Here is a 57671-nt window from a genome sequence, read left to right as displayed (position 1 = left end):
CCCCGGCCCGTCGCCACGCGGACATCCGGCAGGACACAGGCATACGACCGGGCCCGGGCGCACGCCGGGACGCGGGCGCCGCGACCCGCCCCGCCGTACCGACGAGCGTCGGCGCACGGCGAGGCGGTTCGCGGCGAGGCTGCGCTCCGGAGCCCCGGCCCGGATGCTGACCCGGCTGACGGCACTCAACCTCGTGGAGGGCTCCGTACGGCTGGCCGCGCAGGCGTTCCTCACCGTGCTCCCGCTGCTGATGACCATCGCGGCGTTCGCCCCCGACTGGATGCACGACCTGCTGGCCGACTCCCTCAGCGCGGTTCTGGGAGTGCACGGCGACACGCTCGACGAGGTGCGTCAGGTCTACTCCGCCACCGGCCCCACCCGGAACTCCGTCGGGGCCGTGGGCGTCGTGGTGACGCTGCTGTCCGCCACAGCCCTGAGCCGGGCGCTGCAGGCGGTGTGCGAGCGGTGCTGGCACCTGCCGCGCGCACCGCTGCGGGCCGTGGTCGGACGCTGGCTGCTCTGGCTGCTCGTCTGGCTGGTCTACCTCCTGGTCCAGGCACCGCTGCGTGACGGGTTCGGCGGGGGCGCGGTGACCGGGCTGGCGCTGTCGGTGTTCTCGGCGTCGCTGCTGTGGTGGTGGTCCCAGCATCTGCTGCTGGGCGGCAGGATCGGCTGGTGGGACCTGCTGCCGGGAGGAGTGCTGGCGGGCGCCGGCACGGTCCTGCTGAGCCGGGCCGCCCGCCTGCTGCTGCCCACGGCCATGGAACGCAGCCTCGACGAGTTCGGCGCCCTGGGCCCCGTCTTCACGTTCCTCTCCTGGCTGATCGCCGTCTTCCTGGTAGCCGTCTCGGGCCTGGCCCTCGGCGAGTACGTCGCCTCCACGTCCTGGTACCCGGCGGCGCCCGCGCCGCGCGCACACTCACCCGCGCCGGGTGAGGCCGACCGGCAGGTGCCGCGGGCACGCTGAGAACGCCGGACAACCGCTCCCGCGAAGGACGCGACGGACGACCGAGGACGGACCACGGAGGACGGACCACGGAGGACGGACATGACCGCACAGACCTACCTGGCGTACGACTATCCGCTGCTGAGCGCCTTCTGGACCATGCTGGTGTTCTTCGTGTGGATCATGTGGTTCGTCCTGCTCTTCCGGATCATCACCGACATCTTCCGCGACGACAGACTCAGCGGCTGGGCGAAAGCCGGCTGGCTGGTGTTCTGCGTCCTCCTGCCCTTCCTGGGCGTGTTCGTCTACGTCATCGCCCGTGGCAAGAACATGGGCCGCCGGGAGATTTCGCAGGCCCGTGCGCAGCAGCACGAGTTCGACGCCTACATCAAGCAGACCGCGGGCGGCGGTCCCAGCAGCGTGGACGAACTCGCCAGGCTGTCCGAGATCCGCGCCCACGGCGACATCACGGACGAGGAGTTCCGCAGGGCGAAGGAACTGGTCCTGACCGGCAACGCGCCGGCCGGGCACTCGGGTCCCGCCCCCCACGCCTCCGGCCGCTGAGCAACAGCATCCGCAACAGCAACAGCCGGACCGTCCGGACCATCCGGACCACACGAATCGAGGCACGAGATGACCACGACACACACTCGGCCGGCACACACGGCGAAGCAGGAATGGGCAGGCGGTCTGACGGCCTTCGCGGCCGTGATGCTCTTCCTCGTCGGCGTGCTGGGCATCTTCCGGGGCATCATGGCGATCGCCGAGGACGACATCTTCGTCACCACACGCCAGTACGTGTTCGAGTTCGACCTGACCGGCTGGGGCTGGGTCCACCTCGCCCTGGGGGCGGTCGCCGTGATCGTCAGCATCGGGCTGTTCGGGACCGCGACGTGGGCACGCGTCATCGGCGTCGCCATCGCCGGACTCGTCGTCATCGCCAACTTCCTCTCCCTGCCGTACTACCCGGTCTGGTCCGTCGTGATGATCGCGCTCTCCGCCTTCGTCATCTGGGCCCTGTGCGTCGTCCAGCGCGACCCCTACCGCTCGGCCGAGAGCATGCCGGACGACAGGTGAGAAACAGGAACACGAGGGGAGCCGGCGAGGCGGAGACCACGGCCCGACACGAAGGCAGTGCCGGGCAGGGCCCGGCTCGCCGCTGCGTCGGGCGGTGGATGGGGCGGGTGCGGAGCCGCTAGCGCGGAGGGAGCGGGCGGTCGTAGATGTTGCCGGGGGTCACGATCTCGGTGACAGCGCGGGCGACCAGCGAGGACGGCTCCTGGCCGTCATATGTGATGTCGGTGTTGAGCAGCACCACCAAGGTCGCCTTCCGCGAGGGGAGGTAGACCGTCACGCTCTCGTAGCCCGGGATGGAGCCGTTGTGCCCGATCCAGCCGTCGCTGTCGAAGATGCCGAGGCCGTAGCTCGTACCGGGGTGGCCGGTGGGCAGCATCTTGAGCCGCTGCTTCTGGGTCTCCGGGCTGAGCAGCGTGCCGGTGGCGACGATCCTGGCCCAGCGGTGCAGGTCGTGCAGGTTCGAGATCATCGCCCCGGCCGTCCAGCCCCAGCTGGGGTTCCAGTCGGTGGCGTCCTCGATCTCGCCGCTCAGCGTCTGGTTGGTGTAGCCGCGCGCGTGCGGCTCGGGGAACTCGGCGCCGCTGGGGAACAGCGTGTGGTCGAGGTGGGCCGGGCGCAGCACCTGCTTGTCGATGAAGTCGGCGGCGCTGAGACCGCTGACCTTCTCGATCACCAGACCGAGGAGGACCAGATTGGTGTTGGAGTACTCGAACTGCGTGCCCGGCGCGAAGGTGTTGGGGTGCTTGAAGCCGTACGCGAGCACCTCCGGCGGGGTGAACGAGCGGCTCGGGTCGCTCAGCAGATCGTGCACGAAGTCCGGGTCGGCGGTGTACGGGAACAGGCCGCTGCGCATCTCGGCGAGGTGGCGCAGGGTGATCCGGCGACCGTTCGGCACGCCGTCGACGTAACGGGAGATCGGGTCGTCCAGCCGGATCCGCCCGTCGTCGACGAGCTTGAGCAGCGCGGTGACCGTGAAGGTCTTGGTCTCGCTGCCGATCCGCGTGTACAGGTCGGTGGTCATCGGCTTGCGGGTGGCGGTGTCGGCGACCCCGGTCGCGCGGACGTAGTTTCCCTTGCCCGGCATCCAAAGCCCGACGACGACACCGGGGATGCCGGCCTTCTGGCGGACGTCCTCGATGGCCTTGTCCAGCCGGGCGGTCAGCTCACGGCCGAGACCGTCCGGCGGGCAGTCGTCCTTGTCGTGCCGGTCGACGCCCGCGAGGTGGACCGCGGTGGCGGCACTGGCGGCACTGGCGGCAGTGACAGGGGTCGCCGTCACAGGGGCCAGTACGGACGCCGCGAGCAGCGCGGCGACGAACAGGCGTCGGGAGGGAGTACGTCGCATGGAGTGGCGCCTCTTCCGGATCGGGGCTGAGGAGGCAACGCCACCATCCGGAGCGTGGTGCGAGGTCGTCGTGCGGTACGCGTCCTCGCGAGTCCACTCGATCAGACCGCAGGGGGTGTACCGAGGTGTGCCTTGGCGGGGGTGAGGCCCCCAGACCCCCTCTTCGCGCTGAACGCGCTCGTCCTCAAACGCCGGACGGGCTGGGAGTGCGGGCCGGTTCCCCGCGTGGATGGTTTCGCCGTGCAGCTTCAGTTCTCCAGGGTGATCGCCCGAGAGGGCTCCCGGATCCAGTGGGCCAGGGCCCGTTCCGCTCCCGGGAGGGCCCGGTGACCGGCCGACTTCGCGCGGAGGGCGTCGACCAGGGCGGACAGCAGGGCCGCGGCCTGTTCGGGGGATCCGGCGGCACCGGTCATGACCGCGTGGTTGCGACGGACGTCGATGCTGAAGTCGTCGAGCGGGCCCAGGACTTCGGCCGCGTCCCGGGCCAGGTCGGCCAGGAAGTCGACCAGTTGAGGCAGGCTCGCCGGGTCGGGCACGGGGGTGGCGGGTGACGGCTCGGTGAGTTTCTTGAGCCGTTGGGCGAAGGAGGCTCGGGCACGCAGTCCCGCCGGTGTCCGCCGGGTGCCGTGGGCCGGGTTGACCGCCAGCACGATGTGGCCCGAGCGGTCGACGGTCTGCTGGTGGGGCGCGGGGTATCCGGTGGGGATGATGCCCGTCTGCGGTGCCGGGGTGGTCGGCAGGACCACCGCCAGCCGGTCGTAGAGGTCGGACAGGCCGAGATGGCGGGGCCCGTCGGGTATGCCCTCGTCGAGGATCCCGAGCAGCGCCCCGGTGAAACCGGTGAGTGTTCCCTCAGGCGGGAACAGGGCCTTCTGGGTGGGGCCGCACGCGGTGAGCAGATGGATTCCGTGGCCGTCCGGGCCGAGGGCGCGGCCGGAGAAGCAGCAGTCGAGAATCGCGACCTTGTGCCTCGCCCGCGACTCCCGCATCAGACTGGCGACTTCGGTGAACGGCAGCGACGGGCTCGGATCACCCCCGCCGCCGTACTGGCTGGAGGGGGTGAGCGCCAGACAGAGACGGTCGTCCCGGCCGAGCAGTCCGTGACCGCAGTAGGCGAAGAGCAGCAGGTCGACGTCCGGTTCCCGGACCATACGGCGCAGGGGGTCCAGCACCTGCCGGGTGTCGGCGGGCTCCGGGATCACCGTGGTTCGCCGCGCGTCGAACACCCCCCGTTCGCCGCTGAGGGCGGCCCCGAGGGCCCGTACCGCCGTCACGGCCTGGGGCATGGGGGACAGCGAGCTGGGGCGGACATGCCGGCCGGTGCCGACGAGCAGCGCGCACGCGGCGGTGGGGCGCCACCCGGCCCAGGTCATTCGTCCGCCCCGGGCGGGGCGACGGCGAACGCGGCCAATTGCGCCATGACCGCGGGCAGTTGGTCCTCGTCGTCGACCGCGCCACTGACCCGGGTGCCGTCGGGCCGCACCACCTCGAACTCGATCCGCCGGTAGGCCGGCCGCCGTTGCTGCAGCCAGAGGAAGAACGCGTTGGTGACCGCAGCGACCACCGCCGCGGAGGCGTTGATGATGTCCACGGCGGCGGCTACGTCGCCCTGTTCGCCGGGGGCGGGCGGCTCGGTGCGCAGGCTCGCCGTGCCACCCAGCTGGTCCGTGTCGTTGATCCACTCCGCCAGATCCCGGTTCAGCGCGTCGGCTTGAGCCTGTGACCCCGGGAAGGTGAAGGTCAGGGCGTTCTTCGGCGCCTGGGACGCGGATACGGATACGGATGCTTCGGGCATGTCCGGTGGATCCTGTTCGTCGGTCGGTCGGTTCGTTTGTCGGTCGGTTCGTTTGTCGGTCGGATGTTTGTCGGTCGGATCGTTGCGGGACCGGGATTCGGCGGTCGGTCGGTCAGATCCCGGGGCCGAAGTCGGTCCAGCCGGTGTCGGTGGCGCCGGCGGGTGCTCCTCCGCGGCTGGCGGTGTTCGGCGCCTGCCGCTTCAGCACGAAGAGTCCGGGCTCCCCGGGCTCCTCGTGGGGCAGACGGAAGACGGCGGCCGCCTCGTCGGCGTCCACAAGATCGGCGAGGGCCGTCACCGTACCCGGATCGCTCAGCCACAGTTGCCCCTCGGACGGCGTCCGCAGGAACGCGGGGACCCCCTGCCAGTAGGCCTCCCGCTGCCAGTCCCGGTTGACGCCCAGCAGGTTGCCGCAGGCCACCTGGTGTTCCTCCCGGCTCTGCGGGCGGACGACGACCGCCCCGGAGCTCGTCGGCGCCACGGTGTGGCCGATGAGACCGGTCAGTACGTCGGACACCGGTGCCTCGCCCTCGACGGCGACCGAGACGCGCGCCCGGTGCAGCCGCCCGGTGTAACGTCGCGCGGCTGCCTCGTACAGCCCTTGTGCCTCCTGGGCGAAGGGGTCGCCCGGCACGGGAAGCCCGTACATGGGGTCCGGTGGTCCCGGCACGGCGAGTGTCCCGAACACCTGCGCTCTCATGGTCAGGCCCTCGGCGAGTCCGTTCGGAGCGGAGCACGGTTCGAGGCACACGCTGACGACCGTCCGCCGTGGCTCCGCGGCCAGTTGGACCCATATCCGGTCCCAGGAAGGGTCACGGGCGTCGAGTCGGGAGACCGCGGTCGCGATGCGTTCCGCGCCCCAGACGCGGGTCAGGGTCCGGCAGGTGATGCGTTTGCGGATCTCGGCGATCGCGCCCGGGCCCGGTACGAACGGGGCGAGCAGCCGTGCGATCTCCTCGGTGTCCTCGATCCGGGTTCCCGTCACGTGCGCGGGGAACCGCGCCAGGGCGGGAAGCGCGTCCCGCACGGCCCGGAGCGCGGCTGCCTGGTCGGCGCCGTACAGCTGGGCGATGACGACGGTTTCGATCCGTCCGCTCACCGGATCGCTGATGAACCGCAGATCCCAGCGGGCGGTGTTGCGATCCGTCCAGAGCGCCGCGAGCCAAGCCCGCTCGGCAGCGACCCGGTCGGCTCTGCGCCGGGCTTCGGAGAACTCCGGGTAGAGGCCCCCGGACAGCGGGGCGGGACTCAGCGAGAAGGCGACATAGGCCCAGCTCTCCCCACTGGGGGCACCACGCAACAGAACACCCCGCGCACCCTCCGGAGCGCCTTCGGCCATCTACTCTTCCCCTCGTGGTCCCACCGGCCGTTCCTGGTCCCGCCAGCCCCGCCAATCCCGTTGGCCGCCCTGATCCCGCCAGCCCCGCCCAGGCCCGCCAGTCGTTCTGATCCTGCCAGCCCCACCCAGGCCCACCGGCCGTTCCTGGTCCCGCCAGTCCCGCCAGTCCCGCCAGGCCCACCGGTCGCCCTGATCCAGCCAGTCCCGCCCAAGCCCACCGGCCGTTCCTGGTCCTGCCAGTCCCGCCCAAGCCCACCGGTCGGCCTGATCCAGCCAGCCCCGCCAGCCCCGCCCAAGCCCACCAGTCGGCCTGATCCAGCCAGCCCCGCCAGCCCCGCCCAAGCCCACCAGTCGGCCTGATCCAGCCAGCCCCGCCAGCCCCGCCCAAGCCCACCAGTCGGTCTGGTCCCGGGCCAGGCCCGCCGGGCGTCCCGGGCCCTTCGTTTCCTTCACGGCCGGCCGTCGGCTCGCGCCGCGCGTGGCGGAGTGAGTCGGCGAAGGTGGGCGTCGGCTCAGGTACGAGGTTGCGGACCGCCCGCAGGGGGGTCGCCCGCGGGCGGACCCCAGGTCCCCGTGGGATTGACGCCCGGCGTCGGCGCGGACCTCGCGTGGTCGGCCTGCACCGGAGGCAGCCCCTGCGGGAAGGCGTAGGCGACGGGCACCACGACCTGGTCCACCGCCGTGGCCAGTCCCTCACGGCACGCCGCGTGCACCGCCTCCCGCATGGCCCGCACGCCCTCGGTACGCATCATGGTCCGCTCGGGGCTCAGGCGGCCCGTGATGGACGCGATCAGGTCCGACACCCACCCGCCGATCAGGGCGTACCCGCGGCGCGAGCGCCACATCTGCCACCCCAGGTAGAGGCTCGTACCGTACGAGAAGACCGAGACGTAGGCCTGGCACTTGCCCTCCGACAGCACCAGGCGACTACGGACCTGATCCCGGCCCAGTCCGGTGGCTATGACCCGTTCGGCGCGGTCGACGGGGATGTAGCGACGCGCGAGCGTGCCCGCGATGGACACGTACGCCGAGTCGAGAGATCCGCTGCGGTCCGCCAGCAGCACCCGCCATTCGGCGATCGGTTCGACCAGACGCACCCCGAGCAGAGTCACCCAGAAAGCGGCGCCCGAGGCGATGTACGCCAGCACGAACATGGCGGCGAACCCCTCGCCGCTGCCGGCGACAAGGAGGAGGAGCCCGAAGAAGAAGAACGGCAGGAACGCCAGGAACGAGGCCAGGAACGCGTAGACGAACAGCTGGAGCAGCAGCCGCCAGCTGACCGAGTCGTCGAGGGAGGTCTCCACCGGGAAGTGCCGCAGGTTCTTGTCGAGATACGCGGCGTTGGCGTCGCCGCCTCTCCATCCCGGCAGGCTCGTGAAGCTGTCGTCGGTCATCTGGCTGTCCCCCTGGGCCGTCATGGATCCGAGGTAGCCAAAACTACCCACCGTCGATGGGCGGTCACACACCTCCAGGGGTATCGAAGTTGCGACAATCCAACTGGATAGAGGGAGATGTTTCGGTCGTACGGTGAAAAACGGCTCGACACGCGCATGCACTCGGGCCCCGGAGGGCACCCGGCAACCGGCGTATCCACGTCGGGGCCGTCGCACCACCGCCGGAGCGCGCAGACAGGGAGCAGCGCATGATCCGTTCAGCCGACATCCGCGAGTGGCGCAACCACGACGTGATCGACACGAAGCAGCGCAGGATCGGCATGCTCGAAGCGGTCTACGTGGACACGGCCACCGACGAACCGGCGATGGCGACCGTCCGGACCGGACTGCCCACGCGCCACCGGCTGGTCTTCGTCCCCCTCGACGACGCGGTCCTCGGACCGGACTACGTCCAGGTCTCCTACTCCAAGGCGCAGGTACGCAACGGCCCCTCGATCGGGACGGACGACGTACTGCCGGCCGAGCAGGAGGAGGAGATCTTCCTGCACTACGGCATGAAGTACCAGCCAGGAGAAGGAGGCGAACGCCAGCTCGCACGCCGCTGAACACACGGCATCCAACCCCCGTCACACACGGCACAGAGGAGATGGTCCCGGTGATGGCGTTCTTCCTGCTGGTGGTCCTTGTGGCCGTCATCCTGGGAATCATCGGTGCGACAGCCGACGGCCTCGCATATCTCCTGGCCATCGGCGTCGTGATCTTCGCCGCCGACCTGCTCTTCTTCGGGGCGCGGCTGTCCCGGCGAGCCAGGCGACGGCCCCTCCGCTGACCGCGAAGCCACGCAGAACCCCCGGGTCAGCAGACCTGAGGGTTCCTTGGCGCGGTGGCGTCGGCGTCGGCTGTGTCTGTGTCTGTGGCGGCCAGGGCGAGAAGGCTCGGCAGGAGCGACCCCCGTCGGTGTGGACGGCGGTGCGCCTCAGCCCGTGCCGTCGCGGGGTGGCGGGGCGGTCGAGTTGCGCACCACGAGCTCCGTACCCACCTCCATGTGCTCCATGAGCAGTTGCTGTCCCTCGATGACGGACAGCAGGGCGCGGGCCGCCTTCTGGCCCATGTCGTGCAGTGGCTGACGCACGGTGGTCAGTCCGGGGAAGCTCTGCGCCGCCTGCGGAAGGTCGTCGAAGCCGACGACGGAGAAATCGGTGGGCACGGTGAGGCCTCGCGCCCGGGCGGCGTCGATCGCGCCGAGCGCCATCAGATCGGCACCGGCGACGATCGCCGTCGGACGGTGGTCGTCGATCAGCCGAGCGGCCGTACGGAAGCCGCTGGCATAGGAGAAGTCGCACGAGGCGACCAGCTGCTCCTCGACCTCCAGGCCGGCGAGCCGCATCGCGTCCTCGAAGCCCTGGAAGCGGAGGGACGTGCTTTCCAGGTCCTCCACGCCGCGGAGGTAGGCGATGCGGGTGTGCCCCAGGTCGATGAGGTGTTGCGTGCCCTGCCGCATCCCCTGGTAGTTGTCGACGGTCAGCCGGGGCAGCGGTACGTCCAGGCGCCGGGGATCGATGATGACGCAGGGCAGCTTCTGTCTGCGCAGCAGTTTGACGGTGTCGTCCTCCAGGACGGGCGCGATCATGAGCACACCATCGACGAGTCCGTTGGCCAGGAACTCGATCCGGTCCTTCTCCCGCACCGCGTCGTGGTACGTGGCGTTGACGAGCAGTTCCTGCTCGGCACTGGCCAGTTCGTCGGCGACGCCGCGCAGGATCTCCAGTCCGTACTGACTGGTCAGGTCCAGCGCTATCAGACCGATGAGTCCGCTGCGGCCGGCCTTGAGGTTGCGGGCCGAGACGTTCGGCCGGTAACCGAGTCGCCCGGCGACCTCCATGACCCGGCGACGGGTCTCCTCGGAGGCCCCCGGCTTGCCGTTCACGACATTGGACACGGTCATCGCGGAGACGCCGGCCTCCTCGGCCACCTGCGCGATGGTCACCCGCCCTGCCACCCGAACTCCTTCTGCCCGTGAACGTGAACGCTCAGGAAACTGTAACGATAAGGCAGTGAGCGCGTAAACGAAACCCCCCATGAAACGGGAGCTCCTGGGCACCCAGGCCGAGTCGGTCGACCACCCAAAGTTACTTATAGATGTCAGCTAAGTTTTGCGTTACAGTCCCCGCCATCGGCAGTAACGATCGCCGCAAACGCGGGTCGACCGGTCCTTTTCCGGATGTAGCACCTTCCCCCACACGGAAACCGACCACCCCGTTCACATCCCTTCAGAGATGACAAGTCGGTCCGAACCGACGATGGGTGAGGTATGCAATGAAGCGTTCTGGGAGAGGTCTCACGATCGCCACCGCGGTCGCCGCCATGGCGGTGTCGCTGGCCGCGTGCGGGGGCGGGTCGTCCGGTGCCTCCGCAGACGGCAAGGTGACCCTCCACGTGCAGGCGTGGAAGGGCGGCGGCGCGGAGCCGGCGAACGTCGCGGAGATCAACAAGGCGTTCGAGGCGGCCCACCCCGACATCAAGGTCGACTTCGAGTACATCACCGCGAACGACACCTACGTCCAGAAGCTCCAGCCCGAGCTGCTCGGCGGCAAGGCCGGCGACGTGATCATGGTCGACACGGACAAGATGAAGAAGTGGGGCGCCTCCGGCTACCTGGCCGACCTGTCCGGGGAGTCATGGGCCGGCCAGATCGCCCCGGACGCCAAGCCGTTCGCGCAGGCCGACGGCAAGACCCTCGCGATGCCGATGGAACTGATCGGCATCGGCCTGTACGCCAACATGGACCTGCTGAAGAAGGCGGGCGTCACCGAGGTCCCCGCCGACTGGCCGACGTTCCTCGCGGACCTCGCCAAGGTCAAGAAGGCCGGCATCAACCCCATCGCGCTGCCCGACAAGAGCGGCTGGACCGGCAGTTCCGTGTTCCAGGCGAGCGGTTCGACCCTCGTCTACAACAAGAACAAGCAGTGGGACGCCGACTTCCTGGGCGGCAAGGCGTCCTTCGACCCGGACTGGAAGGGCTCGCTGGAGCAGTTGAAGACCCTGGAGGACAAGGGGTACGTCAACTGGAAGAACGAGCTCGGCGTCGACGAGTGGGCACAGGGCCCGCAGGACTTCAGCGCCGGCAAGAGCGCCTTCTGGTACCAGGGCGCGTGGCAGGTCTCCAACATCAAGAAGGCCGGTTTCCCGGTCTCGTTCGCGCCCTGGCCGGGCGGCGACACGGGCACCAAGCCCAACAGCATGCTCTTCGCCGGCACGATGTGGGGCGTCAACTCCCAGTCGCAGCAGGGTGACGCGGCACGCGAGTACGTCAAGTTCTGGTCGCAGAGCGAGAACCTCGCCAAGTACCTCGACGCCGAGCACGCGGAATCGCCCTTCACGGGCGGCACCACGCCGGAGAGCACCGAGACGACGCCCTTCACCACGGCCTTCAAGGAAGGCCGTTACCGGATCCTCCCCTCCAACTCCTGGTACGCCGCGGCCGCCGAGACCGACACCGGCTCCAAGATCCAGGCGTACCTGCTGGGCCAGGCGTCCGCCGCGCAGACGCTCAAGGACATCCAGACCGCGGCGTCCGCGAAGTAACCCAGCCAGCCACCCACCCCTGGTCAGCCGTGGTGGTGGAGCCGGGGGCGGTCAGCGGCTCCTGACCGCCCCCACCCCACCCCCACCCCCACCCTCGCCACGGCCATCCGGGCAAGAGGAGGATCCCCCGTGTTCCATCGACGGCGTGCCACCATGGCCGCCTTCCTGCTGCCGGCGATCGTCATGTACGGCGTGTTCATGCTGTATCCGCTGGCCCGCGGCGTCTACCTGAGCATGACCGACAGTCTCGGCGGCCCCATCGCCAACTTCGTCGGCACCGACCAGTACCGTGCCATGGCCGACGACCCGAAGGTCACCGCCGCCCTGTGGCACACCGTGCTGTACGCGGCCGTGGTCGTCGTCGTGCAGAACGGCCTCGGGCTACTCTTCGCGAGCCTGCTGTTCCGCCGCCCCAAGGTCCGCAAGATGCTCAGCGTCGTGCTGCTCACGCCGGCGCTGATCTCCCCGGTGATGGCCGCCTTCATCTGGTCGTACCTGTTCGCCCCGACCGGCGGCATCAATGCGCTGCTGGACCTGATGGGCCTGCACAGCCTCAACCACGTCTGGCTCGGCGACACCTCCACCGCGCTCTACTCGGTGGCCGCCGTCAACATCTGGATGTTCACCGGTTACTCCTGCGCGATCTTCCTCGCCAGCTATATGAGCATGCCGACCGAACTGCTGGAGGCGGCCGCGCTGGACGGCGCGAGCGGCTGGCGTCGCTTCGTCAGCATCGAGTGGCCGCTGCTCGCCCCCGCGCTCACCGTCAACGTGACGCTCAGCCTCATCGGCTCGCTGAAGGTCTTCGAGTTCCCCCTCGTGCTGACCAACGGCGGCCCGGCCGGCGCCACGGACACGCTGACCCTCCTCGTGTACCGCAATGTCTTCGGCGGCGGGAAGTTCGCCTACGGAGTCGCGCTGTCGGTGGTCCTCCTCGTGACCGTGGTCGTCCTGTCCAGCGCCACCTCCTCCTTGCTCCGGCTCCGCGAACGACGCATCTGACGGCACGGACAGGAACACGAACACGAATCACGAACAGGAAACTGACGGATCGCGCCATGACTTCAGACATCTCTTCGCCGCCCGTAGGAACCCGGCCCGCTCTCACGGGCGCGGCCTCGCCCCACCCGCTGCGCCGCCTCGGCGGCGGTCTCGGCACCGTCCTGCTCTGCCTGGGGACCCTGCTGTTCGTCCTGCCGTTCCTCTTCACGGTCGTCACCTCACTGCGCACGGCGGCGGACGTGGCCCGCTCCCCCCTGGGCATCCCGCACTCACTGACCTTCAAGAACTTCACCGACGCGTTCAACCAGATCCACTACGGGCGGAGCACCCTCAACACCCTGCTCATCACCGGGCTTTCGTGTGTGGCCATCACCGTGATCGGCTCACTCGCCAGCTATCCGCTCGCCCGGATCACCCAGCACTGGTCCACCACGCTGTACCGGCTGTTCATCCTGGGGACGTCGATCCCGGTGTTCGTCGTGGTGGCGCCCCTGTACCTGCTGATGCGCGACCTCAACCTGCTGGACAGCTACGCGGGCGTGGTCTTCATCTACACGGCCCTGTATCTCCCGGTCGCCGTGTTCTTCTACACCAGCTTCATCCGCTCCATCCCGGTCGACCTGGAGGAAGCGGCCTCGCTCGACGGCTGCGGAGCCTTCCGTACGTTCTTCACGATCATCCTGCCGCTGCTGCGGCCGGTCACGAGCACGATGCTGACCTTCGTCGCCCTGCAGGTCTGGAACGACCTGGTGGTGCCCCTGGTGTTCCTCCAGAACCCGGACAAGCGGACCGTCATGGTCAACGCGTACTCGTTCATCGACCCGCACACCGTGCAGCCGACCACCTTGTTTCCCGCGGCCCTGCTCGGTGTCCTCCCGTTGCTGCTGATCTTCATCTTCCTCCAGCGCCAGGTGGTCGCCGGCATGTCCGCCGGAGCGGTCAAGTCATGAGCCCGGGCACCTCCGGGTGCTCCGGGTTCCCCGGGTCCTCCGCGTCCTCCGGGTGCTCCGCGTCCTCCGGGTCCTCCGCGTCCTCCGCGTCCTCCGGGTTCCCCGGGTTCCCCGGGTCCTCCGAGTGCTCTGGGTGCTCTGGGTTCCCCGGGTGCTCTGGGTCCTCCGGGTCCTCCGGGTCCTCCGGGTCCTCCGGGTCCCTCACGTCCATCGAGCAGCACGCGCCCTCGCGGGCGGCCCACTGGCTCAGCCACTGATCCGGTCAGCCACTTGGCCACTCGGCCACTGGCCCACTCAGCGGCAGCCCACTGGATCAGCCACCCACCCAGTCGGCCACTGATCCGGTCAGCCACCCACCCAGTCAGCCACCCACCCGCTCAGCCACTGACCCACTGACCCACTGAGCCAAGCAGCCACGCTCCCCACCCGGCGTCCTCGACGCCCCGGCGCTCAACCGGCCGGCCCGGTCGCCCCGTTCCCCTCGGCCCTCGGCCCTCGGCCCTCGGCCCTCGGCCGTCCGCGCACCCGATCCCGCTGATCCGCGGCCTCCCAGCCGCCCGACCGACCTCAACGCCCAGGGGCACCCGCGCCCCGACGTCCCGGAAGGACCATCCCACCGATGTACGTGGTCTCATACTTCACCGACGCCGACGAGGCACTGCACCTCGCCTACAGCCACGACGGCGAGGAGTTCGCGGCGGTGAACGACGGTCGGCCCGTTCTGCGGGGCACGGTCGGCACCGGCAGACTGCGCGATCCGTTCATCGGAGTGGGCCCCGACGGCCTGTTCCATCTGCTGGCCACCGACGGGTGGACCAGCCCCTGCATCGTGCACGCCACGTCGGCCGACCTGCTCACCTGGTCGGCCCAGGAACTCATCCCGGTGATGTCCTCCGTGGAGGGCGCCCACAACGCCTGGGCCCCGGAGTTCTTCCTGGACCGCGGAACCGGGCTGTACCACCTCATCTGGTCGTCGGTCGTCGATGCCGGGAGCACGGCCGAGGGCCGCGACTACGAGCACATCGGCCAGGACCACCGCATCTGGCACTGCAGCACCGAGGACTTCCGGACGTTCTCGGCGCCCGGTGTCTTCTTCGACCCCGGTCACTCGGTCATCGACGCGACCGTGTGGGAGGCGGACGGCGGCGGATTCCTCATGGCCTTCAAGGACGAGCGCGGCACCAATGACCTCGCGACCGCCCACAAGGACATCCACCTGATCACCTTCGACACCCCCGGGGGGCCGTACGCCGCCTCCGTGGGGCCGGTCACCCCCTCAGTGGTGGAAGGGCCGTCGATCTTCCGCCGCGAGGACGAGTTGGTCATGATCTTCGACCACTTCCTCGAAGGGCGATACGGAGCGGCCCGCAGTAAGGACGGCGTGGAGTGGGAACCCGTGTCCCTGGCGCTTCCGCCGGGCATGCGTCACGCCTCCGTCCTCGAAACGTCCCTCCTGGCGGCGCTCCCCACACCCTGAAGGCGCCCTGCCACAGATTCCGGGCGTATCCGCTTCGGCCGGCCCGCCCGGTACCGGAAGACCCGCGTCGCATCCCGCGACCCGGAGGACACATTCACCCAGCAAGGAGCGCCGCAATGAAGCGTCGCAGATCGGACCGCCCCGGCCTCAGGGCGTCCCGCGTCCTCACCCTGCTCGCCACACTGGCGGGCGCCCTCCTCCTCCCGGCCCCTGCCGCCATGGCGGCGGGCAGCACCTACTACGTCAACTGCTCGGCCGCGACCAACGGCAACGGCACCCAGGCCAGCCCCTGGAACTCCGTCACCGGCGTCAACAACACCACCTTCGGCGCGGGCGACAACATCCTCTTCGCCACCGGCACCACATGTTCCGGCCAACTCACTCCGCAGGGATCGGGCACCTCCGGCAGCCCCGTCACGATGGGTTCCTACGGCACCGGCGCCAAGCCGGTCATCAACGCGGGCGGCGCCACCGGCCCCGTCATCCACCTGCTCAACCAGCAGTACTGGGAGATCGGCGGCCTGGAACTCACCAACCCGGCCGCGTCACCCGCGTACCGCTCCGGTGTTCTCGCCGAGAACAGCTCCGGCGGCGTCCTGCACCACATCCGGGTGCACGACATGAGCATCCACCACATCAGCGGCTGGTCCGGCGGCTGGTACGCCACCAACGCGGGCGTCGGTGTCCAGACCGACCACACCACACCCGTCTCCACGTTTGACGACGTGGTGGTCGAGAACAACACCTTCGACCACGTCGACCGCATCGCCGTCGCCGTCACCCCGGACGGGGACGGCCAGGGCACCGGCCAGACCACAGGCACGGTCATCCGCGACAACACGATGACCTACGACGGCGCGGACGACATCCTCGTCGTCAAGAACGACGGCGCCCTCATCGACGGCAACAAGGCCGGCTACGGCGGCGCGAAGGCCAACTGCCCGCCCTCCGGCCAGTACTGCAACGGCGCCTCGGCCGGTATCTGGATGTCCGGCAGCAACGACACCGTCGTCCAGAACAACGAGGTGTACTGCCACGTCAACGGCGCCGACGGCACCGGCTACGACGTCGACTGGGGCAACCACAACACCACGTTCCAGTACAACTACAGCCACCAGAACCTCGGCGGCTTCATGCTGATCATGCCGCCGTTCTCGATCGCCAACGAGCCCACCTCGACCGTCCCCAGCGACGGCACGGTGATCCGCTACAACGTCAGCGAGAACGACGGCACCAACGCGGGCTGCCCCGCCGCCGGCACCCCGACCCACGGCACGGGCGTCTTCCACCTCGTCGGCAACGTCCCCAACAAGAGCGGCAGTTCGGTCGCCGTACCGCTCATCTACAACAACAGCATCTACGTCAACAAGAGCGGCCTGAACACCCCGATCCTGTACTCGCGCCGGGGCGGAAGCATCACCGGGACCCTGTCGTTCCGCAACAACGCGGTGTTCAACTACGGCACCGGCGGCTACTTCACCACCAGCGCCGGCTCCGTCTACTCCAACAACCTCTTCTACGGCGCCCACCCGGCCTCCGAGCCGGCCGACTCGGCGAAGGTCGTCACCGACCCCGAGTTCCGCAACCCGGGCAACGCGGACACCTCCTCCTCGTACACCGGCACCGGCGCCTACCAGGTCCACCCCTCCTCCCCCGTGATCCGGGCCGGGGCGGTCATCAGCGGCAACGGCGGCAAGGACGCCTTCGGCAACACGGTCTCCGCGACGGCGGCGCCCAACATCGGCGCCGACAACGGCACCGGCGGCAACCTCGTCTCCAACGCCGGTTTCGAGACCGGCGCGATGAGCCCCTGGACCAACAGCGGCGCCGCCCCCTCCGTCACCTCCTCGGGCGCCCGCACCGGCGGCTACGCGCTGACCACCCAGGCGAGCGGCAGCGGCGCCAACCAGAACCTGACCGGCCTCAGCCCCAACACCACGTACCTGCTGACCGGTTGGGCCAAGGTGGCGAACGCCGGAGAAACCCTCGCGATCGGCGTCAAGAGCTACGGCGGTACGGAGACCTTCACCAACGTCGCCACGACGTCGTACTCCCAGGCCGCGGTGCTGTTCACCACGGGCGGCTCCAACACTTCGGCGCTGATCTACTGCTGGAAGAACACCGGCGGCACCGGCACCGGCAACTGCGACGACCTCGCGGTGGAACGGATCTCCACGCCGGCCAACGTCCTGACCAACGCGGGCTTCGAGACCGGCTCCCTGAGCCCGTGGACCCGTAGCGGCAGCGGCGCCCAGTCCAACGCGGTCGCCTCCAACGCCCGCACCGGCACCTACTCCCTGCAGACCGGCGCCGCCACCAGCGGTGTCGAGCAGTCCGCCACGGGTCTCGCCTCCAGTGGCACCTACCTGCTGGCCGGCTGGGCCAAGGTCGCGACCGGCGGCGAACAGGTCGCCGTCGGCGTTAAGAGCTTCGGCGGCACCGAGACCTACCTGCGTACCGCCGGCACCGCCTACGCCCAGCAGCCCGTCTTCTTCACCACCGGGAGCACCAACACCTCGGCGGCGGTCTACTGCTACAAGGACGCCGGTTCCGCGGCCGGTTACTGCGACGACTACACCCTGATCAAGCTCTCCTGACGGCATCCGGCCTCCCGGAAGAAAGGTTTCTCCACAGCGAGTCGCAGCGGGCACGGCGGGTTCGATTCCCGTCCCCCGCTCCACGCGAAACCCCCAGGTCAAAGACCTGGGGGTTTTGTGCCGCGGGCGGGCCGGTGTCGTGTCAGTCGGAGGCAGTCGCCGCCGGGCGGGTGCCCGGGACGGCTCCGTATCCGACCAGCCCGGGGATGTCGCCGTCCCCACCGAGGACCTGCACCCGGTAGTACGAGGTGGCGCCGGCCGGTGCGGCGGTGTCCAGGTAGGACACGGCGCTGCCGGGCAGGGTCGAGGTCAGCTCGTCCCACACCTGGGTGGTGGTGTTCCAGCGCTGGATCGTGACCGAGGACGGTTCCGGGCACCAGTCGCTGTCGCAGGACCACGCCCAGTTGAGCAGCACACCGTCCGCGGAGCCGCTCGCGGCCAGGGTCATGGAGGCGCCGTAGCCGTCACCCACCCACGGGAGCACCGCCGCCTCGGAACGGACGCCGGCGGCGTCCACGGCGATCACCGCGTAGTTGGCGTTGGAGGAGGGGAAGAGTCCGTTGGTGTCGGTCACGGTGGTGGCCGTCACGGGCTGGTCCTGGATCAGGGTGCCGGGGCTGGTGGCGTCGTTCCAGTACCGGTAGACCAGGTAGCCGGTGGCGCCGGGGACCGGCTGCCAGGACAGCGTCACGTGGGCGCCGTCCTGCCGTCCGGCCAGTCCCGCGGGCCGGGCGGGACGCGCGACGTCCTCGGCGTACGGGCGCACCGTGCAACGGTCCTCGGAGAAGTCCGAGCGGGCCCCCTCCGCGTTCACGGCGACGGTCCGGTAGCAGGTGGGCACCCCGGCCAGGGCGCCGGTGTCGGTCCAGTCCGGGGAGGTGGTCGCGGGGATGTCGGCGACCTTGGTGTGCGCGGCGTCCGTCTCGGCGCGGCGCCAGACCTCGTAGCGGGCCGCGGTGCGGTCGTTGACCTGCCAGGTGAGCCGGATGCCGTCAGTGGTGGCCACCGCGGTCGGCCACTCCGGGATCTGCGGGGCGGGGCCGGGCTCGTCGGACACGTCGATCCAGGCGGGGTCGCTGTAGTTGCCGTCGAAGTCGCGCACCGTCAGGCAGTAACGGGCTTTGCTGTACGGGTCGGTGTCCAGGTAGTACGAGTTTGCCGTCTCGAAGGTGAAGGCGTTCGTGTCACACGCGCCGCCGTAGGTCGTGCGGTACAGGTAGTAGCGGTAGACCTCGGGCAGCGGGTAGTCGTTCCAGTCGAGCAGGAGGCCGCCGTTGTCGCGGGTCGCGGTCAGCCCGGTGGGTGCCGACGAGGTCAGGCGCTTGAGCCGCACGACGGTGCCGGAGGAGCGGTTGCCCAGCTGGTCGACGGCGACGACCCGGTAGTACGGGCTGGCGTCGGCGTCGATCAGGTCGTCGGTGAGGGTGCAGCGGACCTGGATCTCGGTGCCCGGCACGGCCTGGCACTGGGGTCTGGCGGGGCTCCCGCTGTCGGTGAACGGGCCTGCGGCGTTCGCGCTGCGGGTGATCTGGTAGCCGGCGAAGTCCTGCGAGTAGGCGGGCCAGCCGTCGGAGGTCCAGGTCAGGGTGGCGGTGGAGGCGCCGACGGGTGCGGTGACCTCGGGGGCGTCGGGCGCGGCGGGCGGGGTGGTGTCCGGCGGCAGCGGGCGGCTGACGGAGACCGGCGCGGTCCAGGCCGAGTACGTGCGCGGCGTGTCGGCGTCGACGGTCTTGCCGACGGCGCGCACCCGGTAGTAGCGGGTGCCGCCCGCGGGCAGGCCGGTGTCGGTGAACCACGGCGAGGTACGGGGGGTGTCGGCGCCGGCGAGCAGGCCCCAGGGGCCGGAGACCGAGGAGGCGGACTGCACCTGGTAGCCGGCGGTCAGGCCGTACACAGGGCTGCCCCACGGGTTGCTGGTCCAGTCCAGCACGGCCTTGTCACCGCTCGACGCGCCCATGAGCCCGGTGGGCCGCTGCGGCGGGTACAGCCCGGTGTCGGGGCGGAGCGCGGAGGCGACGTTCCGGGCGTACTCACCGGGCTCGGTGGTGGCCGGGGCGGACTCGTTGCCGGCAGTGTCGACGGCCGTCACCCTGTAGTACGCGGTGATGCCGATCGGGGCGCCCTTGTCGGAGTAGCCGTTGTCCTGGACCACGCCGGCGTCGGCGCTCCGGATCCTGGTCCAGGGGCCGCCCGGCGCGGTGGCGCGGTAGACGTGGTAGCCGGCGAAGGAGTCCGCGGTGCTGAAGTCGTCGTCCCAACTCGGGCCCCAGGTAAGGAAGTTCTCGCCGAGGTCGTCGCCGGAGTCGGGTACGCCGTTGCCGTTGAGGTCGATGTCGCCGTAGCCCTCGGCCCCCAGGACGTCCGGAGCGCGCGGCGGGGTCTTGTCGGCCGGGACGGCCGAGACATTGGCCGACGCACGGGACTGGTTGCCGGCGCGGTCCACGGCGGTGACGGCGAACCAGTACTTGGTGCCGTTGCGCAGCCCGGTCGAGGTGAACGAGGTGCCGGTCAGCGGATTGGCGCCGCTGATCCGGTGCGCGGTGTCGATCGCCACGGGGGTGCTGGTGGAGCGGTAGACCCGGTAACCGGCCAGGTCCGCCTCGGCGTTGCGGGCCCAGCTCACGGTGGCCCGGGCGTCACCGGGGACCGCTTTCGCGGAGCCGGGAGCCAGCGGGGCGGTCCTGTCCGGCGTGGTCGGGGCAAGGCTGACGGCGACGTTGGCCGAGCCGGTGACGGCCGCGTAGTCGATCCGCACGGTGTGCGTCCCGGCGGGCACGGTCACCTTGACGCTCGCGCGCTGGGTGGAGGCGTAGTCGCGCCACAGGTCGACGTGGCGCTTTCCGTCGATCCAGACCCGGATGCCGTCCTGGGCGGCGGTCTTCAGCAGGAACGGGCCGCCCCCGCCGAAGTTGCGGCGCATCGTCCAGCGGACGCCGAAGCGGTCGTTGGGCAGGGAGATACCGGCGGGGTGGCCCGTGCCCCAGTTCTCACCGACGGCCTTGTCGCACAGTGACTTGCGGGGTGTGCCGGTGAGAGTGGTGTTGGGGTAGTAGTCCGCCTTCCACACCCCGTCGGCACAGCTGACGGACGCGACCGGCGCCGCGTCCGGCCGGGCCTGGGGCTGCGGCGGGGCCTGCACCGTACTGGCGATGAGCGCCGCTCCGGCGGCGGCCGTGGTGACCGGCCACAACAGCCGGTGCGACGCCCGGACTCGGGACTGCGGGGGAACGGGTCTGCCCATGCGGGGCGTCATCCTTCCTCAGGCCCGGGGCAGCACCTATGGCATGACGGCTCGGCATGACGGCTCGGCATGACAGCTTGGATGGTCCCCCGGGTGATCACTTCTCCTGCCCCGCGATGATGCCATGCGAACAGTTATTCGTGTGCGAAACCGTGCGGAACCCGGACACCCACTTGTTTTCTCATCCGGAAGACCGTTCGCAGGCGACGTCAGTGGGCGGCAACTGGCCGGTGGCGAGGTAGGTGTTGACCGTCGTGTCGGCGCAGGTGCTGCCGAAGACGCCGTACACGGCGTGCTGGTCCGCGCCGCGGAGGGTGACCAGGCGGGAGGAGGGCCACATGCGGCGTACTGTCCGCGCGCCCTCGTAGGTGGTGCGCGGGTCGCCGGTCGCGTTGACGAGCAGGGCCGTCAGGTCGCCGCGGATCGTGGTCGGGCGCTCGCGCGGCGGGTCCCAGAACGCGCACGGGCCGATGGAGTTCGTGACGGGACCGAACAACGGGTCCTGCGCGCGGGCCCGTTGGACGTCGCGCCAGTACGTCTCGGGGTCACGCGGCGCGGCCGCGTCACCGCACAGGATCGCCGACTGGACACTGCCGTAGGAGGAGTCGGCCCCGGTCAGCATGAAGTCGAGAGTGGCGGCCAGCCAGGGCGTCGGGGTGACCGTGTGTCCGTCAGCGGCACGCCGTAGGTCCCGTACGGCCTGTGCGAAATCGGCGTACGCGGTGTCGTTGTCCTGCGAGAGGCCGCTGAGGACGACAACGGGCAGCACCTGCTCGTCCACCCGGTGGTCGCCGATCGGCAGCGGCGTGCGTCCGGCGGCCGCCTGGATCCGGTCCACTGCCGCGAGGACCGCGCCCCGGGTGCGACCCAGGCCGTACGTGGTGTGGCGGCCGGCGGCCCAGGTGGCCCAGCCCTCAAGGGCGTGCCGGTTGGCGGGTTCCGTGCCGCGCAGCAGCCGGGGGTTGTACCTGTCGGGGGAGAGCACGCCGTCGAGCACGACCCGGTCGGTGCGGCCGGGGAACATCGTGGCGTACACCTGGCCGAGGTAACTGCCGTACGAGTAGCCGAGGTAGGAGATCCTGCGCTCGCCGAGCGCGGCGCGGATCACGTCCATGTCGCGCGCGGTGTTCCGGGTGGTGACGTACGGCAGGACGTCACCCTCGTACGTCCGGCAGCGTCGGGCGAGGTCCTCGGCGAACGCCGTCGCACGGTCGAAGCCGGCCCGGTCGTTCCCCGAGCCGCGGATGGAGGAACCGGTGGGCCAGTGGCAGTCCAGGGGTGTGCTGCGACCGACGAAACGGGGATCCACGCCCACCACGTCGTAGCGCTCACCGACCTGCCTCATCGACGTGCGGATCCACGGCGGGTCGCCGATCGTCTGTCCGCCGGGGCCGCCGCCGTTGAGCAGCAGCGCGCCGACGCGGTGGTGTCTGTCGGTGGCCCCGATACGCGAGATCGCGACGGTGATCGTACGGCCGCCCGGGTCGTCGTAGTTCAACGGGACGGTGACGTCGGCACATTGGGCGCCCGCCTGCTGGAGTTCCTTGCCGGTCGCGTCGTCGGGGCCGAGCAGGCAGCTCTTCCAGGTCAGGTTCTGGTGGTGGTAGCGGGCGAGGAGGTCCGTGGTCGCCGCGGCGCGGGTTGGCTGGGCCGCGACGGGCGACGCGGCGAGGGTGAGCGCGCCCACGAGGGCCAGGGCCGCCCCTGCCGCGGTGCGCGACACGAGCCGGTGCAGGGCGCTGCCGGGGGCCGGGCGAGGTGGGGAAGTCCGTAAGAAGGTCGGCATGTGACACCACGTTAGGCAGGGATCGCCGCGTGATCACTCCGGCAGGCAGGTGCCTCGGAGCTGAGGCCAGCCCATGCTGAAAGGGGGAGCGAACCCCCTCGACGGCTGCCCCTTCCGCTGCTAGGCGCTCCGCTGGAGGGTGGCGATGGGGCGGCAAGGGGGCGGCGAGGTGTGTTGGTTCGCTGCGGCGTCGTCGTGGCTGGGCGCGCAGTTCCCCGCGCCCCTTTGGGGCCCCTTCGGGCCCCGTTCACACCAGTTCGAGTCGCCGGTCCGGTTGGCGGGTCGGTGCGGGTTCCGGGTTCCACTTTCTGGTGGTCCGTATGTAGCCGTCTATCACCGAGAACATCGCCAGCATGACGAGGGGTCCGGCCACCCACGGGTGCTCGGCCATGTCCGTCGGCAGATAGCGATACGACACGAGGAGCGCGGCGAAGACCGTCACACCGTGCGCGACGAGCCGGACTCCTGACCGGTCCCAGCCGCGTTCGAACGAACGCATGGCCGCCTCGACCGTGAGCGCGAACACCACGCCGGCGACGAGGTCCGCGCCGTAGTGGTAGCCGAAGCCGAGTGTCGCGGTGAGCGTGGCGACCAGCCAGAACGTGCCCGCGAACCGCAGGAACCGTGGGCCCTTGCGGGAGTGGATGAAGATCGTGGTGGCCCACGCCGTGTGGAGGCTGGGCATGCAGTTGCGGGGCGTGATGTCGTCGTACGTCATCAGCTGCGGGGCGGTGATCGGCAGTGGCGTGTCCGGCCACAGGTTGGCCACCGCCCAGTGGCCGCCGCCGGTGCCGAAGGCGCCGTCGCCGTAGGCGAAGACCGGTCCGACCACCGGGTAGATCATGTAGATGGCCGGCCCGAGGACGCCGATCGCCAGGAAGGTGCGCACCACATGGTGGCGCGGGAAACGGCGCTCGGCCGACACGTTGCGCAGCTGGTACAGCGCGACGAGGACCGCGGCCACCGCGAGCTGGATGTAGACCCAGTCGAGCAGATGGGAGCCGACGGGGCCTGTGGCCCTGACGATCCGGCCCATCAGCCACGACGGGTCGCCCAGCGCGTGATCGGCGACCGCCACGTACTGGTCGAGCACCACCGGGCGGGTCTTCGCCGTGATCAGCAGCCAGGCGTCGCCCGCCTTTCGGCCGGCCACCAGCAGCAGGCCCAGCCCGACACCCTTCAGCAGCAGGACGCGTTCCTCACCGGTGCGGCGCGTGACGGCGATGACCGCCCAGCCCAGCATCACCCACAACGCGCCGTTGCCGAAGCAGTGACTGCCGGCCACCCCGACGCCGGTCGCCCACCGCACCAGCAGGAAGACGACGTCGATGCCGATCGCGACACCCGTCGAGATGAACCGCTGCCGCCAGGTGAGCACCACCATCATCAACGCCATGCTGGCGTACAGCAGAGGCCCCGATTTGGGGGCGAACACCACTTCTTGCACCTGGTTGGTGATCGGCCCCGGCAGGCCGTAGTGACGAGAGGCGATCTCCAGCGTGATCAGAAATCCAAGAGCCACCACAGCCGCCGCCACGGCCCAGGGTCTCGCCCATGCTCGATGCCATGGGGAGACCGCGGTTTCGTCGTTCGTCAGCGAAGATATTCGTGGCGGCATGTGTAACTTTCAGTAGATTTGCCGGATTTCTATTGATCAGTTGGTCTCCCGGCATAGGAAGATGGATGGATAACCGTACGGGTTCCGGCATGCGCCGGTCACTTGCCGGTCACTTCAAAAAAACTCGCGTGGCATGACGTTGGTGAGCGGGAGGCCCAGGGGGCATGGGGCGCATGGGGGGCAGGCGGGGCATGCGGGGCATCACCTGTGCCGCCAGGGGTACTCGTGGGTGCGCTGCCGGCTCGTGTCCGCGCAGCCCCTGAGGGGGCTCCCATGACAGTCGAATCTCTCACCACCGCCCCCCGGCTCCGCTGCTGGGTGCCCCGGGGCGTGTACGCACCGCAGACCGACACCCGGCTCCTGAGACAGGCGATACGCCGCGAGGGCATCACGGCACAGACGGACGTACTGGATCTGGGCACCGGAAGCGGTCTGCTCGCGGTCGAGGCGGCCCGGCTCGGCGGCCGGGTCACCGCCGTCGACATCTCCTGGCGGGCACTCGCCACCGCCCGGCTGAACGCCCTGCTGAACGGCGAGTCCCTGCGTGTACGCCACGGCGACCTGGTGTCGGCCGTGCCAGGGCGCCGCTTCGACCTGGTGATCACCAACCCGCCCTACGTGCCCGCCCCGGACACCGCGCCGCCCCGGGGCCTCGCCAGGGCCTGGGACGCCGGAAGGGACGGCCGCCGGCTGATCGACCGCATCTGCGACACCGCGCCGGCGGTCCTCCGGCCGACGGGGATCCTCCTGATCGTGCACTCGCACCTGTGCGGCGTCGACACGACGCTGGCCCGCCTGGAGAAGGCCGGGCTACGCCCGGAGGTCGTCGACCGGGCCCTGCTGCCGTACGGGCGTGTGCTGCGTTCCCGGCTCGCCTGGCTGCGGGAACAGGAGCTGACGGCCGACGACGACGGGACGACGGAGGAGCTGGTGGTGATCCGTGCCGAACACACCTGAACGCCCCCGACGTGTCCGCGTCCAGCGAGACGGGCCCCTGCTCATCGAGGGGCCGGTGGAAGTGGTCGGCGAGGATGGCGAGGTGACCGTCTCGGACCGCTTCACCGTGGCGGTCTGCACCTGCCGCCGCAGCCGCGAGTTCCCCTGGTGCGACACCAGCCACCGCTGCCGCCGCCGCAAACCGTCCGGCAAGGACGGCCAGGAAGGCAAGGACGGTCAGGACGGCAAGGACGGCAAGGAGGGCAACTCCTCATGACCGGCGCCCCCTCCCCCGCCCTCTCCCGGCAGCAGTTCCGGCTCCGCGCCCCGCCGCTGCCAGAGCCGCGCGGCCCGCTCTCGGCCGCGGTGACGGACCTGCTGCGGGGGTCGGGCAACGGAGGTGTGCCGTCCGCTGTGCAGTCCGTCAACGGCTGTGAGGACCCTTACGGCGACGACCTCCAACTCGCCCTCTACGTCCTCTACGAGCTGCACTACCAGGGCTTCCAGGACGTCCCCGACAGCCTTGAGTGGGACGGCGGTCTGCTGGCCTGCCGCGGTGCGATCGAGGACCGTTTCCTGGACGCACTGCGCAGGGACGTGCCGATCGACGCCACGGAGACGGTCGAACAGTCGCTGGACGAACTCCAGCTCGAACCGGTCGGCGACGACGGCACCGGCGTCTCCTACTTCCTCCGGGACGAAGGCACCCTCGACCATCTGCGCGCGTACGCGGCGGTGCGCTCGCTGTACCACCTCAAGGAGGCGGACCCGCACGCCTGGGTCCTCCCCCGGCTCCACGGCCGGGCCAAGGCGGCCATGGTCGCCGTGGAGTTCGACGAGTTCGGCGGGGGCCGCGCCGACGAGATCCACGCGCAGCTGTTCGCCGACCTCATGGCGGACCTGCGGCTGGACACCACGTACGGCCATTACGTCGATGCCGCGCCGGCCGAGGCACTCGCCACCGTCAATCTGATGTCCCTGTTCGGTCTGCACCGCGCGCTGCGCGCGGCGCTCGTCGGGCACTTCGCCGCCGTCGAGGTGACGTCGTCCCCGGGCTCGCGCCGCCTCGCCGAGGCGATGCGCCGAGTGGGCGCGGGCCCGGCGGCGGTGCGCTTCTACACCGAGCACGTGACGGCGGACGCGGTGCACGAGCAGGTCGTACGACACGACGTCGTCGGCGGCCTCCTGGAGGGCGAACCGCACCTGGACGCCGACGTGGTGTTCGGCATCCACGCGACCACCCACCTCGAGAACCGCCTGTCGGACAGCCTGCTCGGCGCCTGGCGCGAGGGCGCCACGGGGCTGCGCGGGAACTGGACCGAAGGTCCGGCAGCGGGCGACAGCCGCCCCTCGTCTTAGGGCCGCGAACAGCGGCTACGTCAGCTCCAGGCCCCGCTGAGCTGGGCCGACTATCTGGGCGCCGCCGATTTCTGGAACCGCACGCTGCAGAACTGGCAGTCCGAACTGCTGGCCGTCGCCTCGATGGCCGTTCTCTCGATCTACCTCCGCCAGCGAGGTTCCCCCGAGTCCAAGCCGGTCGGCGCCGCGCACGGCGCCACCGGCGTGGAGGGCTAGGACCCGACGGTCAGGGATCAGGGGTCGGGGTCAGAGGTGGGGGTGCGGGAGTCAGAGGAGCGGACCGGGAGTACCGGGGGCTCCGGGAGTACCCGGGGTACCGGGGGTGCCAGGGGTGCCCGGCATCCCACCGGGGCTGCCGGAGGGACCGGCACCGGGGGTGCCGGAGGCGCCCGGGTTCTCGGGCCGGATGCGGCCTCGCCAGGCGCCCGTCTCGGCGCCGTGCTCCTCGATGTAGTCCTTGAAGCGGTGCAGGTCTCCCTTGACCCGGCGGTCGATCATGCCGAGCGCGTCCGCGCCCTTCTCGGCCATACCGGTGGGCTCGACCTCCATCGTCAGTTCCACGCGTGTGTGCGTGTCGTCGAGACGCTCGAACCGCACGGAGCCGCGCTGCGTGGTGTCGCCGCCGATGGACCGCCAGGCGATCCGGTCGTCCGCCATCTGGTCGACGATTTCGGTGTCGAACTCGCGCTTCACCCCACCGATCTTCGTGGTCCAGTGGTTGTGCCGCTCGTCCAGCTGCCGCACCTCCTCGACACCCTCCATGAACTTCGGGAACTCCTCGAACTGAGTCCACTGGTTGTAGGCGGTGTGGACGGGAACCTCCACCTCCACTGCTTCCTTCACCGTGCTCATGTTTTCCTCCTCATCTGAGGCATTCGACATCGTTCGCGGCATTCGAGATCTTTCCGCACGACCTCGGGTACCCAGACCGGAGAAATGAAGACCTCTGTGGCGGCGCGTATCGGTCACGACCGGGGGCACTCGGCCGCCATGAACCCCAAAACCGGAATCCAGGGCTCCTACTGGCTGGAGACCGCGCCGCCCGCCGCCCCCGCTCCCCCGCCCTCCGGTGACCTCACCGTGGACGTCGCCGTGGTCGGCGGCGGCATCGCCGGCCTCAGCACCGCCTGGGAACTGGTCCGGCAGGGACGCGAGGTGGCGGTGCTGGAGGCCGACCGCCTCGCCGCCGGGGTCACCGGCCGCACGACGGCCAAGCTGACCGCCCAGCACACCCTCATCTACGACCACCTGCGCCGCACCCGCGGCCCCGAGGGCGCCCGCCTGTACGCACGCTCACAGTCCGAGGCGATCCGGCACGCCGCCGGGATCGTCGACGAACTCGGCATCGACTGCGAGTGGGAGGAGGCGGCGGCCTTCACCTACGCCGAGGCTCCGCGGCGCGTCAGGGAACTGCGGGCGGAGGCCGACGCCGCGCGCGAGGCGGGACTACCGGCCGAGTTCGTGACCGGAACCGACCTGCCCTTCGCGGTCGCCGGCGCGGTCCGAGTGAGCGGACAGGCCCAGTTCCACCCCCGCAAGTACCTGCTGGCGCTCACCGCCGACCTACGCCGACGCGGCGGCACGGTGTACGAGGGGACACGCGTCGTCGGTCTCACCGAGGGCGAACCCTGCGTCCTGCGCACCGACGCAGGGGTCTCGGTGCGCGCGAACGAAGTCGTGATCGCCACGCACTACCCGGTCTTCGACCGCGCCCTCCTCTTCACCCGCCTCAGCCCGCGCCGGGAACTCGTCGTCGCCGCGACCATCGACGAGGACCATGCCCCGCGCGACATGTACATCACGCCGGAACGGAACACACGCTCGGTGCGCAGTGCCCCGTACAGCGACGGCAAGCGCCTCCTGATCGTCACCGGCGAGCATTTCGTCCCCGGCGCCGCCGACGTCGAGGAAAGGTTCGCCCGGCTGTCCGCCTGGGCCGACGACCGCTTCCCCGGCCTCACGTTCACCCACCGCTGGGCCACCCAGGACAACGACTCCACCGACTCCGTACCGCTGGTCGGACCGCTCCACCACGGCAGTCGGCACACCTACGTGGCCACCGGGTTCGGCGGCTGGGGCCTGAGCGGCGGCATCATGGCGGGCCGCCTCCTCAGCGACCGGATCAACGGCCTCCCGGCCGACTGGAGCGGCCTCTACGACCCGCGCCGGCTGGCACCCGTGGTCCGCGAGGGGATGTCGTTCCTCAAGCACCAGGCCCAGGTGGCCCGGCACTTCGTCGGCGACCGGCTGCCGGCCATGACACCCCCGACGCCGGGTGACATCCCGCCGGGCCACGGCGCGGTGCTGCGCCTGGGCGGACAGCAGTGCGCCGTCCACCGGGACGAGAACGGCTCGCTCCAGGCCGTCTCGGCGCGCTGCACCCACCTCGGCTGCATCGTGGCCTTCAACGACGCGGAGCAGGCATGGGAGTGCCCGTGCCACGGCTCCCGTTTCGCCCCGGACGGACGGATCCTCCAGGGGCCCGCGGTACGCCCGCTGAAGCAACGCGACATCCCGCAGTCGTCAGCGGAATAGCTGCCAGGCACAGGGCCCAAGGCACAGGCGGTCAGCCAAGCGTCCGGATCTGGTTGTCCCTGCGGTTGCATTCCGCCAGTTGGATCGCGGTGCGGTCGTCGGTCGCTCCCCCAGCCACGGTCATGCACTTGCCCGCTGATCGGACGGTCCCGGATCCGGTCAGCCACTGCTGAGCCGCCGAGCCGTCACACGCGGCCTGGAACAGCTGCGTTCCGTCTGTCCCGTCGCCACTGCTCAGGCACTTCCCCGAGGCGGCGACCACCAACGTATGGCCGGTCTGGGCGGTCGAGGAGCCGGATTCGCTCGTCATGGGTGCGTCCTCGGTTCCCGGCTTCGCCTCGGTGGCGATCCCGAGAGAGCCTGCGTTGGAGCCCGACAAGCCGATCCCGAACGGCCGGAGCACGACCAGCCCCATGGGCCCTTGAGCCCTTGAGCCCTTGAGCCCATGAGGCACGGCGTCACCAGGACAGGGCGTCACCCATGTCCGACTGCCAGTACGAGACCGTGATCGAGCTGTCGACGTACACGCCCTTGGTGGGCAGGGACGGGCGGGCGGCGCTCGTGCTCTGCGAGTTGAAGTAGACCTCCAGGGTCTTGGCCGTGTAGCCGTCCGAGCCACTGCCGTCCGCGGCCGAGAGCAGGACGCTCGCGTACCCCGACTCACCGGGTGCCAGCGTGACCACGGCCTGCGGCTTGGAGTCCTCGATGGCCGGCGGGACGGACTGGGCCTCCCCGAACCGCACGGCCGGGTAGCCGACGAGGTTGCAGTTCTTCGAGCCGGTGTTGGTGACGGTGAGGAGGACGTGGTTCAGCGGGCGGGAGACCTCCGTGGCGGTCGTCCTGGTGGAGGTGGGCGAGCAGGGGGTGAAGACGGCCCCGAAGTCGGAGCCGGAGTCGGAGGCCGAATCGTTCGAGCCCTTGGAACCAGTGGAACCAGTGGAACCCGAGGCGCCTGTGGAGCCCGTCGTCCCGCTTGAACCGGTCGTGCCGGTCGTCCCGGTGCCGCCCGTCGAGTCCTTGGAGGCCTGGTCGGCGGCGCCGCCGACCTGTCCCGCTCCCGTGGACGTTCCCCCACTCGCCGTGGGCGACGAGTCGGACGCGGAAGCCGAGGAAGACGAAGCGGAAGAGGATCCCGCCGAGTCTCCCTCGTTGCGGGCGCCCTCCGCGCTGTTGCACGCCGTCAGCGTCAGAGTGGCCACCGTGAGTGCGGCGGCGGCGAGCAGGCGGGTGCGGGCGGTACGTGCGGACATGAGATTCCCCTGGTGCGATGCGATACGGATCGGTACGCAGGCCGCTCGACCGGGTGCCGGAAGCGGCGTGCTTGGATGACCAGAGCTTGTGCGGTGATCCGTCCCGGCCGCCATATTTGACGGTGCATCCGGAACGCTGGGACGCCCACAACGCTCTGACCTGGGGGAATGGTGTCCGCCTGGAATGGCGGTCCGGGACGCGGAGAGAGGGAGAAACAGTGACGGGGGATGAGTTCCCGGAGCTGCTGGGCCAGTTGAAGGAGCGGTCCGGGCTCAGTTACGGAAGTCTCGGGAAGCGGCTGCACATGAGTGCGTCCACGCTTCACCGGTATGTCAACGGGGACGCCGTACCGACGGACTACGCACCCGTGGAGCGGTTCGCCAGGCTGTGCCGGGCGACGCCCGAGGAACTGGTGGAGCTGCATCGGCGGTGGATCCGCGCGGATGCCATGCGAGGGCAGAAGGCGAGTGGAACTCCGGCGGAGGAAGCCACGCGCAGCACGCCAGCCGTGCCCGCGGTGCCTGCGGTGCCCGCCGTGGCCGCCGTGGCCGCCGTGCCCGCCGAGGAGGAACGGCAGGCGCCGGCAGCGGAGTTGGCGGCCGGGGCAGTGGGAGCTCCCTCGGCGCGGCGTCGGCGTACCGTCGTCCTCGCCGGTGCCGCTGTGGTCGCCGCAGTCGCCGCGGCCGCGCTCGTGGTGAATCTCGTGCCCGGCAAGGGGGATGACGACCGGAGCGGGAAGCAGTCCGTGGGGGCCGCGGGCTCCGGGTCGCTCGGCAACAGTCCCGTCGCCTCCGCACCGACCGGCGCGAAGAGCGGATCGCCCACACCCTCCGCCGCGCGCGACACCGGTCCCACCACTTCCCCCTCCCCGTCCCTCTCCCTCTCCCCCTCGGTCTCCCCTCCCGTCTCCGCCTCCCGGAGCCGTGGGGTCGGAGCGGCGCAGGGCGACGGGCCCGAGGACGGGGCCGGCGCACCCAACGTCGCCGTCAATCCGTACAAGTGGGAAGAGCCGTGCAGCCCGCACTACCTGATCGACCAGAAGCCCGAGCAGGTGCCTCCGCCGCCGACCGAGCCGGACGCCCGCGGGTGGGTCACCGCGCTCGGTGGGGTCACCGGCGGGCAGCAGATGCTCGCGCTGACCGTGCAGGGCACCGGGAAGGCGACGGTCGTCCTGAGGGCACTGCATGTGCGGGTGGTGGAGAAGAGCGCCCCGCTCGCCTGGAACGACTTCGTGATGGGCGTCGGGTGCGGTGGCGGCGTGGAGACGGCGGCGTTCGACGTGGACCTCGATGCCGGGCGGCCCGCGGTCTCGCCCAGGGCCGGGCAGCGCGACTTCCCGTACAAGGTGAGCGAGTCCGATCCCGAGGTCTTCTACGTCTTCGCCGACGCACGGGCACACAACGTGAGCTGGTACCTGGAGCTGGACTGGTCCAGCGGCGACCAGCAGGGCGTCGTACGTGTCGACGACAAGGGCAACCCGTTCCGGACGAGCGGGAACGTGGGGCGGCCCGCGTACACCTATCCGCTCGGTGACTCCGAGTGGGGGCGCGACCCGTACGAGCCCGACATTCCCGGCTGACAGTGGAGTCAACTACACCAGCAGCCGGGGAGTCCGCTCCCTCGTGAGAACGGCTTTCACGACCCCGGTGCATGCCGGCCGCCTTCGATGCCACGCGCCGACGGGTCGTCAGACGCCCAGGGCGCCCCGTACCGTCTGCGCGAGTTCGCCGACCGCGACGACGAGCGGGGTCACCGGTTGGACGAACTCCGTCAGGCGGTCCAGGGCACGTCGCAGGACCGTCGGCTGTGGCTCCTCCTCGTCGAGTTCCTCGCGCAGGCGTCGCAGTTCCCGGGTGGTGGCCTCGGGGTCGGCCAGCGCCGCGCGGTGCTCGGACAGCAACTGCTCCACGAGCACGAGGAGTTCGGCCGTACGGGCGGCGGCCTGCTCGGCGTCCTGCGGCTGGAAGCCGACCGAGCCGGAGAACGCCTGGGCGCGGTGGCCGATCGCCTGGTTGCCCACGTACTGGGTACCGCCGTTGATCACGAGGCCGTTGTTGACGGGCGGATCGGGACGGCCGACTTCACTGCTGCTGCTCATCGCGTGATCCTCACCTTCTGAAGCTACTTCTGGCCGCCGGCGCCGGCGCCGGCGCTGGAACCGGCGGCGGCGCCGGCGGCGGGGCTGGTCTTCTGCGCGACGTTCTGGGTGGCGCTGGCACCCGTGCCGATCGCCTGGTTGCCGATGATGCTCGTCCCGCCCTGCTGGATGACACCCTGGTTGAGGATGCTCTGCTGCTGGGCGCGGAAGTCGGTGGTGTCGTAGCCGCGTGCGTCGAGGAACTCCCGGATCGCGGCGAGAGTGTGGCGTTGCACCGCCGAGGTGACCCGGTCGGCGTCCACGACCTGGAAGTAGTTCTGGTAGACGGGGCTCATCGCGATCTCCCGCATGCTCATCCGGGCGCCGTAGTCGAAGACCGGGTCCTGCTCCATGGCGGTCAGTTCGTCCACCATCCGCCGGGTGCGCCGCACCTCGAAACGGGCCTGGCGCAGCGCGCGGGAGGGCGCGCCGAAGAACGCCGGGCCGGTGCGGGGCAGGGAGTCCGCCAGCAGCCCGCGCTGCCGCTCGGGGGTGAGCGGGTCCCGCAGGCGGTCCACGACGTGGTAGACGGCGCCCACCGGACCGAGCACATGGTTGCCGCAGTGCAGGTGCAGGGTTCTGCCCTCGGTCGAGAAGTGCAGGAACACGCTCGGCACCACGTCGTCGCCCCACAACGGCACATGGACCGCCAGATGGTGGCGTACCGCGCCCGTCGGACGCAGCATGATCTCCTCGACCGCCTCGGCCGACAGCCGCATGGCCGGTGTCAGGCCCGCGGTCGCCATGAACCGGGAGTCGTCGCCGATGGCCGTACCGTTCACGAAGACCCGGTCCTCGATGGTGAGAGAACCGAGGGATTCGGGCGATCTGGGAGATGCGGGGGACGCAGGGGACGCAGGGGGCTTCGGGGACCTGGGGGCGTTGTCCGCGATCCCGTCGCCTGCGCCGTCGCGTGCGGCGACCGTACGGAGGTGTTCGCGTACGTGGCCGATGAGTTCGACGACCGTGAAGGCGTCCGGCGCCCCGGGGCGCGGGCCCTTGCCGACGCGGTCGACGCGGTCGTCGGAGGGCAGCAGCGGCACGGCGATCGACCAGTTGGAGCCGGCCGCGGAGTAGCCGATGAACGGTGAGTACCCGCTGTAGACGGTGACGTTTCCGTCCCGCGCCTCCTTGACGACCGCCATCCGGTTGACGATCCACTGCTTCAGGGGCAGTGCCGGCAGCCGGCGCCGGGCGAACGCGGCGCGGGTCATGGTGGTGCGCAGCAGTTGGTCGATGCCGAGGTCGTGGCGTACGACTGTCACGTACGCGAACACCACCGCGCCGACGGACGCGAGCACGGCCGGAATCCCGGCCAGGTAGGCGCCGAGCAGCCAGCTCATGAACCCGGACACGGGCAGGGACGCGATGGCGGCGCCGAGGGGGAAGGCACAGGGCACCGCTACCGCGGCGGTGACCACCGTACTCACCAAAGCCCTGTTGCCCGGCTGGCGTTGGCCACGGGTGGCGAGGCTGGCCCGGGAGCGGCCCACGCTCGCGGTGAACGACAGGAACAACGCGCTGAACAGCAGCCACAGCGGCGCGAACAGCGCCACGACCGCGAACGCCCCCGCCAGTCGCAGGTCGCGGTGGCGGCGGATCTCCTGTGCCGCCAGGCAGTGGTGGGCCACCGCCACCAGGTCGACGCCGGGCGAGGGCGCCACGGCGCTGACCTCGTCGGCGAGCACACCCTCCACCACCCGGTCGGCGAACTCCTCATCGACGTAGGCCGCGGCGCACAGATACCGGGTGACGTCACCCGGCATGCTCCCGACCGGCATGTGCGCCTGCGGGGTCGTCATGGCGGCACCTCCCTTTCTGGGACGGAACAGCGCCTTGGTGGCGCCGGTTGACCCGTTGATGCGTATGCGCGGCAGTCCGACGGTCAGAAGGGCGAGCAGGACACCGGCCATCAGGCCGAAGGAGAGGGCTGCGTGCAGGAGTTCGATGCGCAGTCCGGCGGACGACAGGCTCAGTCCGTCGACGAAGTTGTCGAGCATCCACCACCGCAGCAGGGCGACGATTTCCGACACCAGCACACCCGCGACGAGACAGCGGCTCCAGCCGGCCGTCCCTCGGGTCCGCGACCGTGACATCACCAGGGCGAGCGCCACGAGGAGCAGTACGACGCTGATGTTCTGCACGGCCAGCATGTTCGAGCCGGCATAGTCGATGTATTTGTCGGAGGTGAAGTCCCACCTCGGGACGAACGCCCCCTCGACCAGCCAGCGCGTGGTCTCGCTCCCGAAGTGGTCCAGGTAGAACTCCTCCACGCGGTCCTGCCCCCAGGGGCTGCCCATGAGGAGAAGAATCAGGCAAAGCAGCGTGATGCGTCCGCGTGCAGGTGATCTGGCCCCGGACACACTCCATCGAGACATGAACACGTGGCGTTCCCCCCGTCGCCGGCCCCCGCGACCTGTGGCCGCACCCTATGGCTATCCCCGCTCGCGGTGCATGGGAACCCGCGAACGCGCCTGTCTCACGCGGCAGTTGGGAAACGGCAAGGAGTCCCGTTCGGGGCGGTGGTGACACCGCCCCGAACGGGACTCGACGCACAGTCCGGAGAGCTACTTGGTGGTGAGGTAGGCGCGCTCGATCGTCTGGACCAGCGTGTTGCCGGCCTTGTCGGTCAGCTTGGCCCGCAGTGAGACGGAGCCCGCCGTGGCCGGGTGGGTCAGCGACAGATGCGTACCGCCGACGGCCTTGGTGGAGTGCCAGGTGGCGCCCTCGTCGTACGAGACCTCGAAGGCGAGCTTGGCGGGCCGCTGTCCGGCCGCCGCGCCCCCGATGGTGAAGGGCACGTCGAACCGCTTGCCCGCCTTCGCCGTGCTGGACAGGCTCAGTTTGGGCGAGAAGTTGACCACCGACAGCGGGAGTTCGGTGTTGTCGTCCTCGGGGGTGGTGGCGGAGCGGAAGGTCCACTCCGTCCGGACGCGGGTGCTGACCGGGAACACCGCGGGATCACGTGAGGCGTCCACGGTCAGTTTGTACGCGCTGTCCTGGGCCGGAACGGTGTACTCGGTGAGGTCGATCGGCGAGTAGCCGTAGTCGTCGGGTATCTCCTTGCCGTCGGCCTGGAGCGAGCTCGTCACCGAGGTGTAGTCGCTGAGGCCCCAGTGGCCGGAGCCGTCGCCGAACAGCGGCGTGAAGGCCCTGATGACGTTCCCGTAGCGCACGACTCCGGGGAGTCCCCGCTCCGGTCCTTGGTCACCCGCGGCGGGCATGGTCGGGCCGAAGACGCCGACGTTGAACCGCTCGGTGTAGCTGTGTCCGGCCTGCCAGGTTCTCGGCATCCGCATCAGGAAGTTCTCCGAGACCCGGTCGCGGCCCTCGCCGAACATCTGCCAGCTACGGAAGGACCACTTGACGCCGTTGTCGAGGACGTACTCCGTGGTGTGCAGCGGCAGGTCGGCGCGCAGGTCGTCGTAGCTGAGGACAAGGCTTCCGTCGGGTGCGTGCGCGGTCGCCTCCATCTGGACGCCCCTGCCCTTGACGGGCACGCCCACCTGGAGGTCGACCTTGGCGAGCTGGTTCCGCCTGATGTCGGCGGTGAAGCCGTCCAGCCGGCCGGCGCGGTTCCAGGCCAGGTGGTAGGTGACCGGCCGGCCCGCGTCGTCCGTACGGGTCCAGTCGCCGGCGAACACGGCGGACATGTCGCCCGCGGCCTCGTCGGATCCGAGCTGCCCGAACCGCGTGCCCTGGAAGGTCGGCACCAGGAACTCAAGGTTGCCCGGGCCCAGTTCACCGCCCCGGTCGTAGGTGTAGACGACCGTGGCCTCGGTGTTCTTCGCCGCCGCGTCGGGCACGGTGATGTCCACCGGCCGCGCCTGCCGGGCGTCGATGACGACGGTGGTGTCCTTGTCCAGGTTCAGCATCGGCTGCACCAGCACGGCGTGCGTGGCGGCGTCGTACGCGGGGTGGATCACACCGCTCAGGGTGTAGACGCCCTTGGGCACCCGCACGGTGAGCTCGCCGTCCTGCTCGTCGGCGAGGTCGGCGTAGAAGTCGCTGTCGATGGCGCTGATCTGGGTGGCGGCGTCGCCGATCGGCGCGCCGTTCTCGTCGAGGTGCTTGACCGTCAGGTCGTACGACTCGACCTCGCGCTCCACCCCGACAGCGGTACGCACCTGGATCTTGCCGTCGGCCGAGACAGCGGCCACCGAGCCACCGAAGGAGCCGTCGGCGCTGCCCGCGCGGGTGTCGGCGGTGACGGAGGCGGTCGCGGTGCCGCCCGCCGGGACGGTGAGCTGCGCCGGCGACACGGCGAACATGCCTGCGTCGGCGGGCTTGCCGTCCACCGTGAGGGCGTCGACGGACAGGCCCAGGGTGACCGGCTCCGTACCGAGGTTGCGGTACGTCACCTGCTTGGTCACCGGGGTGTCGTCGCCGTGCGGCCACTGCTGGGTGCCGAAGCCGATCGACTGCTGCTCGGTGACGACGCTCTGCTCCAGCGCCCGCACCAGGTCGGTACGGCCGGTGCCCTGCTGGAAGGAGCTGTACGCGCCCGGCTTCGCGGAGCCGGTGAGGATTTCCTTGATCCGCTCACCGGTCCAGTCCGGATGCTGCTGGGCCAGAATGGCGGCGGCGCCCGCGACGTGCGGGGTCGCCATGGAGGTGCCGTCGAGGGTGAGATAACCGGGTACGTCGGAGGGGTAGTCGGCCTCCAGGATGCTGCCGGCGGCAGCGGCGGCCGTGATGGCGGCACCGGGTGCGGTCAGGTCGGGCTTGACCCCGCCGCCCCCGACGAGCGGGCCACGGCTGGAGAAACTGGTGAGCGCGTCCGCCTTGTCGACCGCGCCGACGGTGAGCGCGGCGTCGGCGCTGCCGGGCGAACCGACCGTCCGCTCGCCGAACTCTCCGTCGTTGCCGGCCGCGATGACGAAGAGCGTGTCGCTCTCGGCGGAGAGCCGGTTGACCGCCTCCTCCATCGGGTCGATGCCGGGCATGTCGGCGCCGCCGAGGCTGAGGTTGACGACGTCGGCCTTCTGGGCCACCGCCCACTCCATGCCCGCGATGATCCCGGAGTCCGAGCCGAAGCCGCTGTCGTCCAGGACCTTGCCGTTCAGGAGCTTCGCACCGGGGGCGACACCCTTGTACTTGCCCCCGGCCTTGGCTCCTGTGCCGGCCACGGTGGACGCCACGTGCGTGCCGTGGCCGAACTTGTCGCCGGGGCCGGTGGAACCGGAGAAGTCCTGCTCCGCGATCACCTGGCTCGCGAGATCCGGGTGGGACGTGTCGATCCCGGTGTCCAGGACCGCGACCTTGGTGCCGGTGCCGTCGTAACCGGCGGCCCAGGCGGTCGGCGCGCCGATCTGCGGCACGCTCTTGTCGAGGCTCGCCTTGCGCCGGCCGTCGAGCCACACCTTCTCGACTGCGGTCGAGGAGGTGAACTCGGCAGCCTCGTCACCCTTGTCGGCCGTACCGGTCACGGCGTCCCAGAACTCGGCGCCACGCTTCTTCACGGAGCGCACCGCCTTGCCGTTGACGACGGGCAGCGCGCGGCCGATCTTCGCGCCGGCCCCGGTGAGCGGGGTCATCGAGGGCGCCTTCTTCCCCCGGAAGGTGACGATCAGCGGTACGTCGCCGCGGCCGGCGTCGTCGTAGCCGTCGGCGACCAACTGGGTCACGTCGAACAGCCTGGCGTCCAACTTGCCCTGCGCCAGCAGCAGTTCGGCGTCACCGGGCACGACCTGGGTATGTCCGGCGACCACCCGGACGGAGAACGGCACCTTCTCCCGGCCCTCGGCCCGGACCACGCCGGTGACCTTTCCGGCGCCGTCCACCATCACCTGGTCACCGGTGACCAGGGTCACGGTCTTCACTGCCTTGGCCGTACCGGACGGCTTGGCCGTACCGGACTCCTTGGCCGCGTCGGCCGTGGTGACGGTACCGACACCGCTCGCGTCCTGGGCTTCCGCGCCCGGAACACCGGCCAGCAGAAGGGCCGTGGAGGCCACCCCGGCCGCCACGACCGCACGTTTTGGTCTTGCGCGTAACTCCACCTGAGCTCCTTGCACTTCGCCATCGGACAGTGGCCGTCGCATGTCGAGCAGGTGCTCCCGACGGCTCGCGCCTAGAGACGGACGGGGGCGGGTTCGGGTTGGAAAAAGGTCCGACTCCTTTCTGACGGGAGATCAGTGTGCGGCCCTCCGCCGAAGCCCGTCCTCCACCGTTCGGCCAGTACAGAGGCGGTCCCGGTCCATGGGTTCTGGCCGTTCGGCCGAGGCGGTGCTGCCCTCCGGGGCAGGAGATTGGGCTGCCGGGCCCCGCGAAAGTGCGCGGGGCGACACGGGCAAAGAGGGAGTCGGCCATGGCGAGGGCACCGCTGCGGGGATCACGGACCAACCGGCATCTGGCGCGGGTCACGACACTGGCCGTGGCCGCGCTGATCAGCACGCAGTGGCTCGCCTCGGCGGCAGGCATCGGCGCCCACTGACAGCGACGTACTCAGCAGGCACGACGGCAGCAAGGAGCGGGGCGGCATGGCAATTCGGGTGGTCGTCGTCGACGACCAGGACATGGTGCGCTCGGGATTCGCCGCGCTGCTGTCCGCGCAGAGCGACATCGACGTCGTGGGCGAGGCGCCCAACGGCCGGCTCGGTGTCGAGGTCAGCCGTCACACCCACCCCGACGTCGTACTGATGGACGTACGGATGCCCGAGATGAACGGACTGGAGGCCACCCGGCAACTGCTGGACCCGCCGCGCGGCGTCGTCCACCGGCCCAGGGTGCTGATGCTGACCACCTTCGACATCGACGACTACATCTACGAGGCGCTGCACGCCGGTGCCAGCGGCTTCCTGCTCAAGGACGCGGCGGTCGCCGAGCTCATCCAGGCGGTACGGGTGATCGCCGCCGGTGACGCACTGCTCGCACCCTCCGTCACCCGGCGCCTCATCGAGGACGTGACCCGGCGCCGCCCTGCCGCGCCCCGGGCCGCCCGGCTGCGCCTGAACGGCCTCACGCCCCGGGAGACAGAGGTGCTGTCGCTGGTGGCACGGGGCCTGTCGAACACCGAGATCGCGGCGCGGCTGGTGGTGGCCGAGCAGACCGTCAAGACCCACATGACCCGCCTGCTCGCCAAGCTCGGCGCCCGCGACCGGGCCCAACTCGTCGTCCTGGCCTACGAGTCGGGGCTCATCGTGCCCGGGGCTTCGCCCGCCTGACCGGTCCGCCGGTCGCCGTGTCATGCCCGGGCCTCATACCTGGGTGCGACACCCGAGTTGGCACCCGGGTGTGATGTGCGACCCCTTGTCCACCCTCCAGCATCACCGCATCCCGACCACGGAACGGTTTCGCAGGAGCGTGACGCATGCACCAGCCCATCAGCCACCAGCCCCTCGACGGCCGGCCCGACAACCGCCGGCCCCTCGACGATCAGCCCGACAACCGCCGGTCCCTCGACGGCCGACCCATCGACCTCGACCACGTCAGCCGCCTCTACCGCACCTTCGCCGAGGACCTCGACCGGGCCCGCGAACGCCAGCGCACGCTGCTCGCGCCGCCCACCTCCATGAAGGCCCAGCTCGACGACATCGAGGCGGAGATCACGTATCTCCTCCTGCGCGAGGCCCGGCCGGAGACGGTCGTGGAGATCGGCACCTTCCACGGCTGGTCCACGACCTGGATCCTGCGCGCCCTGCGCGACAACGGCACCGGGCACCTGTACTCGCACGACATCGTCGACCACGTCGTACGGGAGGTGCCGGACACCCTGTCGGCAGGCCGCTGGACGTTCACTCAGGGGGACGCGCGGGAGAACCTGGAGAAGATCCCCGCCGGCGCGGACTTCCTGTTCATCGACGCGGCGCACTCCGCGAGCTTCGCCCGCTGGTACATCCGGCACCTGTTCCCGCGGCTGCGGCCGGGCATACCGGTGTGCGTCCACGACGTCTTCCACGGGCGCAGGGCGCTGCCGTTCACCGAGGGCGCGGTCGTGCTGCGCTGGCTGGCCGAGCGGCAGAACGCCTTCTTCACCGCCTCCCGAGCCCACGCTCCCGAGATCCACGACCGGCTGAAGGACGTCAAGCGGTCCCTCGCCCTGGGCCATCCCGTGCGGGAGAGCAGCGACAACCCGATGATCTTCTTCACCCTGCGGTGAGGTCCGTCCACCACCCCCTACCGGGGTGCTACCCGGAGGTTGGCTCCCCGGTGTGACGCCGGCCGGTAGCCCCGCTCCCTACCTTCCGTCCACCAGGTCGCCCACGGAAACGCGGCCGACGGCAACAGAAGCACGGAAGCGGGGAGACACACCATGAGGCGGTTCAAGCGCACGCTGGCCACCTGCGCACTGGTGCTGGCGACGGTCGCGGGGTCGGTGGGCTGGGCAGCGGGCAGTGTGCAGACCGCCGTCACCGGCCCGCCTCCGGGTACGGCGGCGTGGACGGCCGACCAACTGATCGGCAGACAGCTGCCGGACCCGGCGTCGGCCACGCCCGCACAGGTCGCGCGGTTCTTCGCCGGGCTGACGGCGGCAGAGCGGACGGCTTTGGCCGCGCGTCACCCGCTCGTCATGGGCGGCCTCGACGGCGCCCCGCCCGAGCTCCGGTACGCCGCGAACGCACGCGCCCTCACCGCCGGACGCGACCGCGAACTGACCCGCGCCGCCGACCCGGAGCAGCCCGAGGGCGCCCGGCGGCAGGCCCGGATGCGGGCGGCGACGTACGCCGGCCTCCTGGCACCGGGGCGCCACGTCCTCGCCTTCGACCCGCGGGGCCGGGGGCAGGTCGCCGAGGTGTACGGGGATCTGCGGACCGCCCGCCGGGTGGCGGTCGTCGTACCGGGCTCCGACACGGACCTGGCCTCGTACGACGCAGCGGCCCGGATGGCCCGGAACCTGCGCGCCGAGATGACCCGGCTGGCGCCGGCGGACCGCCCGGCGGTCATCGCGTGGGTCGGCTACACGACGCCGGTCGGCGTCGGCTGGGACGCCGCCACCGGACGCCTCGCGGAAGAGGGTGCCCCGCGCCTTCTCCGCTTCCTCGACGGCCTCGCCGCGACAACCCACCCGGTGACCCCGCCCTCGGTGTTCTGCCACAGCTACGGCTCGGTGCTGTGCGGCGCCGCCGCCCACCGGCTGACCGGGCGACAGGTGTCCGACCTCGTGGTCGCGGCCTCACCCGGTATGCGTCTCGACCACGCCGGTCAGGTGCCCGTTGGCGCCCGGGCCCGACTGTGGGCGACCGCCCGGGACGCGACCGACTGGATCCGCCGGGTCCCTCCCGTCGAGCTGTTCGGCCTCGGCCACGGCGCAGACCCGGCCGACCCCGGCTTCGGCGCCCGCGTCGTCGCCTCCGACCGGGCCGACGGCCACACCGGCTACTTCACCCCCGGCACCGCCTCCCTGCGCAACTACGCCGACATCGCCACCGGCGACTACAGGGACGTGACCTGCGCCCACCCCGCCCCGGACACCTCGGAGGACTGCCGCCATGACCTGCCGTGACCTTCCCGCGCGGGTCGCCGACACCGAGAATCCGCTGCCCGCGACCTCGCACCCCCGGCGGGTCCCGGCCCGCCCGACGGACCCGCCCTGCCTGCTCGGCCTGCCTACCGGCACAGGGCCGACAGCCGGGCACCCTGCGACGACGCGCATGCGTCCGCCCGCCGGACGAACGACACGGGCGGAGCAGGCCGACCGGGCCGCGCAGATGGACCTGGCGGAGCACACCGCGCAGACCGCGCAGGCGGGGCCGACCGCCCGCGCCAAGCCGACCACGCAGGCCGGGTGGGCCTCGGCCCGTGAGCGGCTGCGCCACGCGACCGCCGCCACGGCCGCCCTCGTCGAGCAGCGCACACCCGCCCACCGCGACCGCGCCCTCGACGGACTGCGCGCCCTCGCCCTGCTCGCCGTCCCCGTGGGCCACTGGCTCCTCGGCGGCCTCACGCTCGGCTCCGAGGGCGCGCTGCACAACACGAGCCCGCTCGCCGCCTTCGGGCTCCTCGCCCCGGTGAGCTGGGTGCTGCAGATGCTCGGCATCTTCTTCCTGGTCGGCGGCTGCGCCTCCGCCCTGTCCCTGCGCCGCTCGGCCGAACGCGGAGTGCCGACGGGCGACTGGCTGCGCGGGCGGCTGGCCCGGCTCGGCCGTCCCGTCCTCGGCGTCGCGGCGGTGTGGGCCGTGCTCCTGCCGGTGCTGTACGCCGCCGGGGTACCGGCCGGGACACTGCGCACCGGGGTGGTGCTGGTAGTCCAGCCGCTGTGGTTCGTCGGCATATACGTGCTGGTGACGGCGCTCACGCCCTGGTGCGTGCGCGCCGCGCGGACATACGGCGGGTGGGCCGCCGTACCGCTGCTCGGCACGGTCGCCGTCGTGGACCTGCTGCGGTACGGCCCCTGGGCTGACGCCATGCCGTCCTGGCTGGGTCTGCTCAACCTCGGGCCGGGCTGGTTGTTCGCGTACCAACTGGGCGTCTGCTGGGGCGAGGGGCGGCTCGGTCGGCGCGGTGCCCGGCTGATGCTGCTCGGCGGCGGGGCGCTGTTCGCCGTACTGCTCCTCGCCTTCCACTATCCGGCGAGCATGGTCGGCGTGCCGGGCACAAACCGCACCAACTCCCACCCGCCGTCGCTGCTCGTGCTCGCGCTGGCCTGTGTGCAGTGCGGGGCGGCGATCCTGCTGCGGGACCGGCTCGACGGCCTGCTGCGGCGCCGGCAAAGGCTGTGGGCGGCGGTCGTGGGCGTCAACCTCTCCGCAATGACGATCTTCTGCTGGCACCAGACGGCCCTGCTCACCCTGGCGATACCCGGTTCGCTCGTCGGCGTCCCGGTCCCCGGGCTCACCACTCCCCCGGACACCACCGTCTGGATACTCGCCCGGCTCGCCTGGCTGCCGCTCATCGCCGCCACCCTGTTCGCCCTGGGCCGCCTCACGCACCGCTTCGAAGCGCCTTGGACCGGAATTCGGGGGTCCCGCCGAGCGGCGGTCGCGGTGCTGGCCGGGGTCTTCGCCTGCTATGCCCTGACGGTCGTCTGAGCCGCCGTTCGTAGGGATTCTTATGCGGCGCCTGCCGGGCCGCCGTCGGAAAGTGCCGGCGGCCCGGCCGACTCACATCACCATCACCCGAATACCTGCACCCAGGAACCGCTGGCGTAATTCGGGTCGATGTTCCCCGAGTCGTATCCCATACCGGTCCTGGTGTAGCCGCAATTGAGGATGTTCGCGCGATGACCGGAGCTGCTCATCCACCCGTAGGTCGCGTTGTTGACTACGCCGTTCGGGTCGCCCTGGAATCCCATCGCTATGTTCTCGCCGACGCCACCCCGGGTGTACCCGGCGTCCTTGGCGCGGTCGGTGGGCGACTTTCCGGCAGCCGAGGTGTGGGAGAAGTTGTGGGTCCGCACCATCTCGGCCGCATAGTCGTGGGCGGCCTTCTGCAGGCTGTCGTCAATCACCAGTGCCGCACAGCCCTTTGCGGTCCGCTGCGCGTTGACGTTGTCGAACGCCTGCTTCTCCAGCGCCGTCATCGCCCCCGTGTCCGCCGGTGCGGCCGGGTCGACTCCGCTCCACTGTTGGTTGCCGCCCCCGTTGCAGGACCACAACTGGACCGGGGTGCCGTTGGAGACGCCCAGCTCGGCCGCGTCCAGGCACAGGCCCAGCCCGACGTTCTTGACGGTCCCGCCGGACACGACGTCCCACTGCTGGGTGGCGCCGCCCGTACAGTCCCTTATGAGGACGGGCGTGCCGTTGACCGTGCTGACGCTGTCGCTGTCCAGGCACTTGTTGCCGTAGACGCCCAGTGCCTTGGTCGCGGTGTCGTACGACCACTGCTGGTTGCTGCCGCCGTTGCAGTCCCACAAGGTGAGTTTGGTGCCACTCTCGGTCTTTCCGCCGGGGACATCCAGACATCGCCCGGAATCAGCACCCCGAAGGGCGGCGGTCGAGACCGCGGCAGATGCCGTCGGGGTGAATATCGCGGCCCCCGCAGTCACCAGGCCCAGCGAAACCATTACCAAACCGTATCGCGCGGCCCGCGATTTGTACCGGCGAATAGCCATTCACAACTCCTTGACTCAGAGCGACCCGGAGAGCGGCTCGAAGAGCATCTCGCGCCTCTCTCGTCGGCCCAGACTAAGGCATGTGTTGCGGTTGGCGACTCGTCGGCAGAAATGCACGGCACATACAAATGACCAAGCGTTACGACCCGCTCGCGGAGACAGCTCACCGATGGGTCGGATTCACCGATAGGGGGCTTTATTCCCACTAGTGCATTTTATTGTGGCCCGGCAATACCTATTCCCGATGTATTCCCAGGTCAGGAAGGTTGCATTCCGCCAGACGGAAGGCGGCCGACCTTCAGGCACAGGAAACTCAGCAGGCAGAGGCCGCAGGCGCCGGCGATCACCAGCCCGGCCGAACCGGTCGGACAGCATCGCGTTCCGGGGGATGGCGAGTTCCTGTGGGCCGCACGAGAGGGTACTCCTTGAAGACCGGGGACCCGGAGACCGTCGAACGCACCCACAGGCCGACCGCGACCAGGGACGGTGCCGAGCAGGAACGGGATGCGCCAGACCCAGTCGGCGAAGCCCTCCACGCCCACGAGTTCAGGGTACGTACAGGGCGTGGCGTAATTGGGGCGTAGGGGGCACTTCCGAATCCTGAGCGCGAAGGGGACTCACCCCAATCATCGAAATTCAATTTCGACAACGGTCCATTCACAGTGGGGGCAGAACGCCCCAACGCGCATAGAGCGTACGAACAGTACGTCCAGGCACAGTCAACCCCACGGAACCTATCAATCCCCTGTCAATAATCATGCTGCATGCTGTATAAAAATTTACCGGTGGCTACGTCTTGCCAACGGGCGGTCACGCGAGAATGCTCATGATCGGTTAACTTGAAAGTTCTACAACCATCGATTTTCGGACACGGAGAATCGCAACGGAATGTCGTGATTCGGCTTTCTCAAATGCGGCCCGCGGGCCGGGAAGGCTCATTACCCATGCTGAAATCCGGCAAACAATTACGCTTGAGAAGACTTTCGCTCGCGGGTGACGACCGGCATCTGCTCGTCCCGCTCGACCACAGCGTCTCGGACGGTCCGATCGTCCCCGCCGACAAGTGGGACGACCTGCTGCGGGCACTCGTGGCCGGCGGGGCCGACGGCATCATCGTCCACAAGGGACGCGCCCGCTCCTTCGCGCCGGACATCCTGAAGAGCTGCGCGCTGGTGGTGCATCTGAGCGCCAGCACTTCCTGCTCCGCCGACGTCCACGCCAAGGTGCTGGTCTCCGATGTCGAGGAGGCGCTGACGCTCGGCGCGGACGCGGTCAGCGTCCATGTGAACATCGGCTCGGACACCGAGGCGCAGCAACTGGCCGACCTGGGGGCGGTGGCCCGCTCCTGCGACGCGTGGGGCATGCCCCTGATCGCGATGGTGTATCCGCGCGGCCCCCGGATCGAGGACCCGCGCGATCCGGCCCTCCTCGCCCACCTGGCCAACGTCGCCGCGGACCTGGGCGCCGACATGGTGAAGACCTCCGTCGCCCTGCCGATCGAGCGCATGGCCGAGGTGGTGGCGAACAGTCCTATCCCCGTGCTCGCGGCCGGTGGTCCACCCGACGGCTCCGACCTCGTCGAATACGGCACCGCCGTGATGGCCGCCGGCTGTCGCGGCCTGGCCATCGGCCGCCGGATCTTCTCCTCCCCCACGCCCGCCGCACTGGTGTCCCGCCTCTCGGCGGTCGTCCACGGCGGCGGCAGCAACGACATCACTGATGGCATGCGCATGGCTAATTACTCGACGATCGTGGCAGGAGTGGCATGAGGTTCGCATGGATCGACCTGCGTGAGGTCCCCCGTCCGCAGCTCCAGGCGGTGGTGGACGCGGCAATCCACGCCCGGATGGCGGGTGTTGTGGCGGCCGACGCCGAGTTGCTCGGGACCCTGCCCCCGACCGTCACCCGGGTACTGGTCTCCGAGGGCGGCGCCCCGGTCACGGCCGTTGCGAAGAAGCCCGGCGACAAGGAGGGGAGGGAGGCGAAGGAGACGAAGGCCCCCGACAAGGAGGCCAAGTCGCTGGCCAGTAGCGCCAGTTCACCGTCCGGCACCGTATTCGACGTACTCCTGCGGAAGTTCGGCACCCAGGACGAGCTGGACGCCCTCGCCGCCGACCACCGCGCCGGCACTCGCACCGGTGGCGCCGCTGGCACGCCGGTCTCCGGCTTCATCGACGTACGGGACGACCGCACCCTCCAGCTGTCGTGCGCGGGCGCCATGGTGCTGCCGTACACGGTGATCCACTTCGCCGACCCGACGAAGATCCCCCTGGAGATCGTGCTCGCCGCAGCCGAGTCCGCCGAGGGCAAGCTCGTGACGGTCGTCGACGGCCTGGAGGAGGCGGCCATCGTCTTCGACGTGCTGGAGCGCGGCTCGGACGGCATCCTCTTCACGCCCCGCAGCGCCGACGAAGTGTTCGCGCTGGCCCGGCTGCTGGAGGCGACGACGCCCCAACTGGAGTTGTCCACCCTCACCGTGGAGAGCATCCGGCACGTCGGACTCGGCGACCGGGTCTGCGTGGACACCTGCTCGCACTTCGAGGAGGACGAGGGCATCCTCGTCGGCTCCTACTCCTCCGGGTTCGTGCTGTGCTGCAGTGAGACCCACCCCCTGCCCTACATGCCGACCCGCCCGTTCCGGGTCAACGCGGGCGCCCTGCACTCGTACACGCTCGGCCCCGACAACCGGACCAGCTACCTCAGCGAGGTCGGTTCGGGCAGCGCGCTGCTCGCGGTCGGCGCGGACGGGCGCACCCGACGGGTCGTCGTCGGGCGGGCGAAGCTCGAATCCCGACCGCTGCTGGAGATCCGTACCCACGCCGAGGACGGCCGGCTGGTCAGCCTGACCGTGCAGGACGACTGGCACGTACGGGTGCTCGGCCCGGGCGGGAAGGTCCTCAACGTCACCGAGTTGCAGACGGGCGACGAGTTGCTGGGCTATCTGGCCGCTGACAAGCGCCATGTGGGCCTGCCCATCGGCGAGTTCTGCAAGGAGGTCTGAGGTTCGATGGGCGAACTCGAAGACCTGGGGTCGGATCTCGCCGCCCTGGTCCAGGGGCTGTTCGACGCACGCGACGACCGGCTGCCATATCTGACACACCAACAGGAGACAGTTACCCGCGGCGAGTTACGCGAACGAGTGGGCAAGCAGGCCGCCGTCTTCGCCGGGTACGGCATCGGGCCGGGCTCCACCGTGGGCCTGCGGACTCCGCCCAGCTTCACGCAGATCGAGGTGCTGCTCGCCCTGTGGCGGCTCGGCGCTCAGGTGATGCTCTTCGACTTCCGGCTCAAACCGCCCGAGGTGGCGGCGCTCTGTGTGTCCTGCCGACCGCAGTTCATGGTCAGCGCCGGCTCCAACGTCCGGGCCACGTTCGGTTTCCGGTCCGAGTACGAGGTCGTCACCGAGCGGAGCAGAACCGGCCTCCCCGCCACCACCGGGCACCGCCTCGTCCAGTTCAGCTCGGGCTCCACCGGACGGCCGAAAATCATCGGTAGGACAGCCCGATCGCTCGCCGCCGAGGTCGACCGGTTCGCCGGGGTCCCCGGCATGCCGGTCGAGGGCGACCGGCTGCTACTGCTCAGCTCGACGGCCCACAGCTTCGGTCTGATCGGCGGCCTGCTGTACTCCCTCGCCGCCGGTGTCTCCGTCGTCTTCGCACCCCGCGTCTCCGCCCGCGACATCCTGCGGACCGCGCTGGAGCACCGGATCACCGCCCTGTTCGGGGTGCCGACCCACTACGAACTGCTCGTCGCCGCCATCGATCCCCCGGCGCTGCCCGACCTGCGGATCGCGGTGTCGGGCGGCGAGATCATGCCCCCGCAGGTCGCGGCGCAGTTCGCGCAGCAGTACGGCGTCGGGGTCGGGGAGGCGTACGGGACCACGGAGACCGGCATCGTCGCCATCGACGTCGGCGGCACCCTGCGCCCCTCGGTCGGCCGGGCGGCGCCGGGGGTTTCGGTCCGGGTGGCGCGGGACGAACTGGACGTCGCCCTCGACGAGTCGCCGTACCTCTTCGACTCGGGCGGCACCCAGTACGCCGACGGCTGGCTCCACACCCGGGACCGGGCCGCGCTGGACGTCACCGGCGCGGTACTGGTGCAGGGGCGCACCGACTCCCTCGTCGTCATCGGCGGCCTCAAGGTGGACCTCACCGAGGTCGAGAACGTACTTCGCGAGCACCCGGCCGTCGAACAGGCGGTCCTGGTTCACGAGGACGTGACCGAGGGGTACGTCGCGGTGCGGGCCGGCGTTGAACGCCCGTCCGCCGAGGAGCTGTTGCGGTGGTGCAGGGAGCGCTTGGCCGACTACAAGGTGCCCCGCGTCATCCGACTGCTGGATGCGCTGCCGCGTACGTCCAACGGGAAGTTGGTGCGGGAGGTGGCGACGTTGCGCTCCGCTGGGTAAGGCGGGTGCTTCCGGCTGTTGGTCGTGTGCGGGCCGGTTGTGGCTTGTCGCGCAGTTCCCCGCGCCCCTTCGGGGCGCTCGACTCCCCCCCCTGGAGATACTGATCATGAGTACGTCGACCCTGGAAGACGAGATCCGCGAGTTCGTCCTGACCGCGGTCATCGACGAGATGAACATCCTGCTGAGCCGCGACGGCATCACGGACGACAGCCCGGTGACCGTCGGCGGGCTGGATGTCGACTCCCTGAGCCTGATCGAACTCACGCTGCGCCTGGAGTCGCGGTTCGGCGTCGAGATCCCCGACACCGATATCGAACCCCTGGCCACACTGACCCTCGGCGGGCTCGTCGCCGAGGTCGTCCGCCGCGGTGCGAAGGCATGAGTGCGAGCACGGGCGCCACCGGAACGGGTGCCGACACCGACATCACCACCGACTCCGTACGGGAGCTGCTGTCGGACCGCAAGGTCTTCCCCGGCCTGCCCGACGACCTGGCCGAGGACGCCGAACTCGTCCTGGACTCCCTGGGGTTGGTGTGGCTGCTCCATGTGGTGGAGGAGCGGTACGGCCTGATCGTCGAGCCCACCGACGAGGACATCGCCGGGCTGACCTCGCTCCGCCGGCTCACCGAATATCTGCGTACCGCCCAGAAGGGTGGCGCCCGGGATGACACGTGAAGTGACGGTGACCGGATACGGCGTACGGACCGCGTTCGGCGAGGGCGCGGAAGCCCTGCGGCGCGGGGTGTTCGCGGGGGTGCCGGCGTTTCGGCCCACGACGCGGTTCGATACGGGGCCGTACCGGACGGCGGTGGCTGCCGCCGCGCCCGACGGTGCGGATGGTGTCGACGGGGTCGACGCGGTCGAGGGGTGGGCGTTGCGGGACGCGCTCCGGCGGTGTGGTGACGAGGCGCTGGGTATGGCGGGGTTGGGCGCCGGTGCGGAGGCGGCCGTGCTTTTGGGGGTTGCCGGGGATCATCGGAGCGTTACCCGGTATTGGCGGGGGGCCGGGGAATCTGTGGCCGCCTCTCCGGGGGGATTGCCGTCTGAAGGGCGCGGGCCGTCTGTGGCTGATCGCGCCCACGCGGCGGAGCCGCAAATGTCACAGCCCCGCGCCCCTAAAGGGGCGCTGTCCGCACCGGAGTTGGAAGGTCTCGCCGATGCCGTGCCCGCTCAGCTTGCCGAGGTGCTGGCCGAGGGGCTCGGGCTGGCCGGGACCCGGCTTGCCTTCACCAATGCCTGTGTGGCGTCCGCTGCCGCGATCATTCATGCCTGCCGGCTGATCTCCTCCGGGCGGATCGACGTCGCCGTCTGTGCGGGCGGGTATCTGGTCGAGGAGGAGACCTTCGGCAAGTTCGACTCCGGGCGGGCGTTGTCGCGGGACGGCATGGTGCGGCCGTTCAGTGCCGACCGCAGCGGGCTGCTGCTGGGCGACGGGGTCGCCGCCGTCGTACTGGAGTCCGCCGAGCACGCCCGCCGGCGCGGGGCCCGGCCGCTCGCGTCCGTTGTCGGATGGGGCGCCGCCACCGACGCCCACCACATCGCCCAGCCGCACCCGGAAGGCGCCGGTCTCGCCCTCGCCGCACAGCAGGCGTTGCGGCAGGCCGGCGACCCGGACGGGGCATCCCTCGACTACATCAACGCCCATGGCACCGGCACCAAGTACAACGACGGCGCCGAGACGCGGGGCCTGCGCGCCGCCTTCCCGAAGTGGGCCGAGTCGATACCGGTCAGCTCGACCAAGAGCACCACCGGGCACCTCCTGGAAGCCGCGGGCGTCGTGGAGTTCGTGATCACGATGCTGGCCCTGCTGGACGGCGTACTCCCGCCGACCGCCGGATACGGCACCCCCGACCCGGAGTGCGACCTCGACTACGTACCGAACGAGCCACGTCGCGCCGACGTGCACCGCGCCCTCACCATCAACGCCGCCTTCGGGGGCGCCAACACCGCACTCGTCCTGGAGCGGCCGTGACCACGACCCGCGAGACCGAGCTCCGTTCCTCCCCTTCCTCTCTCGGCATCCTCGCCACCGCCACCGCGACCCACAACACCGGCCGGGACGACGACATCGCGCTGCCGAAGCTGCCCGGCTTCGTGGAGTCGGCGTTCAGTCCGCTGGCGTACGAGGTGAGCAGCAGGTGTCTGACCGCGCACCCCGGTGACGGCGCCCGTACCGCCGTGGCGCTCGCCAGTCTGGCGGGTGACACCACCACCGCGGATCTGGCGAGTCGTCGCATGGTGTCCGGACGGGTCCACAACCCGCTGCTGTTCATGCAGGCCACCGCCAACTCCGTGCTGGGGCACCTGAGTCGGGAGTTCGGGATCACCGGCCAGATGTTCAGCCTCTCCACCCTCTCCGACCCACTGAGCGAACTCCTGTCCATGGCCGACGTGTTGCTGGAGGACCCGGAGCTCGACCGGGTCCTGGTGCTGGGCGTGGAGCTGGGCGGCAGCGAACGCGTTGCCGCCGTACACCGCGAACTGGCGGCAACCAGCGGGCGTCCGGTCCCGGCCCTCCCCGCGTCCGCGGGCCTGGCAGCGGCGGTACTGCTCGGCCGTCCAGGCGACGCGGCCGGGCCGCAGGTGTCGATCAGGTCCAAAGGATCCACAGGGGCGGCCGCGAGACAACTCGGCAGCATCCAGAGCCTGTTCGAGCTGGCCGCCGTCCACGCCGAACCAAGTACCGAGGCCGAACCAAGTACCGAGACGGAGACCCATCCCCATGCTCATCAGTAGGCAGGAGCGGGCCCGGATCTGCTCCGACACCGAACTGGGCGCCGGCAACGTCCTGGCCCGCCTGACGGCGTACGACCGTCCACGCGACGAGGTGGTACTGCGGACGGACGGCAACTGGCGCGCCCCCGACGGCAGTTACCCAACCCAGCTCACCCTCGGCGAGTTGCAGGAGACCGTCGAGACCTACGCGGGCTGGTACGCCGCCCAGGGGGTCCGCCCCCGCGACCCCGTCGCCCTCCACTCCCACTCCAGCGCAGACTTCGCGGTGAACTTCCTGGCGCTGACGTCCCTCGGTGCGATCCCGTCGTTCGTCAACGGCAACCTCCCGCCCGACATCGCGCGGGAGTACGTACGACGGCAGGGCGCCGTAGGTGCCTTCACGGACGGCGAGCACCATGACGTACTGGCGTCGGCGGCCTCGGACCCGACCTCGCACTCGACGCCGGGCCTCGCCTTCTGCGCGACCGCCGCCGACATCCGCCCCGAACACCGCGCCGCGCTCCCGCCCTCCTACCCGTACCGTCACGACCCCACCGACCCGGTGCTCATCTCGCACTCGTCCGGAACCACCGGGATGCCCAAGGGAGTTCCGCACACCCACCAGACCCTGATGTACGCGCAGTTGCACCGCCTGCGCTACTCCACCGGCACCGACATGGAACGCACCCTGGTCGGACTGCCGGGCGCGCACAACGCGATGGTGGCCACGCTGCTGTACTGCCTGCTCCTGCGCACCGACATAAAACTCCTCTCCAGTCAGCGCGGCACCGAAGTACTGGACGCCATCGAGGAGTTCAGGCCCACCACCGTGCTGGCCTTCGCCGGGACCTTCGGCGAGATGGCCGCCGAGGATCTGACGTCCCGCGACCTGTCCAGCGTGCAGGTGTGGTTCAACACCGGGGACGCGGCCCACGAGGCACACATCCGGGCCCTTGTGCAGCATGGCAGCCACCAGGCGATCGGCAAGGACCTGCGGCGCACCCGCGTCGACGGCTCCGTCTTCGTCGACGGTCTCGGTTCGTCCGAAGCCGGATACTCCGTCTTCCACAACCGGCACACCAAGGACACGTCGGCGTACTCGCGCTGCGTCGGCAGGCCGATCAGCTTCGCCGAGGCCGCCGTACTCGCCGAGGACGGCACCCCGCTGCCGCCCGGCGAGATCGGCCGCCTGGGCCTCAAGTCCCCCACCCTCACGCCCGGTTACTGGAACGACTCGCTGACCTGGAACCGGATGCGCCTCGGCGGCTACTGGCTCACCGGCGACCTCGCCCACCAGGACGAGGACGGCAACTTCTACCACCTCGACCGCGCCCCGGACGCCATCCGCACCAGCGCCGGCGTCGTCTTCAGCACCCGCACCGAGGAACTCCTGCTCCGCGAACTGCCCGAACTGACCGACTGCACGGTCGTCGGAGTAGCCGACGACGGCGTACGGGCGGACTGGGACGGCGACGGAGTGGCGGAGGCGTACGCGCTGCTGCAGCTCGCGGACGAAGTAGGTGGCAGCGACGAGGAGTTGACCGCGTTGGTCAATACGGCCCTCAAGGCATCCGCGTTCCCCCCGGTCACCCGTGCCCTGCGCATGAAGCCCGACGACGTCGCCAAGGGCGCCACCGGCAAGGTCCTCAAACGAGTGATGCGCGACCGCTTCGCCGCTTCGTCGGCAAAGGAGCAGGCATGAGCACGGGTACGGATGCCGGGGACGTCAACTACCGCGCCCGGGCGAGCGAGGCGTACCGGTTGTGGTGGCAGCACGACGCGAACTGGTACCAGGGAGTGGCGAGCCGGTTCGGGCAGGAAGCCGCGAACGAGCTCAACGCCGAGGCGCTGCGCAAGGTCGCGACGCACGTCGGACAGCGCGTCGGCCGCCTCTCCGGCCCGCTCCCCTCCACCGGCGACACCCACAAGGACCTGGAGGAACTGCGCCGCCGGTACGACGACTGCGGCGACCGGATGTTCCCGCCGGAACTGCGCAACGCCTCCACCGAGGTCGAGGACGCGACCGATGACGAAGGTCTGATCGTCCTCACGCTCCGCCGGAGCTTCGCCGTCACCATGGTGCGGATGGCCGGTTCACTGGACGGTTACCGGTGCCCGTGCACCGACATCCACGCGGGCTGGTCCGAAGGTCTCGGCGTCACCCTCACGGAGAACCGCGCCGAGGCGTGCCTGCGCGACGGTGACAAGGCATGCCGCCTGCTGATGCGCGTACGCACACCTCTTACTCATGCTCACGACGATACGAAGGACTGAACGCCATGCGGATAGTTGTCGCGGGATCCACCGGAGTGGTCGGCCATCCCCTGGTGGGCGCGCTGCGGGCGCGGGGCCACCAAGTGAGCGCGCTGGTACGGGAGGAGTCCCGGGCCCGCGCTCCGGAAGCGGACGCGGTCCTGGTCGCCGACGTCCTCGACCGGGAAGCGCTGCTGGCCGCTGTGTCGGACGCACGTCCTGAGGTGGTCGTCCATCAGTTGACGGCGCTGCGGCTGATGGGCGACGACCCCGCGGGTGCCTTCGCCCAGACCGCGCGACTGCGCACCGAGGGCACCGCCAACCTGGTCGCGGCGGCCCGCGCGGCCGGTGCCCGGCGGCTGGTCGCGCAGTCCATCGCCTTCGCCTCCGCGCCGACCGCGGACACGCTCGTCGACGAGGACGTACCGCTGTACGTGGACGCCCCGGACCCCGGCTGGGCGGCCACCGTACGGGCGGTCGCCGAGCTGGAGGCACAAGTGCTGGGCGCTTCCCCGGAGTTGAGCGGCGTGGTGCTGCGGTACGGGTCGCTGTACGGCCCCGGCACCGCGTACGCGCGTAGCGGCGGCGGGACCGCGCAATTCGTACTGGCGGGGAAGTTCCCGCTGCCCGAAGGAGGGGCGGGGGTCACCTCGTTCCTGCATGTGGAGGACGCCGTGGGGGCGGCGGTGGCGGCCGTGGAGTCGGAGGCCACCGGCGCCTTCCACATCACGGACGACGAACCGGCCCCCGCCGCCCAGTGGTTGCCCCACTACGCCCGGGCGCTGGACGCTCCGCCGCCGCCCGCGATCCCTGCGGAGATGGCACCCCGGCTGCTCGGCTGGTACATGGCCCACCAGCTCACCGCGGCGGCCGGCGCGTCGAACGCCCGGGCGCGTACGCAACTTGGCTGGAAGCCGCTGCGGCCGAGCTGGCGCGACGGGCTGGGCCAGGAATGACCGGACCCGAACCCGGACCCGGACCCGAATCTGAACCCGAACCCGAACCCGAACCAAGCCATTCGGGTGACACTCGCGATGCCGTCGTCGTGTGCGTGGTCGGCGCCGGTCCGCGCGGGCTGTCGGTCCTGGAGCGGCTCTGCGCCAACGCGGGCGAGGCCGGCCGCCCGGTCGTGGTCCATCTCGTCGACCCGTACCCGCCGGGCCCGGGCGCGGTGTGGCGCACCGACCAGTCACCCGAGCTGCTGATGAACACGGTCGCCTCCCAGGTGACCGTGTTCACCGACGACAGCGTGCCGTGCGCGGGCCCGTCGATACCGGGCCCGAGCCTGTACGAGTGGGCGCGCACCCTGGAACCCGGGGCGTACCCGCCCCGGGTCCTGGCGGAGGCCCGCCGCCTCGGCCCGGACACCTACCCGACCCGCGCCTTCCACGGCCACTACCTGCAGTGGGTCTTCCGGCACCTGTTGCGCACCGCACCGCCCGAGATCACGGTCCACACACACGGGACGACGGCGATCGCGCTGGCGGAGGACGACCGGTCCCCGGACGCCCGCCAGACCGTCACCCTGGCGGACGGCGACCGGCTCATCGGCCTGGACGCGGTCGTACTGGCCCTGGGACACGGCCGGTTGACCCCGAGCCCGGAGGAACGAGACCTGCGCTCCTTCGCCGCTCGCCACACCACAGACGTCGGCGCCGGTGTGTCCTACGTGGGCCCCGCCAACCCGGCCGACGCAGACCTGAGCGGAATCCGCCCCGGCACCCCGGTCGCCCTGCGCGGACTCGGGCTGAACTTCTTCGACCAGCTGGCGATGCTGACCGAGGGCCGCGGCGGCACGTTCAAGCAGGGCGATCAGGACGGCCAGGGTGCCGGCCTCGTGTACATCCCGAGCGGCAACGAGCCGGTGCTGTACGCCGGTTCGCGGCGCGGAGTGCCTTACCACGCACGCGGCGAGAACGAGAAGGGCGCGCTGGGTCGCCACCACCCACGCTTTCTGACCCCGGAGGTCATCGCGGGACTGCGGCGGCGTCCGGTCGGCTTCCGTTCCGACATCTGGCCGCTGATCGACCGCGAGGTCCGGACCGTCTACTACGAGGCGTGGCTCCGGGCCGCCCAAGGCCCCTTGGCGGCAGCGGAGTTCGTACGGTCCTGCTTCGCGGGCCGCGAGGCCGAGTCGGTCCTCCTCGACCGGTACGACATACCGCCGGACGAGCGATGGGACTGGCGGCGCGTTGAACGCCCTTACGGAGACCGGCATTTCACGGATCGCGCCGACTTCCGGCACTGGCTGCTCGCCTACCTGCGGCGTGATGTCGCCGCCGCCCGCCTCGGCAATGTGAACGGGCCGCTGAAGGCAGCGCTGGACGCGTTGCGGGACCTGCGCAACGAGGTCCGGCTGGTGGTCGATCACGGAGGGGTGTCCGGTGAGTCGTACCGGGCCGAACTGGACGGCTGGTACACGCCGTTGAACGCGTTCACGTCGATCGGCCCGCCCGCGTTCCGGATCGAGCAGCTGATCGCGCTGATCGAGGCGGAGGTACTGCATGTGGTCGGACCGGGGATGCGGGTGTGTCCGACGGACGGTGCGGGCGGTCTCCGTGGGCCCGGTTTTCTCGTGGACGCGGAGGGGGTGTCCCAGGCGCCGGTGCTGGTGAGGGCGCTCGTCGAGGCGCGGCTGCCCGACATCGACCTGCGGCGCAGCGCCGATCCGCTGCTGCGGGGGCTGCTGGCGGAGGGCGGGTGCGTCCCGTATCGGCCGGGCGGCCCGGAGACGCACGAGACGGGCGGGATGGCGGTGAGCGACGGTGCGCCCCGGCTGCTGGACGCGTCGGGGCGACCGCATCCGCGCCGGTTCGCGTTCGGGGTGCCGACGGAGGGGGTGCGCTGGGTGACGGCGGTAGGCATCAGACCGGGCGTGGGCTCGGTGACGCTGGAGGACTCGGACGCGATAGCGCGGGCGGTACTGGGGCTGGGAGTGGGGCAGGGAGTGGGCCTGGAGAAGCACGTACTGCCCCTACAGACAGCCGTGTTGACGGCTACTCAGATATCCGGCGCAGGGAGTCGATGAGCATGAACGGGAGGAACGCCCCTGCGTCCGTCGGCACCGACGCGGGCCTGCTCGCACCCACGTGGGCGGGCACGCAGGCAGCGGCCGAAGTGACCGACGAGGCATGGCTCCAGGCCATGATGGACGTGGAAGTCGCTCTGGCCCAGGCCCAGTTCAAGGTCGGCCTGACACCCGCCGCAGCGCTCGCGTCGATCGCCTCCCAGGCCCACGCGGACCGCCTGGACCTGGTCGCCCTGGCGCACGCGGCCCGAGGCGCCGCCAACCCGGTGGTCGCCCTGGTCGCCGCCTTCACCGAGGTGGTCGCCGCGAAGGACCCGGCCGCCGCCGAGTACGTACACCGGGGTTCGACCAGCCAGGACATCCTGGACTCGGCGGCCATGCTGATCGCCCGCCGCGTACTCACCCTGATCGCCACCGACCTGGAACGCATCGCCACCGCCCTGGCGGTACTCGCGGACACGCACCGCCACACCGTCCTGGCGGCCCGCACCCTGGCCCAGCACGCGGTACCCACCACCCTAGGCCTGAAGGCAGCGGCCTGGCTCCAGCTCGTCACGGACGCCCTGACCCGGGTACGGGCGGTAGCCAGTGAGCTGCCCGCCCAACTGGGCGGCGCGGCAGGCACGTTGGCCGCCTATCGCGAGTACGCGACCTTGGACGGCGGGGAGGGAAGGTCGCCCGAGGGCGGCGAGGGCGGAATCGAGTTGCTGGCCCCCTTCGCGAAGGCCCTCGGGCTGGCGGAGCCGACGCTGCCGTGGCACACCGTACGCACGCCGATCGCCGAACTCGGCGCGGTACTTCAGCTGGTCACCGGGGCGCTCGGCAAGTTCGCGCTGGACGTGCAGACGCTGTCCCGTACGGAGATCGGCGAGCTGAGCGAGCCGGCGGCGGCGGGACGCGGCGCCTCG

At 70.5% G+C, this 57671-nt stretch carries 48 protein-coding genes and 2 pseudogenes (2 of these 50 only partly in view); 33 read left to right on the top strand and 17 right to left on the bottom strand.

Annotation, left to right across the window (positions count from 1 at the left end; genetic code table 11):
- The 3 genes from OG734_RS24845 to OG734_RS24835 all read left to right on the top strand — a co-directional run.
- Positions 1-967: the 3' portion of a ribonuclease BN gene (locus tag OG734_RS24845; protein ID WP_330289698.1), read on the top strand. The gene continues 17 nt to the left of window position 1, outside the view; 967 of the gene's 984 nt are visible here — the last part of the coding sequence; its start codon lies beyond the left edge, outside the window; the stop codon is at positions 965-967.
- An 81-nt stretch (positions 968-1048) separates the two neighbouring features.
- Positions 1049-1510, top strand: coding sequence for an SHOCT domain-containing protein (locus tag OG734_RS24840; RefSeq protein WP_330289697.1), 462 nt, complete (start codon positions 1049-1051; stop codon positions 1508-1510).
- A 69-nt stretch (positions 1511-1579) separates the two neighbouring features.
- Positions 1580-2023, top strand: coding sequence for a DUF7144 family membrane protein (locus OG734_RS24835; protein ID WP_330289696.1), 444 nt, complete (start codon positions 1580-1582; stop codon positions 2021-2023).
- Positions 2024-2141: 118 nt separating this feature from the next.
- On the opposite strand, the gene OG734_RS24830 is transcribed toward OG734_RS24835, so the two are convergent.
- The 5 genes from OG734_RS24830 to OG734_RS24810 all read right to left on the bottom strand — a co-directional run bounded on the left by OG734_RS24830 (position 2142) and on the right by OG734_RS24810 (position 7920).
- Entirely contained in the window at positions 2142-3368 is a 1227-nt protein-coding gene (locus OG734_RS24830; protein WP_330289695.1) for a serine hydrolase domain-containing protein, read from the bottom strand.
- A 248-nt stretch (positions 3369-3616) separates the two neighbouring features.
- Positions 3617-4741, bottom strand: a complete 1125-nt coding sequence (locus tag OG734_RS24825; protein ID WP_330289694.1) for a caspase, EACC1-associated type — start codon at positions 4739-4741, stop codon at positions 3617-3619.
- The gene (locus OG734_RS24820) at positions 4738-5163 is read right to left on the bottom strand and encodes an effector-associated constant component EACC1 (RefSeq protein WP_330289693.1); all 426 of its coding nucleotides are present in this window, start codon (positions 5161-5163) and stop codon (positions 4738-4740) included. The genes OG734_RS24825 and OG734_RS24820 overlap by 4 nt, the downstream gene beginning before the upstream one ends.
- A gap of 112 nt (positions 5164-5275) precedes the next feature.
- Entirely contained in the window at positions 5276-6502 is a 1227-nt protein-coding gene (locus OG734_RS24815; protein WP_330289692.1) for a hypothetical protein, read from the bottom strand.
- Positions 6503-7014: 512 nt separating this feature from the next.
- Positions 7015-7920, bottom strand: coding sequence for a hypothetical protein (locus OG734_RS24810; RefSeq protein ID WP_330289691.1), 906 nt, complete (start codon positions 7918-7920; stop codon positions 7015-7017).
- A 224-nt stretch (positions 7921-8144) separates the two neighbouring features.
- Between OG734_RS24810 and OG734_RS24805 the strand changes: the two genes are divergently transcribed.
- Both OG734_RS24805 and OG734_RS24800 read left to right on the top strand, forming a co-directional pair.
- Positions 8145-8501 (top strand): PRC-barrel domain-containing protein, encoded by a 357-nt coding sequence (locus OG734_RS24805; RefSeq protein ID WP_330289690.1) that lies wholly within the window; start codon positions 8145-8147, stop codon positions 8499-8501.
- A gap of 41 nt (positions 8502-8542) precedes the next feature.
- Positions 8543-8725: a hypothetical protein gene (locus OG734_RS24800; protein WP_330289689.1), complete on the top strand. Its 183-nt coding sequence runs from the start codon at positions 8543-8545 to the stop codon at positions 8723-8725.
- 147 nt (positions 8726-8872) lie between these two features.
- On the opposite strand, the gene OG734_RS24795 is transcribed toward OG734_RS24800, so the two are convergent.
- Positions 8873-9895: a LacI family DNA-binding transcriptional regulator gene (locus OG734_RS24795; protein ID WP_330289688.1), complete on the bottom strand. Its 1023-nt coding sequence runs from the start codon at positions 9893-9895 to the stop codon at positions 8873-8875.
- Positions 9896-10212: 317 nt separating this feature from the next.
- Here OG734_RS24795 and OG734_RS24790 point away from each other — a divergent pair, with 317 nt between their 5' ends.
- The 3 genes from OG734_RS24790 (at position 10213) to OG734_RS24780 (ending at position 13433) form a co-directional block, all read left to right on the top strand.
- A complete protein-coding gene (locus tag OG734_RS24790; RefSeq protein ID WP_330289687.1) occupies positions 10213-11481 on the top strand; it encodes an ABC transporter substrate-binding protein in 1269 nt (422 codons plus the stop codon).
- A gap of 129 nt (positions 11482-11610) precedes the next feature.
- Entirely contained in the window at positions 11611-12483 is an 873-nt protein-coding gene (locus OG734_RS24785; RefSeq protein ID WP_330289686.1) for a carbohydrate ABC transporter permease, read from the top strand.
- Between the two features lie 56 nt (positions 12484-12539).
- Positions 12540-13433 carry a carbohydrate ABC transporter permease gene (locus tag OG734_RS24780; RefSeq protein ID WP_330289685.1) on the top strand — a complete coding sequence of 298 codons (894 nt, stop codon included), beginning with the start codon at positions 12540-12542 and terminating at the stop codon, positions 13431-13433.
- Here OG734_RS24780 and OG734_RS24775 read toward each other — a convergent pair.
- Positions 13423-13644 (bottom strand): hypothetical protein, encoded by a 222-nt coding sequence (locus OG734_RS24775; RefSeq protein WP_330289684.1) that lies wholly within the window; start codon positions 13642-13644, stop codon positions 13423-13425. The genes OG734_RS24780 and OG734_RS24775 overlap by 11 nt on opposite strands.
- 408 nt (positions 13645-14052) lie before the next feature.
- Between OG734_RS24775 and OG734_RS24770 the strand changes: the two genes are divergently transcribed.
- Together OG734_RS24770 and OG734_RS24765 are read left to right on the top strand one after the other, a co-directional pair.
- Complete coding sequence (locus OG734_RS24770) at positions 14053-14910, top strand: glycoside hydrolase family 43 protein (RefSeq protein ID WP_330289683.1); 858 nt, start codon at positions 14053-14055, stop codon at positions 14908-14910.
- Between the two features lie 116 nt (positions 14911-15026).
- Positions 15027-17507 (top strand): carbohydrate binding domain-containing protein, encoded by a 2481-nt coding sequence (locus OG734_RS24765; protein ID WP_330289682.1) that lies wholly within the window; start codon positions 15027-15029, stop codon positions 17505-17507.
- Between the two features lie 142 nt (positions 17508-17649).
- Here OG734_RS24765 and OG734_RS24760 read toward each other — a convergent pair whose 3' ends face one another.
- From OG734_RS24760 to OG734_RS24750, 3 genes are all read right to left on the bottom strand, one after another.
- Positions 17650-20748: a fibronectin type III domain-containing protein gene (locus tag OG734_RS24760; protein ID WP_330289681.1), complete on the bottom strand. Its 3099-nt coding sequence runs from the start codon at positions 20746-20748 to the stop codon at positions 17650-17652.
- Positions 20749-20929: 181 nt separating this feature from the next.
- On the bottom strand, positions 20930-22534 hold the full coding sequence (locus tag OG734_RS24755; protein ID WP_330289680.1) for an alpha/beta hydrolase: 1605 nt from the start codon (positions 22532-22534) through the stop codon (positions 20930-20932).
- 247 nt (positions 22535-22781) lie between these two features.
- Positions 22782-24152 (bottom strand): phosphatase PAP2 family protein, encoded by a 1371-nt coding sequence (locus tag OG734_RS24750; RefSeq protein WP_330289679.1) that lies wholly within the window; start codon positions 24150-24152, stop codon positions 22782-22784.
- A 273-nt stretch (positions 24153-24425) separates the two neighbouring features.
- Between OG734_RS24750 and OG734_RS24745 the strand changes: the two genes are divergently transcribed.
- The 4 genes and pseudogenes from OG734_RS24745 to OG734_RS24730 all read left to right on the top strand — a co-directional run.
- On the top strand, positions 24426-25109 hold the full coding sequence (locus OG734_RS24745; RefSeq protein ID WP_330289678.1) for a HemK2/MTQ2 family protein methyltransferase: 684 nt from the start codon (positions 24426-24428) through the stop codon (positions 25107-25109).
- A complete protein-coding gene (locus tag OG734_RS24740; protein WP_330289677.1) occupies positions 25093-25365 on the top strand; it encodes a CDGSH iron-sulfur domain-containing protein in 273 nt (90 codons plus the stop codon). The genes OG734_RS24745 and OG734_RS24740 overlap by 17 nt, the downstream gene beginning before the upstream one ends.
- A complete protein-coding gene (locus OG734_RS24735; RefSeq protein WP_330289676.1) occupies positions 25362-26447 on the top strand; it encodes an iron-containing redox enzyme family protein in 1086 nt (361 codons plus the stop codon). The genes OG734_RS24740 and OG734_RS24735 overlap by 4 nt, the downstream gene beginning before the upstream one ends.
- A gap of 6 nt (positions 26448-26453) precedes the next feature.
- Positions 26454-26663 (top strand): annotated as a pseudogene (locus OG734_RS24730) (DUF6766 family protein); the annotation flags it as partial.
- A gap of 171 nt (positions 26664-26834) precedes the next feature.
- On the opposite strand, the pseudogene OG734_RS24725 reads toward OG734_RS24730, so the two are convergent.
- Positions 26835-27299, bottom strand: a pseudogene (locus tag OG734_RS24725) (SRPBCC family protein); the annotation flags it as partial.
- A gap of 138 nt (positions 27300-27437) precedes the next feature.
- Here OG734_RS24725 and OG734_RS24720 point away from each other — a divergent pair.
- The gene (locus OG734_RS24720) at positions 27438-28982 is read left to right on the top strand and encodes an FAD-dependent oxidoreductase (RefSeq protein ID WP_330293773.1); all 1545 of its coding nucleotides are present in this window, start codon (positions 27438-27440) and stop codon (positions 28980-28982) included.
- Positions 28983-29013: 31 nt separating this feature from the next.
- Here OG734_RS24720 and OG734_RS24715 read toward each other — a convergent pair whose 3' ends face one another.
- Positions 29014-29292, bottom strand: a complete 279-nt coding sequence (locus tag OG734_RS24715) for an RICIN domain-containing protein (RefSeq protein WP_330289675.1) — start codon at positions 29290-29292, stop codon at positions 29014-29016.
- A 148-nt stretch (positions 29293-29440) separates the two neighbouring features.
- Positions 29441-30232, bottom strand: coding sequence for a DUF4232 domain-containing protein (locus OG734_RS24710; RefSeq protein ID WP_330289674.1), 792 nt, complete (start codon positions 30230-30232; stop codon positions 29441-29443).
- Positions 30233-30450: 218 nt separating this feature from the next.
- On the opposite strand from OG734_RS24710, the gene OG734_RS24705 reads away from it, so the two are divergent.
- Positions 30451-31812, top strand: a complete 1362-nt coding sequence (locus tag OG734_RS24705; RefSeq protein ID WP_330289673.1) for a helix-turn-helix domain-containing protein — start codon at positions 30451-30453, stop codon at positions 31810-31812.
- 108 nt (positions 31813-31920) lie between these two features.
- On the opposite strand, the gene OG734_RS24700 is transcribed toward OG734_RS24705, so the two are convergent.
- The 3 genes from OG734_RS24700 to OG734_RS24690 form a co-directional block, all read right to left on the bottom strand.
- Positions 31921-32331, bottom strand: a complete 411-nt coding sequence (locus tag OG734_RS24700) for a hypothetical protein (protein WP_330289672.1) — start codon at positions 32329-32331, stop codon at positions 31921-31923.
- Between the two features lie 23 nt (positions 32332-32354).
- Positions 32355-34670 (bottom strand): hypothetical protein, encoded by a 2316-nt coding sequence (locus OG734_RS24695; RefSeq protein WP_330289671.1) that lies wholly within the window; start codon positions 34668-34670, stop codon positions 32355-32357.
- 267 nt (positions 34671-34937) lie between these two features.
- Entirely contained in the window at positions 34938-38339 is a 3402-nt protein-coding gene (locus OG734_RS24690) for a S8 family peptidase (RefSeq protein ID WP_330289670.1), read from the bottom strand.
- Positions 38340-38680: 341 nt separating this feature from the next.
- Here OG734_RS24690 and OG734_RS24685 point away from each other — a divergent pair, with 341 nt between their 5' ends.
- The 5 genes from OG734_RS24685 to OG734_RS24665 all read left to right on the top strand — a co-directional run bounded on the left by OG734_RS24685 (position 38681) and on the right by OG734_RS24665 (position 43340).
- Positions 38681-38806, top strand: a complete 126-nt coding sequence (locus tag OG734_RS24685; RefSeq protein WP_330289669.1) for a hypothetical protein — start codon at positions 38681-38683, stop codon at positions 38804-38806.
- A 46-nt stretch (positions 38807-38852) separates the two neighbouring features.
- Positions 38853-39536, top strand: a complete 684-nt coding sequence (locus tag OG734_RS24680) for a response regulator transcription factor (RefSeq protein ID WP_330289668.1) — start codon at positions 38853-38855, stop codon at positions 39534-39536.
- A gap of 146 nt (positions 39537-39682) precedes the next feature.
- The gene (locus OG734_RS24675) at positions 39683-40471 is read left to right on the top strand and encodes a class I SAM-dependent methyltransferase (protein ID WP_330289667.1); all 789 of its coding nucleotides are present in this window, start codon (positions 39683-39685) and stop codon (positions 40469-40471) included.
- 153 nt (positions 40472-40624) lie between these two features.
- Positions 40625-41815 carry an alpha/beta hydrolase gene (locus OG734_RS24670; RefSeq protein WP_330289666.1) on the top strand — a complete coding sequence of 397 codons (1191 nt, stop codon included), beginning with the start codon at positions 40625-40627 and terminating at the stop codon, positions 41813-41815.
- A gap of 148 nt (positions 41816-41963) precedes the next feature.
- Positions 41964-43340: an acyltransferase family protein gene (locus OG734_RS24665; protein ID WP_443065099.1), complete on the top strand. Its 1377-nt coding sequence runs from the start codon at positions 41964-41966 to the stop codon at positions 43338-43340.
- A gap of 83 nt (positions 43341-43423) precedes the next feature.
- Here OG734_RS24665 and OG734_RS24660 read toward each other — a convergent pair whose 3' ends face one another.
- Positions 43424-44314, bottom strand: a complete 891-nt coding sequence (locus tag OG734_RS24660) for a ricin-type beta-trefoil lectin domain protein (protein WP_330289664.1) — start codon at positions 44312-44314, stop codon at positions 43424-43426.
- 992 nt (positions 44315-45306) lie between these two features.
- Here OG734_RS24660 and OG734_RS24655 point away from each other — a divergent pair.
- The 12 genes from OG734_RS24655 to OG734_RS24600 form a co-directional block, all read left to right on the top strand.
- Positions 45307-46131, top strand: coding sequence for a 2-amino-3,7-dideoxy-D-threo-hept-6-ulosonate synthase (locus OG734_RS24655; protein ID WP_330289663.1), 825 nt, complete (start codon positions 45307-45309; stop codon positions 46129-46131).
- Positions 46128-47363 carry a 3-dehydroquinate synthase II family protein gene (locus OG734_RS24650; RefSeq protein WP_330289662.1) on the top strand — a complete coding sequence of 412 codons (1236 nt, stop codon included), beginning with the start codon at positions 46128-46130 and terminating at the stop codon, positions 47361-47363. The genes OG734_RS24655 and OG734_RS24650 overlap by 4 nt, the downstream gene beginning before the upstream one ends.
- A 6-nt stretch (positions 47364-47369) precedes the next feature.
- The gene (locus OG734_RS24645) at positions 47370-48767 is read left to right on the top strand and encodes a class I adenylate-forming enzyme family protein (protein WP_330289661.1); all 1398 of its coding nucleotides are present in this window, start codon (positions 47370-47372) and stop codon (positions 48765-48767) included.
- A 106-nt stretch (positions 48768-48873) separates the two neighbouring features.
- Positions 48874-49149: an acyl carrier protein gene (locus OG734_RS24640; RefSeq protein WP_330289660.1), complete on the top strand. Its 276-nt coding sequence runs from the start codon at positions 48874-48876 to the stop codon at positions 49147-49149.
- A complete protein-coding gene (locus tag OG734_RS24635) occupies positions 49146-49442 on the top strand; it encodes an acyl carrier protein (RefSeq protein ID WP_330289659.1) in 297 nt (98 codons plus the stop codon). Before OG734_RS24640 ends, OG734_RS24635 begins: the two co-directional genes overlap by 4 nt.
- Positions 49432-50739, top strand: a complete 1308-nt coding sequence (locus OG734_RS24630) for a beta-ketoacyl-[acyl-carrier-protein] synthase family protein (RefSeq protein ID WP_330289658.1) — start codon at positions 49432-49434, stop codon at positions 50737-50739. Before OG734_RS24635 ends, OG734_RS24630 begins: the two co-directional genes overlap by 11 nt.
- Positions 50736-51503 (top strand): hypothetical protein, encoded by a 768-nt coding sequence (locus tag OG734_RS24625; protein ID WP_330289657.1) that lies wholly within the window; start codon positions 50736-50738, stop codon positions 51501-51503. Before OG734_RS24630 ends, OG734_RS24625 begins: the two co-directional genes overlap by 4 nt.
- Positions 51490-53184, top strand: coding sequence for a class I adenylate-forming enzyme family protein (locus tag OG734_RS24620; RefSeq protein WP_330289656.1), 1695 nt, complete (start codon positions 51490-51492; stop codon positions 53182-53184). The genes OG734_RS24625 and OG734_RS24620 overlap by 14 nt, the downstream gene beginning before the upstream one ends.
- A complete protein-coding gene (locus OG734_RS24615) occupies positions 53181-53756 on the top strand; it encodes a hypothetical protein (RefSeq protein ID WP_330289655.1) in 576 nt (191 codons plus the stop codon). The genes OG734_RS24620 and OG734_RS24615 overlap by 4 nt, the downstream gene beginning before the upstream one ends.
- A gap of 5 nt (positions 53757-53761) precedes the next feature.
- On the top strand, positions 53762-54691 hold the full coding sequence (locus OG734_RS24610; protein ID WP_330289654.1) for an NAD-dependent epimerase/dehydratase family protein: 930 nt from the start codon (positions 53762-53764) through the stop codon (positions 54689-54691).
- On the top strand, positions 54688-56763 hold the full coding sequence (locus OG734_RS24605; RefSeq protein WP_443064904.1) for an FAD/NAD(P)-binding protein: 2076 nt from the start codon (positions 54688-54690) through the stop codon (positions 56761-56763). Before OG734_RS24610 ends, OG734_RS24605 begins: the two co-directional genes overlap by 4 nt.
- On the top strand, positions 56760-57671 hold the 5' portion of the coding sequence (locus tag OG734_RS24600; RefSeq protein WP_330289652.1) for a class-II fumarase/aspartase family protein. Its footprint extends 567 nt past the window's final position; only the first 912 of its 1479 coding nucleotides appear in the window; the start codon lies at positions 56760-56762; its stop codon lies beyond the right edge, outside the window. Before OG734_RS24605 ends, OG734_RS24600 begins: the two co-directional genes overlap by 4 nt.

This window comes from Streptomyces sp. NBC_00576, from assembly GCF_036345175.1.
GTDB lineage: Bacteria > Actinomycetota > Actinomycetes > Streptomycetales > Streptomycetaceae > Streptomyces.
This window is presented reverse-complemented; position numbering and strand designations above follow the sequence as displayed.

Coding starts and splice junctions, on each gene's coding strand:
- OG734_RS24840 (WP_330289697.1), top strand. CDS start 1,049: ATGACCGCACAGACCTACCTGGCGTACGACTATCCGCTGCTGAGCGCC.
- OG734_RS24835 (WP_330289696.1), top strand. CDS start 1,580: ATGACCACGACACACACTCGGCCGGCACACACGGCGAAGCAGGAATGG.
- OG734_RS24830 (WP_330289695.1), bottom strand. CDS start 3,368: ATGCGACGTACTCCCTCCCGACGCCTGTTCGTCGCCGCGCTGCTCGCG.
- OG734_RS24825 (WP_330289694.1), bottom strand. CDS start 4,741: ATGACCTGGGCCGGGTGGCGCCCCACCGCCGCGTGCGCGCTGCTCGTC.
- OG734_RS24820 (WP_330289693.1), bottom strand. CDS start 5,163: ATGCCCGAAGCATCCGTATCCGTATCCGCGTCCCAGGCGCCGAAGAAC.
- OG734_RS24815 (WP_330289692.1), bottom strand. CDS start 6,502: ATGGCCGAAGGCGCTCCGGAGGGTGCGCGGGGTGTTCTGTTGCGTGGT.
- OG734_RS24810 (WP_330289691.1), bottom strand. CDS start 7,920: ATGACGGCCCAGGGGGACAGCCAGATGACCGACGACAGCTTCACGAGC.
- OG734_RS24805 (WP_330289690.1), top strand. CDS start 8,145: ATGATCCGTTCAGCCGACATCCGCGAGTGGCGCAACCACGACGTGATC.
- OG734_RS24800 (WP_330289689.1), top strand. CDS start 8,543: ATGGTCCCGGTGATGGCGTTCTTCCTGCTGGTGGTCCTTGTGGCCGTC.
- OG734_RS24790 (WP_330289687.1), top strand. CDS start 10,213: ATGAAGCGTTCTGGGAGAGGTCTCACGATCGCCACCGCGGTCGCCGCC.
- OG734_RS24780 (WP_330289685.1), top strand. CDS start 12,540: ATGACTTCAGACATCTCTTCGCCGCCCGTAGGAACCCGGCCCGCTCTC.
- OG734_RS24775 (WP_330289684.1), bottom strand. CDS start 13,644: ATGGACGTGAGGGACCCGGAGGACCCGGAGGACCCGGAGGACCCGGAG.
- OG734_RS24770 (WP_330289683.1), top strand. CDS start 14,053: ATGTACGTGGTCTCATACTTCACCGACGCCGACGAGGCACTGCACCTC.
- OG734_RS24765 (WP_330289682.1), top strand. CDS start 15,027: ATGAAGCGTCGCAGATCGGACCGCCCCGGCCTCAGGGCGTCCCGCGTC.
- OG734_RS24760 (WP_330289681.1), bottom strand. CDS start 20,748: ATGGGCAGACCCGTTCCCCCGCAGTCCCGAGTCCGGGCGTCGCACCGG.
- OG734_RS24755 (WP_330289680.1), bottom strand. CDS start 22,534: ATGCCGACCTTCTTACGGACTTCCCCACCTCGCCCGGCCCCCGGCAGC.
- OG734_RS24750 (WP_330289679.1), bottom strand. CDS start 24,152: ATGCCGCCACGAATATCTTCGCTGACGAACGACGAAACCGCGGTCTCC.
- OG734_RS24745 (WP_330289678.1), top strand. CDS start 24,426: ATGACAGTCGAATCTCTCACCACCGCCCCCCGGCTCCGCTGCTGGGTG.
- OG734_RS24735 (WP_330289676.1), top strand. CDS start 25,362: ATGACCGGCGCCCCCTCCCCCGCCCTCTCCCGGCAGCAGTTCCGGCTC.
- OG734_RS24720 (WP_330293773.1), top strand. CDS start 27,438: ATGAACCCCAAAACCGGAATCCAGGGCTCCTACTGGCTGGAGACCGCG.
- OG734_RS24715 (WP_330289675.1), bottom strand. CDS start 29,292: ATGACGAGCGAATCCGGCTCCTCGACCGCCCAGACCGGCCATACGTTG.
- OG734_RS24710 (WP_330289674.1), bottom strand. CDS start 30,232: ATGTCCGCACGTACCGCCCGCACCCGCCTGCTCGCCGCCGCCGCACTC.
- OG734_RS24700 (WP_330289672.1), bottom strand. CDS start 32,331: ATGAGCAGCAGCAGTGAAGTCGGCCGTCCCGATCCGCCCGTCAACAAC.
- OG734_RS24695 (WP_330289671.1), bottom strand. CDS start 34,670: ATGGGCAGCCCCTGGGGGCAGGACCGCGTGGAGGAGTTCTACCTGGAC.
- OG734_RS24685 (WP_330289669.1), top strand. CDS start 38,681: ATGGCGAGGGCACCGCTGCGGGGATCACGGACCAACCGGCATCTGGCG.
- OG734_RS24680 (WP_330289668.1), top strand. CDS start 38,853: ATGGCAATTCGGGTGGTCGTCGTCGACGACCAGGACATGGTGCGCTCG.
- OG734_RS24675 (WP_330289667.1), top strand. CDS start 39,683: ATGCACCAGCCCATCAGCCACCAGCCCCTCGACGGCCGGCCCGACAAC.
- OG734_RS24670 (WP_330289666.1), top strand. CDS start 40,625: ATGAGGCGGTTCAAGCGCACGCTGGCCACCTGCGCACTGGTGCTGGCG.
- OG734_RS24665 (WP_443065099.1), top strand. CDS start 41,964: ATGCGTCCGCCCGCCGGACGAACGACACGGGCGGAGCAGGCCGACCGG.
- OG734_RS24660 (WP_330289664.1), bottom strand. CDS start 44,314: ATGGTTTCGCTGGGCCTGGTGACTGCGGGGGCCGCGATATTCACCCCG.
- OG734_RS24655 (WP_330289663.1), top strand. CDS start 45,307: ATGCTGAAATCCGGCAAACAATTACGCTTGAGAAGACTTTCGCTCGCG.
- OG734_RS24650 (WP_330289662.1), top strand. CDS start 46,128: ATGAGGTTCGCATGGATCGACCTGCGTGAGGTCCCCCGTCCGCAGCTC.
- OG734_RS24645 (WP_330289661.1), top strand. CDS start 47,370: ATGGGCGAACTCGAAGACCTGGGGTCGGATCTCGCCGCCCTGGTCCAG.
- OG734_RS24640 (WP_330289660.1), top strand. CDS start 48,874: ATGAGTACGTCGACCCTGGAAGACGAGATCCGCGAGTTCGTCCTGACC.
- OG734_RS24635 (WP_330289659.1), top strand. CDS start 49,146: ATGAGTGCGAGCACGGGCGCCACCGGAACGGGTGCCGACACCGACATC.
- OG734_RS24630 (WP_330289658.1), top strand. CDS start 49,432: ATGACACGTGAAGTGACGGTGACCGGATACGGCGTACGGACCGCGTTC.
- OG734_RS24620 (WP_330289656.1), top strand. CDS start 51,490: ATGCTCATCAGTAGGCAGGAGCGGGCCCGGATCTGCTCCGACACCGAA.
- OG734_RS24615 (WP_330289655.1), top strand. CDS start 53,181: ATGAGCACGGGTACGGATGCCGGGGACGTCAACTACCGCGCCCGGGCG.
- OG734_RS24610 (WP_330289654.1), top strand. CDS start 53,762: ATGCGGATAGTTGTCGCGGGATCCACCGGAGTGGTCGGCCATCCCCTG.
- OG734_RS24605 (WP_443064904.1), top strand. CDS start 54,688: ATGACCGGACCCGAACCCGGACCCGGACCCGAATCTGAACCCGAACCC.